Origin of the sequence: Streptomyces sp. NPDC048484, from assembly GCF_040651415.1 — a bacterium.
In the GTDB taxonomy this organism is placed as follows: Bacteria; Actinomycetota; Actinomycetes; order Streptomycetales; family Streptomycetaceae; genus Streptomyces.
Genome location: NZ_JBEZJY010000053.1, coordinates 1 through 51761, shown reverse-complemented (window position 1 = coordinate 51761; position 51761 = coordinate 1). Strand labels below are relative to the sequence as shown.

The window sequence follows — 51761 nt, the reverse complement described above, 5'->3', positions numbered from 1 at the left end:
GGCGTGGAGAACGGCTTCGTCCGCAAGGCCGGCGCCTGGTACACGTACGAGGGCGACCAGCTCGGCCAGGGCAAGGAGAACGCGCGCAACTTCCTCAAGGACAACCCGAATCTCGCCAGCGAGATCGAGAGGAAGATCCTCGAGAAGCTCGGAATCGGGGTCCCGGCGAAAGCCGCAGTCGCCGAGAACACGGCCGCCGCCCCGGTCCCTGATGCCGCACGGACCTCGGCGGGAAACGCCGCCTGACAAGCAAGGGCGCGGCCCTGCCGGGGGCCACTGCGCTCGGCAAGGAATCGACACCCGCGTCGGATCCGGCTGGTCGAGAGCGGCCGGATGCGTCGGGAATGCCGCGCACCCGACACCGGCCCCCCGAATCCGGGGAATTAACGCCCCCAACCCTGCAGCTCACCGACGAGCAGCTGCGCGACCTCCAGGACGCCTTCGCCCGGCTCGACGCTCCCGGCCGCTCCCGGCTCGGCGGCGACGTGGGCCTGGCCGTCGCGCTCCAAGCCCACAGATATGCGTCCGACGGCAGCCGGCGCGAGGTGTGGGAGTCTCCTGCAAAGTTGTACCTGCCGGCGGGCATCGACCGCGTCGACCGCACCGAGAGTCTCGCCCACGTCGCCGGGAACACCCCGGGCCTCACCTGGCTGCGCCAGCGCTACAGCGACGTTCTGCGCGGGACCGGCGCTGGGATGAGCCCTCTCAGCTTCCTCCGGCTGCTGGGAGCCGATACAGCACCCCGGATCCAACTGCACCGCCACCGTGAGGAGCGGCTCAACCGCCGGAGGTGCCCGGTCAGGCGCCGGGCTCGCCGGAGAGGCGGATGGGACGGTGCGACATCAGCGGGCCATCGCCCTCATCCATGTGCTCGGCAGGGCCTGGGCCAAGCGAGATGCGGAACGCGAGTCGGTCACGGCCGCCAATGCCTACCGTTCGTGGAATTTCGTGGACACGGTTCCTGGGTTCTGGCTCTGGCGCCTGAAGGAGATCCCGTGGCTCGACACCGAGAGCGGGAACCCCACGGCGCCTCGGTCCTGCGCCGAGGACCGAGGCGACCGTGGTGGTGGACGGCGCGGAGGCGGACGGGCTCCTGCACCCGGAGATCCAGGCTGCCGTCGGCCGTCGCGCGAGGGTCCCGAACGGAGATCCGTCCGGGACCCTTCTGTTGGTCGACCGCGCGTCTGCTGGTGCGGGCGGTCGTCACGGGCCGGTCAGCAGGTGCAGCCCCATGGTGCTCGCGCCGGATCCGCCGAGACCGGCGAGGATCGCCCCGGCCGCGCTGCCGGCGCGCGTCCTGACATCAGAAGAAATGCTTGCGCCCACCGACCGCGCGACCGGTCGCACCCAGGATCCACAGGATGGCGCCCACCAGAATGAGGATGCTGCCGATCGTTGTCAGCAGCCCCATGCCGACAAGCAAGCCGATGATCAGCAGAATAAGGCCAAAAATGATCATTTCAAGTTCCTGTCGTCAGGTCCGGCTCAGACGCGTGTGCGTATGAGCTTCACAACGGCCTAATTTCCCCTCGACCAGTAGGTCCCGGCTCCGAATTGCACCAGGACCTCGGTGCGATAGCCCTTGTGCCCGGCGACACCGTATCCACGCACATCCTCGAAAATTTGGTAGGCGCTGCTTCTCGGATCTGCTGACGTGCGTGCAGTGTTGGGGTCAGGGTGGCTGCGCAGCACAGGTTGGCGCTCTCCCCTGTGCATGCTGGCGGCGGGTTCCCGACGGGGTGGGCGAGACGGTCGTGCAGGGCGAGGACCTCGGAACCTGGATCACCGGGCAGCGGGGTGGATCGGCGGGGCGGCCGCTGCTCATCCGGGGCAGCCGCAGGGCGGGGGAACAGTACGCCCAGTATCTGGACTTGTTCCCACTCAGGATGCCGGCTCAAGATCTCCGTGAGCACCCAGTAGGGGCCTGCCCCTCCATCATCGGGGCGTCCGCGCCGGCTGCTGGTAGTGGTCGGCGACCACCCGGGCCATGGCCCCGATCCGGTCCACCTTTACTTCCTTGGCGGCGAAGAACACGTGCCCCCGCACCTCTGGGTACTTCTTGGCGAGGGTGAGGTGCTTGGACAGCTCCGCCGGGTCCTGCCAGGCCGCGGGCTGCGCCGGGTCACCGGCCTTGTAGAGCGCCTCGCCCACGTACAGACCCGTGCCGCTGCCCTGCGCGACCGCGGCCCACCAGGGGACAAGCTTGGCGTAGTCGGCGGCGGCGAGGCCGATGTTCCAGTACAGCTGCGGGCACGAGTATCCTATGTGACAACGCTGCTAGCCTGGGATGTATGACGACCACCACGGCTCCGGACCTCAACCACTCTTGGACTAACGAAGAGCTCGCAGACCTCCGTCACCTGCAGGAGATCAACGGCCGACTTCCCGAAGATGCGCCCCGAGCGCTACTCTCCGTGCGTCTTTCCATTCTCACTGACGACACGACGTCTCCCGTGCGCCAAGAGCTCGACCTTTGGCGGAAGGCCAACGAGGACCGCGTACAGGTCGTTGGAGTGGCCCGAGACCTAAACGTCAGTGCCACCAAGGTTCCACCGTGGAAGCGGAAGGAGCTTGGGGAATGGCTGAACAACCGGGCCCCTGAATTCGACGTGCTCATGTTCTGGAAGCTGGACCGCTTCGTGCGTCGAATCCTTGATTTGCAGGTGGTCATCAACTGGTGCCAGGAGTACCACAAGAACCTCAAGAGCCTAAACGACCCCATCGACCTTTCCAGTACGATCGGAAAGACGATCGTTTCCTTGATCGCAGGCATGGCAGAGATTGAGGCTGCGAACACAGGCATTCGCGTGGCCTCCCTCTGGCAGCACACGAAGACACAAGCCGTCTGGCACGTCGGACGTCCACCCTATGGCTACAAGACAGCTAGGAAAGACGGTGAGAAGACTCGCCTCGTCATCGATCCTGTGGCGTACAAAGTTCTCCGTTGGGCATATGGTGCCGCTACCCGCTCGCGTCCCGCCTCCGCCTCAAGGATGGCCAAGATCCTCAATAGGGCGGGACTGTCCGGGGCTAACGGAGGAAAGTGGACCTCCACAACGCTACTACTCATGCTCCGAAACCCAGCAACCATGGGGCTTCGCGTCGAAGTCGAAGGGCGGACCGGGCGTAAGCGGTCGAACATCGTCCTGGACACCGAAGGCAAGCCCATCCAAGTGGGACAGCCCATCCTGACGCGTGAGGAGTTCGACCGACTGCAAGAGACCTTGGACGGCATGAGCCGGTCCAATGAGAACCCATGGACGGCCGGGGCCACCAGGTTCCTCGGGGTCATCTGCTGTCGAACCTGCGGAGGCAACTACACCGTCAGGACGTCAACCAGTCGCGGAGTCAGGTACAAGTATCTTCGCTGTCGGGCATGCGGGGGCAAGGGAATCAAGCCTGACGACCTGTACGAGGGGCTTGTAGATGCCGTGCTCGAAGAGCTGGGTGACCACCCCGTGGAGTACAGGGAGTACGCCCGCGGAGCCGAGATACGTGCGCAATTGCACCAAACCGAGGAATCAATCAAATACTACATGGAGGGTCTGGCCCCTCGGGGACGCTTCGCCCGAGGGGGCTTCGTTCAAGAGACCGCAGAAGAAACGCTCAATTCCCTCCTGCGCCAAATGGAAGAGATCGACCCTGAGAGCACAAAGGACCGGTGGGTTCTCACACATGGCGGGAAGACCTACCGAGAGCAGTGGGAGGCTGGCGGAGTCGAGGCGATGGCTACGGACCTGGTCCGCGCTGGCATCAAGTTCGAATTGGGCTACACAGAAGACGGCCAAGCCGAGGCTGATCTACTCATCCCGAAGGATGTAAGGGAGCGCCTAGTGATCCGGGAGGACGCGTTCAAGGCGACTTTCTCAGACCGCGAGAGGACCGGCCTCTAACTTGACAGTCCAGGCGGTGACACTAAGTTTGCTTCACGCGAATAAGGGTCCGCTCACCAGTTTCACTCACTCGGTACACACGGATTTTCATTCCACCCTCCCCTCGCTTGACGCGTTCTTCGTTGTGGCACGGCAGAGAGCTCATCGAGTAGGCGGCAATGAGGTGCTCCGGGCAATCCCGCCGGGGCCCCATGGGACCCCGTAGATCCGCCACCAGGCCCATTCGTGTGGCCTCAAATCGAGTGCTGGCACGAGACCCCACCTCGCATTCGCAGCCGACGGAGAAAGCAGGTGGGCCTGCAGTCTCGGAACGAAAAAGGGCAGGCGATATCACGGATCGGCACATGAGATTGCGTTCCTTACGGAGGGTGCATGCAGTACGACAGAGCGGAATCGACAGCGTCGGGATCCCACGCAGGTTGGGCGGGACATCGCTGTCTTCAGCGATCAGGCTCTGCGGATTTCGGGCCAGCAGCCGGGAGCCGCTCATTACCTCCTTGTTTCCTGCGGCACTACCGGCTGCGTCCGCAACCGCTCCGCCGCCAAGCGCAGCCGCTGCTAACAACCTCAATGGTCGTCACGATCGCCGGTTTGGCTAACCGGCGATCGTCGGCTATGTTGCGCGCCCGCGCAGGGAAGTTCACGGGCTGCTCCCAGCGGACGAAGCCCAGGAGGCCAGCCGGTACAAACGGAGACTGGAGGTCGCGCCGTCCGTCACGCACCAGGAGCCCATCGTCGGTGAACCGCTCGAGGCTGCGTGCCACAACGTGCTCGGGAGCACCGAGAGTCCGGGCGACGTGTCAGGTTGCGGCTCCGCGGCGTGTCACGATGTGCGCGAGCACCGCTCGGTCTCGGCGGTAGCCGCGTTGCAGCAAGTCCTCGCCGAATAGCCCGACCGCACAGACGCAGAGACACAGCGCCGCGGAGAAGGCGCCATACTCTTCTCGCCTCTGCGCGGTCCACGCGTTCAGGGCGCCAAACGCCAAGAGGATAGGAACGGTAAAACGGGCCGGTCGTACTGCACCGGACTACGTCGCCGTGACGCAGCGGAACCCTGTGTCATTGTCCTTCATAGTGGAGTTGGCCGCGTTCTCGAGCGCCGGCGCGGCACCCTCGAAAGGGCTGCTGAACGCGGATCCCTTCAACTGGTACCGGCCTGGCCCGTCGGTTCCCGGCGTAGAGCACCACTCCCATGCGTTTCCGCACAGGTCGAAGACCCCATAGGGACTTACTCCGGACTGGTAGCGGGTGACGGGTGTCGTGTTCCCGATGCCCGACTCTGCGGTATTGCACTTCGCGGCGGTGGGGTCGCTGCCCCAGGGGTAGGGGCGCCCCTTCGGGCCGCGGGCCGCCTTCTCCCACTGGCTGATGGTGGGCAGGTTCTTGCCCGCCCAGCGGGCGTATGCGTCAGCGTCGTGCCACGTCACCCAGACCACGGGATGGTCGTACAGGGCGCTGGGGCAGCGCCGGCCGGTCCAGTGCTGCGGGGGCCGGTGCCCTGTGGCGCGGACGAACTGCTCGTAGTCGAGGTTGGTCGTCGGGTAGACGTCGATCCGGTACGTATTCACCCAAATCGAGAGGTCGTCAGGGCCGGACAGGTAGATGCCTTCCTCGATCAGCACCATGACCTTGCCGTCGACTGGATGCCTTACGGTGCGCGGATCGCGGCGCAGCAGCTCCTCGGTTCGTTCGTCGTGCCCCACCGCGGCCTGCTCGGTGAGGAGCTGGGCGAACCGCCACTGGGCATCGGTGGACGATGTGGAGAGCAGGGTGTCCAGGGCGGCCTGGTTGTTGGGGTGGGGCTTGATCGACTCACCTCGCCCCTCCCAGTTCACGAGCTGTCTGACACTGATGCCGACCTTGACGGCGAAGTCCTTGCCGTTCATGCGCAGTGCTTCGCGCAGCAGAGCGACTTCCCGGCCGGTCCACCGTGTGACCCCCGTTGTCACGCTCGCCTCCTACGGCTACAGGGTCTCGCCGGGGATGGCCAGGTACGTCTCGCGGAGCGTGGTCAGCACGGGGTGCTCGATGGGCAGTTCCTTGTCGTCGATCGCCGACAGGGCCCGAACCCCGATGCTGGTGTTCGTCGCGAATACCGCCGCCATGTGCTTGGCCTGGTCGAGGGTGACGGGGGCGGTGCGGTGCTCGACGCCGTTGGCATGCTTCTGGAGGAGGGCCATCGTCACACCGGGCAGGACGGGTGCCTGCGGCCACACCACCGTCCCGTTGCCGTCGATGAAGGCGACGTTCCAGGTGCCGCCCTCGCTCACGCGACCGTCGTGGCCGACGAACAAGGCGTCGCCGAACCCTGCGCGCTGCGCTGCCCCACGGGCGTGCAGGGCACCGAAGAGACCGACGTGCTTCACCTCGGGCAGGTCGCGCTCGTACGGCACGCTCATGGTGCGCAGCGGCTCCGGGGGCAGGGCGCCGGCACCGCGCACGGACACCATGATGTGCGGCTTGTCAGCATCGGCCGGGTGTCCCATCTCGACCTTCGGGTCGTAGATCGTGACTCGGACGACGCACGGGCCGCTCTGCTCCTCCAGGCCCCGGCGGACGTGATCGCGAACGAGCGCCGTATCCAGGTCCGCGCCCCACACCGTCTTGCAGTCGCGTACGAGCCGTTCCATGTGCAGCGTCAGGCCCCGGATGCTGCCGTCGTCATCGACGCGCATGGACGTGAAGTGACCGATGTTGGTCAGGGCCAGGGGGAGCAAGTCGTCTGCGGATACGGGGTTTCCATCAAGAGTTGCCATGCCGCCCAGCATGTCAGGGCCGTCCGTTCCTCCGGCACCCCAACCGGTGTTACTGACGGGTCAACTTCATCGAAACTTCCTTCCCCTTTCAATGGCGCACGGTGTTCGCTTGTCACTGTGCGAACACGCCTGGTGATCGACGGAATGAGGCGTGCCACGCGACGCAATGACGCCGCATGCCGTACGCCCCCTCCACCCCCCACCGCCCAGCCGGGAGGCCCTCGATGAGCCCCGCCACAGCCGTCGCGCCGGCTGCTACGAAGGCGCCGCCGCAGACGTCGCGCGCCTTCGACTTCGCCTTCACGTCTGACCCAGCCCTTGTCGGCCAGGCACGCCGGACCACCCGCGCATTCCTGCGCCTGTGGAACGTGACCGGCGAACTGGCCGAGAACATCGTGCTCGCCGTCTCCGAGCTAGTCACCAACGCCGGCAAGCACGGGACCGGAGACGTGGGGCTCCGGGTCCAGTATCCCGACGGTGAATTGCGGATCGAGGTCACTGACGACAATCCGATCCCTGCCGAACTGCGCCCCGCTGACGACGAGGACGTGTCAGGCCGCGGCCTGTTCCTCATCGCCGTCCTCGCACGGAAGTGGGGCGTCAGCAAAGACGGCAGGACGACATGGTGCGTCTTCCTCGTCCCTGCGAGGAAGACGTGATGGCCCCCGTCACGCCTGCAGCCGCAGCAGGGCTGAGCCGGCGACGCTCCACCGACGATGTGAATCCATTACTGGCATCGCCATCCCCTGCCCTGGCCCCAACCGCGCCACCTGAGGGCCGCAACGGAACGCCTCAGCCTCAACGGCGTACCCCCGTTGGGCTACTTGGCCCCGATAGCGATCCGGACAGCGAGAGGTCCCAGGACGTCCCGACCGAGTCCTGTGCGGCGGTACCGGCGTCTCCACAATCCCTGAACGATGCCCATGTAGCTCGCCGCACCGTGTCTCTCCTGAACGAACCGCCCTTGTCGGCGAGCGGCGGCTCGAAATGCCTCGAGGGCTCCTCTTCATGACCACCAGGCATCCCGGGCAGCGGTCTTCCTCTACTCCCCCCGCCCCCGCATCTACGAGTGGGGCCCTCGCGATCTCGGCTCCGATCTCTTCGACGCCCTCGCTCAGTGGCACGCGGCCGGAGAACCAGAGGTTGAGCCAAATGGTCCGGGCAGACGCCCTCGCCTCAGTCCTGCTACGCCGCGCCCGCCTTCACGTGACCGTGCGCGTCGAGTCCGTGTGGCTGGTGATGGAAACTCAACATCCCGACCGCCACGCCTGCACCTTCGAACATATCGAGGAGCTGCCCCTGGGGCGCTGAACAACAGCCGGCTTCCGCCAGCCGGCATCCATCGCCGAACCACCATGCAGTTGGCGCCGACGCCGGAGGCGAAAGCGCACGAGGCCCCGTAAGGAACCCCTCTATGACCGATGTGACCGTGGCCCCCGACGAGGCCACCCGGCTCCGCAACAAGGTCGTCGACCAGCTCAAGGGGGACGGCACGATCGTGTCGCCCGCGGTCGAGGCCGCCATGCGCAAGGTGCCCCGGCACCTAGCCGTGCCCGAGGCGCCGCTCAGCGACGCCTACAGCACGTACAACGCCGTGATCACAAAGGAGGACGAGCACGGCAATCACACCAGCTCGGTGTCCGCTCCGCAGATCCAGGCGATGCAGCTGGATCAGGCTGGCATCCGCCCGGGCGACAACGTGCTGGAGATCGGCACCAACGGGCCGAACGCCGCGTACCTCGCGGAGCTGGTCGGGCCCACGGGTCAGGTCACCACCGTCGACATCGACCCCGCGCCCGCCGACCGAGCCAGGCGGTTCCTCAGCGAGACCGGCTACACCAACGTCAACGTAGTGGTCGCCGACGCGGAGGACGGTGTCGCCAAGTCTGCGCCCTACGACGCGATCGTGGTGACGCTCGGCGCCTGGGACATCCCGCCCGCCTGGATCGACCAGCTCAAGGACGACGGCCGGCTCGTCGTGCCGCTGCGCATCAACGGCCTGACCCGCACGTACGGGTTCATCCGGCAGGCTGACCACCTCGTCGCCGCCAGTGCCCACGTGTGCGGTTTCGTAGCGGCGCAAGGCGCTGGTAGCCACACCCAGCAGGTCATGCAGCTCCCCGGAGAGGAGGGCGTCACTCTGCGCTTCGACGAGGGCCTGCCGGCCGACCCCTCTCTGCTGGACGGCGTCCTGAACAGCGCCCGCGCCGAGACGTGGACCGGGGTGACCGTCGCCAGCCAGGAGCCCATCGGCACCCTCCAGATGTACCTGTCCACGCAGGTCCCGACGTACTGCTTCATGTCCACCAACCCCGAGTTGACCACCGGCAAGATCGGCCCCACCGGCAACAGCTGGTCCATGGTCGCCATCGACGGGCCGCACTTCGCCTACACGGTCGTGCGCCGCGACACCGAGAAGAAGACCGCAGAGTACGGCGTCCACGCCTTCGGGCCCGACGCGACCGAGTTCGCTGAGCGAATCGCCGACATCCTCCGCACCTGGGGCGAAAAGGTCCGCGGCGCTGACGGCCCGCGTATCGCCGTCTACCCGGCGGGCACGCCCGATGACCGGATCACCGGCGACCGGATCATCGACAAGAGGCACAGCCGGATTTCGATCTCCTGGCCGGCCGTGTAGTCCACGGCTCCTGGCCAGGTCGTCCTGCACCATCCCACCGAACTAAGAGAGTGATCGCCATGACCACCGCCGTACTCGAACTCCACAGCGCCCCCGCCCCGGTCGACTCCCTCGCCGAGGACGACTTCGAGCTGGACATCCGAGTCGTCATCTCCGAGAGCCCGTACACCGTCTTCATGTGCCCCACCAGCGACGGCTGCGGCAACACCTGCGAGAACGGGGCCAGCGCCTGCCAGTCCTCCATCGAGGACGCCGCCTGACACGGCTCCACCGCCGGGGCTGCAGCCGATCACCGCTGCCGCCCCGGCTCCACCTGTCCGCGCACACCAGGAAGGGACACCGGTGGCCCACGGATCGCCCATCACTTATCAGTGGCAGCCCGGCATGCTGCTGCGCGCCTCCACCGCCTCCTGCCAGATACCCGTGCCGGACCTTGACCTGTCCGACGGCTGCGACATTCCCGCTCGGGGCCGGCAGTGGCTGGCCGAGGTGTGGCGCGATCCGGTTCCCGATGCGCTGTCCGCCGCCAGCCCCGTGCTGTGCCAGCGCGTCGCCGAGATCCTGAACGGCACCGTGACCGATGCCCGCCGCATCCGGCGGGCCGTCCGGTCCGTGGCGGCCTACCTCCTGCGGTGGAACCACCGGCCCACGCCGTTCGGGGTTTTCGCCGGCGTCGCCCCCGCTCAGTCGGCCCAAGCCGCCGACGTGCGGTGGGGAGACGGGTACCGGACGATGCTGCGGCCCGATGCCGACTGGCTGACGGACGTCATCACCCGGCTGGAAAGCGGCCCCGACCTCCTGGCCAGGCTGACGGTGGTCGCCAACAACACCGGTCGCTCCCGCGGCAACCGGCACGTGGTGGAGGGGATGCCGGCCGACGCGCACACCCCCGGCTACGCACCCATCGAGCTGTCGGTGCGCCTCACCCGGCCGGTGGTCGCCGTGCTGGAGGCGGCCCGCACCCCGATCCCGTACGACCTGCTGGTGCACCGGCTGGCCGACCGGTTCCCCAGCGCGCGCCCCGAACAGCTCAGCGGCCTGGTCGCCGACCTGTTGAGCAAGCACATCCTGATCAGCAGTCTGTGGCCCCCGATGACGTCGATCGACACTCTCGGCCACGTGTGCGACGAGCTGGAGAAAGCAGACGCCGCGGGCATCCCCAACCTCGCCGCGCAAACCTCCCAACTCACCGCGATCCAAGGTGTTTTGAACCACCCGGATACTGCGACCCCCTGGTCGCCCGGTGGCAGACTGGCACAGAGCATGCAGCGCGTGAGTGCCACCGGACGCGTCCCGCTGCTGGTCGACGCCGCGCTGGACTGCACCCCCCACATCCCCGAAGCCCTCCTGGACGAAGCCGCCGAAGCCGCCGGGGTCATGCACCAGCTGTCGCCCCATCCGTACGGGTATCCCCAATGGCGCGACTACCACCAGCGGTTCCTCGACCGGTACGGCACCGAGCCCGTCGTGCCCGTCCTGGACCTGATCGCCGACAGTGGCCTCGGCCTGCCTGCGGGCTTCCTGGGCTCCGAGCGCGCCCGGCCGCCGTATCAGGTCACCGACCGGGACGAAAAGATCCTTCGTCTGCTCCAGGAGGCGATGCTCGACGGAAGGCGTGAGCTTGTCCTCACCCGGGCAATCATCGCCGACCTGACCGCCGGCCACACCGGACCGCTGCTGCCCCTCTCCCGGGCCGAGATCGCCGTGGAGATCCACGCCCCGTCCCTCCCAGCCGTGCAGAGCGGCGGCTACCGGCTGCTGGTCACCGGGGCTCCCCGCCCCGGCAGCAGCATGCTCGGCCGGTTCGCACACCTGCTCCCGCCCTCCGCGCAGACAGCGCTCACCGACTCCTACGCGACCGCCGACCCCGGTGTGATCGCCGCCCAGCTGTCCTTCACTCCCCGGCGGCGGCGCAACGAGAACATCACCCGCACCCTGCAGGTTCTCCCGCACCTCATCCCCCTCGGTCAGCACCATGAGGCGGGCCCGGGCGTCATCCCGCTCGGCGACCTGGCCGTGACGGCCGATGACCGCCGCTTCTACCTGCTCCGCACCTCGACCGGGCAGTACGTCGAACCGCGCGTCACCCATGCGCTGGAGGCATCCGTCCACACACCACCGCTCGCCCGGTTCCTGGCGGAGATCACCACCGCCCGTAGCGCCGCCTACCGGCAGTTCACCTTCGGTGTCGCCGCCACCCTGCCCTACCTGCCCCGCGTGCGATACAAGCGGACAATCCTCGCCCCGGCCCGCTGGCTGTTGTCGGCCGAGGAGCTGCCCGGCCGCTCCGCCCCCATGGCCGACTGGGACACGGCACTTGACCGGTGGCGCGAACGGCTCCGCGTCCCCGCACGCCTCGCCCTGGTCGAAGACGGCCAGCAGTTGCCCCTCGACCTCGACCAGCACATTCATCGCGCTCTCCTGCGCGCCGGCGTGGATCGCAACCGCATCGTCGAACTACGCGAATGCACCACACCGCAGGACTGGGCATGGATCGGCCGCCCTCACCAGCTCCTGATCCCTCTCGCGAACTCCACCCCTGCCGACAGCGTTCCGGGTCGGCCGAAGATCGCGTCCCTCCCTCCCCGGACGGACGGCACGCCCACCGTCCTGCAAGCCCGCCTGTTCGCGCACCCGAAGAGGTACGACGAGATCCTCACGGACCACCTGCCCAACGTGCTCGGCCAGTTCCCGGCCATGCCGCACTGGTGGTTCGAGCGCCATCGGGACACCCTCCGCCCGGACTCCGACCAGTATCTGGCCCTGTACCTGCGCCTCTCCGACCCAGACTTCTTCGGACCTGCCGCTGCACTGCTCACCGCCTGGGCCGACGTCCTCAACAGCCAACGTCTCGCGATTCGCGTGGAGTTGGCCGCCTACAAGCCGCCCACCGGCCAGTTCGGGGACGGCCCCGCACTGGATGCCGCACAGCTGGTCTTCGCCGCGGACTCGGCCGCCGGCGTGGCACAGATCCGCGCCGCTGCAGAAGACGCAGCCATCGGGCAGGCCCTGACTGCGGCGAGCATGTTCGACCTTGCGGTGCAGTTCACCGGCGACGCAGGTCAGGCGGCCGACTGGCTGACCCGCGCCCTGCCCCAGGAACGCGGCCCGATATCCCGGGAGCGCATCACGCTGGCCCTGGCTCTGGCCGATCCCGAGCACACCGCCCTGAACACCTTGCGGGGCGGGCCCGAGGTCGTGACCGCCTGGCGGCAGCGCGCTGCCGCCCTGACCGCTTACCGGCAGCTGGCCCCGCAGCCTGCCCGGGACAGGGTGCTGCGGTCGCTGCTCCACAAGCACTACCTCCGGGCGCTGCCCGTCGACCCCGATCACGAACGCTCCACCGGCCGAATCGCCCGGGCCTGCGCCCTGCGACACCGGGAGTGTCAGTCATGACCACGACAACCAGCCCGGCCCTGCTCGCGGACGCCTTCGCCCGCCAGCTGGCCACCCCTGCCCCACTACCCGAGGACCAGCCGTGGCAGGCCCAGGACCTGGCCGCTGGTGCGGCCGGATCCGCGCTCCTGCACATCGAGCGCGCGCGTACCGGAGACGGCACCTGGCAGCAGGCACACTCCTGGATCAAGACCGCCGTCGCCACCACCATCAGCGCCGCCGACACCAGCGGCCTGTACCTGGGGGCGCCCGCCGCAGCGTTCATGCTCGACTGCGCCGTCACCGCCGAGGCGCCCCGGTACCAGGACGCGCTGGCAGCCCTGGACCGCCATGTAGCCCAGCTCGCCCACCGCAGATGCGACGCGGCCCGGACGCGCATGCGCTATAGGCGTCCGGCCGACTTCCACGAGTACGACATCTTCTACGGGCTCACCGGCATCGGCACGTACCTGCTGCGCCGGTCCCCGTCCGGCACCGCGATGGCACGCGTCCTGGCCTACCTCGTACGGCTGACCCTCCCCATCCGACACGGCGACCAGGGTTTCCTGCCGGGCTGGTGGGTCGGCCACGAGCCCGACCTCACCCCGTCCACCGTCCCCGCCGGCCACGCCAACTTCGGTACGGCCCATGGCATCACCGGCTGTCTGCTGCTCCTTGCCCGCGCCCTACGCCAAGGCGTGAGGGTCGACGGCCACGAAGACGCCGTCGACACCATCCTTCACTGGCTCGATACCTGGAGGCAGGACAACCCCGCCGGATCCTGGTGGCCCGAGCACCTCCACCTCGGTGAACTCCGCGCCGGCCGTCCCGATCAGCGCGGCCCGGCACGGCCCAGCTGGTGCTACGGTACCCCCGGCATTGCCCGCGCCGGACAACTCGCCGCCCTCGCCCGCCGTGACCCGGCACGCCAGCGTCTGTACGAGGACGCCATGGCCCGCTGCCTGACCAACCCCGATCAGCTGTCCAAGATCACCGACGCCGGCCTGTGCCACGGCTGGGCGGGCGTCTACCAGACCGCCTTTCGCGCAGCCCACGATGCCGCCGCCCCGGCCCTGCGCGCCATCCTGCCCGACTTGGCCGCCGCACTGACCCAGCATGCCCGCCCCGGCCGCGGCCCCGGCCTCCTGCTAGGCGACGCGGGCACCGCCCTCGCCCTGACCACCGCAGCCCACGACGCTGCGCCAACCTCGGGATGGGACGCATGCCTACTGATCGACTGAACCGGCCCGCCCGCCTGGAAGCGACCCTGCACGCCGTGCTGGAAGTCCTGGCCGGTGCCAGCACGGACACCGCCGCAGCCGGCGCCGGACTCGAACCCGCCGACCTGGACGCAGCCGTCGGCCTCTACCAGCAGGCCGGGCAACACGCCCTCTCCCAGCAGACGGGACCCCCGGCGTGGCGTCAGCTGTACATCCAGTTCACCGACTGGGACACGGCCGAGCAAACCGCCGCCGACCACATCGCACCGGCCCTGAAGCTGGCCCAGGAGGACAAGCTGATCATGGGCTGGTGGTTCATCCGGAAGCACCCTTGCTGGCGGATGCGGCTGCTGCAGGTCCCCGGAACCCAGTTCCCCCCGGCACTGGCCGACATGCTGGACGAACTTGCAGCCGACGGGAGGGTCCACCGCTGGTGGCCTGGCATCTACGAACCCGAATCCGCAGCCTTCGGCGGCGACACCGGCATGACCATCGCCCACACGCTGTTCCACGCCGACAGCCACGCCGTACTCAGCACAGCTCATGGCGAGCTGGGCCGCCGGGAGTTGTCACTGCTGCTGTGCGCCACCCTGATGCGCGCCGCCGGACTGGAGTGGTACGAGCAAGGGGACGTCTGGCACCGCGTCACCCGGGAACGGCCCCTGCCTTCAGACGTACCGGCCGCCAAAGTCCACGCCATGGCCGACAGCCTGCGACAGCTGCTCATCGCCGACACCAGCCCCTCTGGCCCCATGCTCCAATCGGACCGCACCCTCAAGCCCGCTGTCGGCTGGGTGAGCGCATTTCGGCAGGCAGGAAGAGACCTCGGCACAGCCGGCCAGGACGGCACCCTCGACCGCGGCCTGCGCGAGGTCATCTCCTACCACGTGATCTTCCACTGGAACCGGATCGGCCTGCCCGCCCGCACCCAGAGCGTTCTCGCTCACGCGGCACATACCGCGATCCTGCATCCCGCTGGCCCCGCGGAAAGGCCGATGCCGTGACCGCACCGCCACAGCAGCACCCACAAGCAAGGCTCCGACGGCTCGCCAGGCGGTTCCCTCTGATCAGCCGGTCCCACCTCGTCTACCCCAGCTTCGCCGCCCGGATCGAAGAGGTACGCACCTGCGGGGACAAGTCGGCGCAGGACGGACCGCTCCTCGACCGGATCAACCTCGCGTGCGCCACCTGGAACCTGTCCGCGCTGATCGCCTCCGACTGCGGGCCGGCCGGCCTGGCGACAGACCTGTGCCTGCGCCAGCTCCGTCTCTTCCAGGCCGCGTGGCCCGTCACCGGGGACACCGCCATCGCCTGCCTCCAGCCCATCGTCAACCTCGTACGCCTGACCGCCCGAACTGGTGACCCGCAGGCCGCCTATCAGCAGCTCATGAGCGTGCACCGCGCCGCACATGACGGCGGCACGGTGGCCGTCCACGGACAGAGCATCGACCTCACGGGCTTCACCACCGACGCCACCCTGGACCACATCCAGCCCTGGCTCCACGACCTCCTGCTCGACGACGGCACCCGGCTTCTGGCCGCCACCGGCCAATGGCGTCAATCAGCCGAGCACGCGACCGCCTACGACGAGCAACCCGAACGGCTGCGCGCCAGCAGGCAGGCACACGTCGTGGCGAGCCTGCACACGAACGCTCCGGCCACAGCCGACTCCCTGATCGACAAGGCCACGATCACCGAACCGTGGGAGAAAGCCGTCGCACAGATCCTGCGCCACTACGCCGAGCACGTTGCGGGCCGCGCCACAGCAAAAGGATTCGCCGCTGCGGCACTCGCCGTGCAGGATGCGCTGGAGCCCGGCCCGCCGAACCTGCGCATGTTCCGGGTGCGGCTGGTCCTGGCGGCGATCGACCTGGTACCGGAAGGCTGCGAAACCCTCGCACGCCCCCTGTACGACGCGATCGTCAGCGACACCATGCGAGCAAGGGACGCGTACGCCGCGCGCGAGATCCTGCGCCACCCCGTCCTAGCCGCCAGCGAGCGGTCACAAAATGAGCTGAAAGCGATCGTCAGCGACGGCGGTCTCGGCCAGAGGATCCTGCCGGAGTCGGTACTGTCCACGATGATGCAGGCCGTCAACACAGCCGGCGCGAGCCTCGCCCACTGCCTCGCTCAGACAGGAGCCCAGGCGCCCCATTCGAGACGGCCGGGCATCAGCTGATGTCAACGGGCCTGCGCCAATCAGCTCACGCGAGGACTATGCGCCGGACTCGGCCGCCACGCGATCTTCGCGCCCAACCACGCCGGAGCGCCTTCCGGCGCTTCGGCCATCACCGCACGGCTGGGCCACCACGGCGCCTTCGGCTCAACGCCGCCCGCGAGGTCCTGCACCACCCCGCCGCCCGGGCCGCCCTGAACGGCGATCCGGCAGACGCGCTCAGCTCGGTGATCACGGCGGCGGGTCTCGGGGCCGGCACCCTGCGCGGACTTCCGGCAATCGCTGTCCAAGGCCGTCACTGTCGGCGAAACCGAACTGAGGCGACTGCTGCGGGACGACAAGGCGGTACCAGGCAATCCCCCGGAGGAGTGACCGCAACCCACATGAGTGATCGAACACAGCATCACAGCGCGCCGCACTCGGCCACACAAGGAGAGAGCCCGGTATTCGAAATCGAGTTCTAGATTTCGCCCGCCCCCACCCGTTACGGCGACAGCAGAACCGCCGTTACCCGATTACCTGTCCGCGTCTCGTCCCGAGGAGCCCCCATGCATCCCGTAGGCCGCTCTGCGCTCGTTCATCCTGCGTTCGAAAAAGACGCCGCCTCCTCGGGCGCCAACCCTCACATCGCCTCCGGCCACGCCGCCCTGCGCGCCGAGGGGTCACGACCGGATACGAGGTACCTGGCATGACGGAATCCACTCGTCTTCCCTCCTCCCTCGCCACCTGGGTGGAGAGAGTGCTGGGTCCCCTGGCCTGTGTGCGGGACGCCTCGCACGCCCGCGACAACTCCCAGGTGTGGAGGGTGACGGGACGCACCGGCGACCACTACGTGAAGGTGGCGCCCAAGCCGATCCTGTACACGCGCGAGACCCACGCCTACCGGCTGGCCGTCCCTCATCTCGGCCACGGCAACGCCCCGGTGCTGCGCGACAGCTCTCCGGAGCTGCTCGCCCTGATCCTTACCGCTGTGGACGGCGAGCCGTTGAAGGAAGAGAAGTCACCCGCGGGCCGCCGCGTTGCCCACCGGCAAGCCGGCCGGCTCCTGCGCCGCTTCCACGACGCAGTGACCGGCCCCCTGGTCCAGCCTGAAACCGCCAGAGTCGTCGAGAACACGGTGGCCGGCCTGGACAAGCACCTCGCGGAGGCCGGTGACCACCTGTCCGCTGCGGAAGCCGACATGCTGCGGCACCTGGTGAGCACGCTGCCCGGCTGCGGACGGCTGCCGGCCGGGTGGCGGCACGGGGACTTCTTGCGCAACCTGCTGTGGAACGGCCGACGCTGCGCGTTGATCGACTTTGAGCGCAGTGAAGGGGGCCCTCTCGTCACCGACTTCGTCAAGCTCGCCACCTCGCTGTGGCCGGAGCGCCCTGAACTGCGAATCGCCCTGTTCGAGGGGTACGGCCGGCCTCTGTCCGAAACGGAGGAACGCGCGCTGACAGGGTTCGCAGCGGCTGACGCCGCCAGCGCCCTCGCCTACGGCCCCCGGCACGGCGACCCGTTCGTGACCGCCCGCGGCCGGCGCACCGTCGAACGCCTGCTGCAGGAGGGCCGTCTGTGAGCGACGCGCCTCACCTGCTGATCGCTGACGTGGCCCAGGTCCTGCTCCGTGCGAACGGGGTCGCCCTGTGTGTGCGCCGCAAGCCGGACGCGGACCCCGCACCGGGACAACTCACCGTCGTGGGCGGTCATCTGAAAGCCCGCGAGCCGCTCGATAGCGCCGCGCGGCGCGAAGCGAGAGAAGAGACGGAGGTCCGCATCACCGCCGAGCAGCAGGAGTTCTGCGGTCTCATCCACCACCACGAACCCGGCGACGGCACGGACCGGATCACCGCCGTGTTCGTCGCCCAGTCCTGGACGGGTGAGCCGCACAACGCCGAGCCGGACAAGCACGAAGGACCGTTCTGGGTGCCGATGGAGAAACCCCCGCCGGACTGCCACCCCCACACCGCGGCCATCTTCCACATGCTCACCCACGGCCCGTCCTACCGGGCGCTGAACTGGCCTACCCCGGGAGGTGCCCGGTGAAGAGGTTCTTCGGACCGGTGAAAATGGCCGAGCCCCGGGTCTCCGACGCCGAACAGGAACTGTTCGGCGGCCCGCTGCGCTACGACATGGGCTGGTCCCAACACGAGCACGCGGGCCTGGATCTGACCATGATGTCGGCGCTGCGCTCCATGCCCGCGCTCGTCGGCGCCACCCTGCGTATGGCGTGGCAGGCCGACCGGCGGGCGCTGCTGGCCGTGGCGGTCAGCGAGATCGGCCAGGGCATCGCAGCGGCCATCGCACTGCTCGCCGTCAACGCCGTCATGCACGCGCTGCTCGCCGGAACGGGCAGCGCCAACGACCGGCTGCACGCACTGTTACCCGGTCTGCTGGCCGCCGCCGCCATCGGTGTCGTCAACTCCGCCCTCTCTGCCTGGTCCACCTCCCGTGCGGGACGCCTGGAGCCGAAGGTCGAGCGGATCGCGACCACCCAGTATCTGGCCGCCGCTGCCGGCGTCGAGTTGGAGGCCATCGACGACCCCGACTTCCGCCGGCTCGTCGACATCGCACAGCACGGCCCCGGCTCCGCCCGCCGCATGATCGGAGCCTGCGTCGCCGCGCTGAACGGCGTCATCTCGCTGATCGCCACGGCCGGTGTGCTCGCCGTTCTGGACCCTGTGCTGATGCCCATGCTGGTCCTCATCGCGGCCCCACGGGGCTGGGGCGCCATGCGCGTGGCGCAGGAACGGTACGTGTCGGTGATGACCTGGATCGAGCATGTGCGGGCCAGCCGCCTCATCGGCAACCTGCTCACTGAGCGCGGTGCCGCGCAGGAGGTGCGCATCCACGCCGTGGGCACCTTTCTCCTCAACCGCTACGAGCGCATGGCCGAGAGCGCCGAAGCCGAACAGGAGCGCCTCGCCTCCAGCAAGGCCCTGACCGAGTGGGTCGCCTCGGCGCTGTCCGGCCTCGCCATGGCCACGACGTACGCAGCGATGTTCTGGCTCATCCTGACCGGGCACATGAGCCTCGCCATCGCCGGCACCGCCGTGATCGCGGTGCGGACCGGTTCGGCGAGCCTGGGCGGGCTGGTGATGAACATCAACCAGCTGCACGAGGAGTCCCTGTACGTCCGCGATCACGGCCGGTTTCTGACCGAGGCAGCACAGCGCACCATCCCCGAGGGCGGCGCCCCAGTGCCCGAGCGGATCAGGAAGATCGCCCTCGACGGCGTCACCTACCGATACCCCGACCGTGACACGGCTGCCCTGGAGCAGGTGTCGCTGACCCTGCCGATGGGGTCGGTCACCGCCGTGGTCGGCGAGAACGGCTCCGGCAAGAGCACGCTCATGAAGATCCTTTCGGGCATGCTGCTGCCCCAGGCCGGCACCCTGCGCTGGGGCGAGGCGGACATCACCGGCCTCGACCGCTCCCAGGTCTTCGCGCGCGTCTCCCTGCTCACCCAGGATTTCCAGCGCTGGCCCGTGACCGCCGCGATGAACATCCGCCTCGGCCGCCCCGCCCACGCCGCGACATCGCAGGACCTGCAGCCATCGGTCGACTACGCCGGCGCCGCCCCGGTCATCGCCAAACTCCCCGACGGACTGCTCAGTCTGCTGGCCCGCATGTTCCGCGGCGCCATCGAACTCTCCGGCGGCGAATGGCAGAAAGTGGGCCTGGCCCGCACCCACTGGCGCAGCTCAACCTCGCAGGCGGACAGCGTCCTCATCGTGGACGAGCCCACCTCCGCTCTCGATCCCGAGGCCGAAATCGAAGCCTTCGACCGCATCCGGCGCCTCGCCGCCCCGAACCGGGCCGTCGTGCTGGTCACCCACCGCATGTCCGGCGTCCGCCACGCCGACCACATCTACGTCCTCAACGCGGGACACCTCGCCGAACACGGCACGCACGACGAACTCATCGCCGCACGCGGGCGGTACGCCGCCATGTTCGACGCGCAGGCCGCCCAGTACGCCCCCACCACGGCCAGCATCCCGAACCCCGCCGCCCCCACCGTCTCGGACCCCGCATGACCCGCTCGACCGAGAGGCCCACCGTGACGACACCCCGCGCCACCGACCTCGACGAAGCCAGTGCCCTGCGCCACCAGCTGGCCGACCAGCTCGCCGAGGCGGGCCACATCCGCACCCCCGCGGTCGACGAGGCCCTGCGTACCGTGCCCCGGCACGCCTTCGCCCCCGACGCCCCGGTCCAGGAAGCGTACGCGAACGACATCGTCGCCATCCGTCACAGCGACGACGGCCGCATCACCAGCTCCATCTCCGCGCCCTGGCTGCAGGCCGACATACTCGAAGCCGCCCGCATCCGGCCCGGCCACCGCGTCCTGGAGATCGGCTCCGGCGGCTACAACGCCGCCCTCATCGCCGAACTCGTCGGCCCCACCCGCGCGCAGCACCCGCCTGTCCGAGCAGGTCCGGCAACTTGAACAGCGCCTGTCCGAGGCACTCGGCGAGCAGGTCTGGCGGAACAGCGGCATCGGACCGCCCAGCGACATCGACAGGCTGCAAGCCCGCATCACCGAACTCGAACAGCAGCACCTCGACCTACGCCTTCAACTGGCCGAGAGAGACGAGGAGTTGTCCGCCGCACGGACCACGAACCGCGAACTGACCAAGACCATTAACCAAGAAACGGGAAGAACCACATGACCAACCGCCACCGCAGTGTCGTCGACGTCTACGTGCTCCTTCGCAGGGTCGACGGCGCCATCCTCCTGATGGAGCGGGCCAACACCGGCTACGCGGACGGGCAACTATGTCCGCCCAGCGGGCACCTCGAAGAAGGCGAGTCAGTGATCGCCGGCGCGATCCGCGAGGCCGCTGAGGAGGTCGGAGTCGACCTCACCGAAGCCGAGCTCGGCTTTGCCCACGTCGTCCACCATCGCAACGCCGACGAGGAAGGACGCATCGGCTTCTTCTTCGTCGCGGACACCTGGCGAGGCGAGCCGATCAACCGGGAGCCCCACAAGTGCGCTCGGCTTCTCTGGGCAGATCCCACGAACCCTCCCGAGAACACCGTCCCCTACACGGCCGCCGCGTTGTCGCAGATCTCCAAGCAGCAGCCGTTCTCCCTCGACGGCTGGGATCACCCCTTGACTGCGAACTGACGCTTCCACCACACCTGTTGCAGGAGGAGATCAGTGCATGCAACCTCGTGACCTGGACGAACGCAGCGCTCAACCGACCGAACAGTGCCATGAGCCCCAGAGAAAGTGGTGGCCCATGGATGCCCTGCCCGAACCCATCGTCCAGTACACGCGCGTCGCCTTGGAGGCAATCTCCCGCGGCACTTTCTACGTCCCCATGGGCTGGTCCTGACGGGTCTGCATCCGGACGTCCGGCCTGGGCATCACTCTCAGCGGATCCGCTGCACTGCCGTCGCCAGAACCGCTACCTAGAAGGACGTGCCTTCGCACATGTTCACCACACAGGACGAAGAGGACCACGGCAGCACCGAAGAGCGCGGCCTGCCGTCGAACACGCGCGAGGAGGAGGCCGCGCCGCGGTGCTGGCACCACTTCCACCTCATGGGCCGCTACTACGGACAGGTGGAGTCGGGACGCAAGACGATCGAGGTCCGCGTCGCCACCCCCGAGAAGGCGGCCGTCGAGGTGGGGGACGCTGTCGTCTTCCACGACCGGGACAGCGGCCGGGAACTCGACATCACCGTGAAGCGGGTCACTCCGTACGCCTCGTTCGAGGACCTGCTCAGCGCGGAGGATGCCACCCGGATCGACCCGGACGGACCGCGCGAGGACCTCCTGCTCAACCTTCGCGCCATCTACCCGCCGGCCAGGGAGGCGCTCGGTACCCTCGCCTTCGAGTTCGACCACCGCCCTGCCCTGCCCGGCCACCCCATGCCGATGACGCCCTCGCAGTACGCGCAGACCGTCCCCCACCACACGGTGTATGGCTGCCTGTACATCCGTGACGAGCACGACCGGCCGGTACAGCTGCGCTCTGTCTACGGCTCGCGGCTCTGGCAGTTCCCCGGCGGGAACCTCGACACACAGGGAGAGGACCCGCTTCAGACCGCACGCCGGGAAACGGTCGAAGAGACCGGCCTCGAACTCGGCCTCAAGGCGCCGAGGCTGCTCATGACGCACTTCCTGCACGCCGGGCCCCGCATGCCGCTGAACAAAGTGGGGCTCATCTTCGACGGAGGCCGACTGACCCCGGACCAGCTGTCGCGTATCCGCCTCGACCCCGCCGAGCACGACATGTGGGCCGTCCACGACCTCGCCGGCTGGCAGGAGTTGATGGCGCCCCGCGCCTTCGCCCGCCTCGACGCCGTCGAGCGAGCGCGGCGCGGCGAGGGCCCCGCCTACCTCGTCACGCACACCTGATCCGCAGCACGCCCACCGAGGAGGCACCGTGCCCGTCGAGGACATCAACACCCAAGCCTGGAAGGTCTACGGCCGGCGCCAACTGGCCCGCGCCTACGCGCCGCCCATTCCCGACCGGATGTCCTGGACACCCTGGGAGGGGGTCGGACCCGGAGCTGAAGTCCTTGGTGACATCACCGGGCGCCGCGTCCTGGACATCGGCTCCGGGGCCGGCCACCACGCCGTCCACCTCGTACGGGCTCACGGCGCTCGCGTCACCGGCATCGAACTGTCCCCCACCCAGCATGAACGCGCCACCTCCGCCCACGCGGACGTTCAGGGTGTGCAGTTCACCCAAGGAGATGTGGCCGAGTACCTGGCCGGGGCCGATCCGTTCGACGCGGCGTACGCGATCGGCACGCTGGCGTTCATCGACCCGCGCCGTGCGCTGCCGGCGCTATGCGACGGACTGCGTGCCGGTGCGCCACTGATCCTCTCTCTCCTGCACACCGACCTGCACGGCCACGGACCGGCCACGGAGGTGGCACCGCGCGAGCAGATGATCCTGCTGCGCGACGACCCGCCCCTGCCGACCTTGATGTGGATCCTCGCACCGCAGCTGTGGAAAGACCTGCTCACCGAGTACGGCTTCCGCGTCGAGACCATCGACCTGCTGCATCATCTCGACGAGAACGTGCCAGTCATCCAGCAGCTCATCCGCGCCCGCCGCCTGCCCGACCGGCCGGCGCGAGTGTCCAGCCGGCCCCGCGGCACCAGGGCGCCGGTAGCGCACGCGGCCGTCGGTGTCGGAGCGATCATCCTGAGCGAGCGGGGCATCCTGTTGGGCCGTCATCGTCGCGGCACCCTCGAACTACCCGGCGGAGCAGTCGAGGCCGGGGAGTCGTTCGAAGCCGCGGTGGTCCGCGAACTCGGTGAGGAGACCGGTCTGATCGCGCATCCCGGGGACGTCAGGCTTCTGGGAACGCTTGTCGACCACGTCGAAGGAGTCCTGCGGATCACCGTCGGCGCGCTCGTCCCCACCTGGCGGGGACAGCCCGCCACGCAGCCCGACGAGAGCGTCGGCGACTGGGCGTGGCATCCTCTCGATCAACTTCCCGATGGCCTGTTCGTGTGCAGCGCCCAGATCCTCACCGCCTGGCGTGCTGACCTGGCGATCGACCACACGCCCGCGCACTTCACGCCTTTCGCCCACGGCACACCGGCCGTAACGACGATGGACGGCCTGGCATGATCGCCAACGCGGACTCAAGTCTTTGGCGCCACCGCGACTTCCGCCGCTACCTGACCGGGCAGGCAGCCAGCGTGACAGGCAGTTCGATCAGCAGCATGGTGATCCCCGTACTGGCGGTGCTCGAACTGGACGCGACCACCGCCGAGGTCGCCTGGTTGACGTTCCTGGGTCAACTGCCGCCCGCACTGCTGGCGTTGCACGCCGGGGCCCTCGCCGATCGCCACTCCAAGCGGAAGCAGATGATCACCGGCGATCTGAGCAGTGCCGCCGCCCTGGCCACTGTGCCGGTGGCAGCCGCGCTGGATCGGATGTCCCTGACTCAGCTGATGGTGGTCGCGGCCGTGCAGGGCGCGGCGGGCGTGCTGCATGATGCCGCCGCGATCAGTCTCCTGCCCAGCCTGGTCGACCGGTCCCTGCTCCAGCGGAGCAACAGTCGCATCGGCGGGCTCTTCGCCGTCGCCGCCACCGCGGGCAGCAACCTCGGCGCAGCCCTGACCGCGCTCCTCGGCCCGGCCCGGGCACTTCTCGGGGACGTCCTCTCCTACCTCGTCAGCGCCTGGTGCACCGCCCGCATCCAGGCCCCAGAAAGCCCCCGGCCAGCAGCGGAAGACCGTCGGCTGCACGCCGAGATCGGTGAGGGCCTGCGGTACGTGTCCGGCGACCACCGGCTGCGCACACTGACCCTGGTCAACGCCACGACGTCGGCCGCCCTGGCGCTCCTCAACACTCTTTGGGCGCTGTATCTACTCCGGTCCCTCGCGATGGGCGCGACCACCTTCGGCGTGGTCCTGGGACTCGGAGCCCTGGGCGCGGCGGCCGGCGCTCTCGCCGCCCCCTCACTCGCGACGCGGTACGGGCCCGGGCCGATGATGCTCACCGCGCTCGCGATCACCCCGCTCACACAGATCCCTCTGCTCCTCGCCTCCTCGGGCCTCGCCTGGCAGTTCGCCATCGGTGGTGCGCTGTTCCTTCAGCTGGCCTGTGCCGCGGCCGCGGGAACAACCCAGCGCACCATTCGCCAGGTCGTCACCGCCGACGGCATGCAAGCCCGCATGCAGGCCGTGAGCACCTGGCTCACCTCCGGTGCACGGCCGGTAGCCGCGCTCCTCGCCGGCGGACTCGGCACCTGGATCGGCGTACGCCCCACGCTGATCGTCGGGACCTGCCTCCTCGTCGTCCCTCTCGTGATCCTCTACCGGTCCCCGCTGCGCAGCCTGCTGGAGATGCCCGGCTCGCCCACTGCGGCTCCTCCTTCAGCAGATGCCCTCACGCCACCGACACCATCACCGTTGGAGCCGACCGTTCCCAATCCCGCGGCCGCCGTGCATGTACGGCAGGACCGCTCTGCGGGAGGTGGCCCATGAGCACGGACCTGAACACAGCCGCTGCCCCCGAGCCGTCACCGCCGTGTCCGGCGCCGGACCCGCCTCTCCCGCCCAGCACCTACGCCCTGCCCCACAACCCCCGAGGTGATCACGTGCCGCCCTCCCGCTCCCACATCCGCGCGACTGTCGAGGCCTATCTCGGCCGGCATGCCGAGGAACGGGAAACCCTGCAGAGCCTGTTGGCTGTCCTGGACGGCGCCGACGAGCCGTCCAGCCGCACCACGCTGCCTGGTCACGTCACCTGCAGCGCCGTGATCATCGGCCGCGACCGCCGGGTGCTCCACATCGGCCATCGGGTGACAGGGCTGGTACTCGCTCCCGGCGGCCATGTTGAGACGGGTGACCGTACTCTCCTGGCCGCGGCCGTGCGAGAAGTGTGCGAAGAGGCCGGGATCCGCCCCGGCGACCTCTGCCTGACCCCGCAGCTCCTCGACGTGCCGATCGACGTGGACGTCCACGACATCGACCCCAATCCGGCCAAGGGCGAGCCCGCCCACCAGCATTTCGACGTCCGCTTCGCGTTCTACCTCACCGCCGAGCATCCCCCTGCGCTCGCTCTGCAGGACGAGGAAGTCTCCGGCGCCCAGTGGCTCCCGTACGCCGACGTGCGCTCCCCCACACTGCGGGCGAAGCTCCTGGTCGCCGAGATGCGCGGCCTCGATGGGCGCCCGGAGCCCGTCAGCGCCAGCGCCCTGATCCACGACGGAGCTGGCCGGTACCTCCTTCATCTACGAGATGACCGCGAAGGCATCTGGGAGCCCTGGGTCCTGGCCCTCGTGGGAGGCAAACGGTCGCGGGACGATGCCAGCCTCGAGGCGACACTGCGGCGCGAGCTGGCAGAGGAGACGCCGGGCCTGAAACCCACGGGCCTGATGCCGTTCGCTGTCCAGGAGGCGACGAGCGTCGACGGCCTGGCGGTTCCCATCAGCGTCTACGCCGGCCGCTGGAGCGGCGATGCCGAGGCAGTGGACCTCCGCGACGGTGTCCTGCTCACGTGGTGCACCGTGGACATGCTCGACCGGCTGCGCCTGAGCCCCGGTCTCGGGGAGCTGATCCGGCGCCACGCGGCCGAGCACCCTGCGGACGGACCGCAGGATGGTGCCCGTCCGCTGACCGGCGAGGCCCCGGCTGGGACCGAGCTGCACATCGTCGGTGTTCACCTCCACCTGCAGGACAAGCACGGTCGGATCCTCCTCGGCCTGCGTCACCCCAGCTCCGCCTTCGCGCCGGACACTTGGCATTTCCTGGCCGGCCACTGCGAGCGGGAAGCCGCGATCGACTGCGTGGTTCGGGAAGCGAAGGAGGAGGCAGGCCTCGTCATCGCGCCCCAGGACGTCGAGCTCGTCCACACGGTGCACCACGTCGACTCCCCCAACGTCCGGCCCAGGATCGCGCTCGTCTTCCAGGCCCGGTCCTGGACCGGCGACCCAGAGGTCCTGGAGCCCGACCGGTGCGTGGAGTGGCGGTGGTGGAAGCCGCAGGACCTTCCGGCCGAGGTCGTGCCGTACACCCGCCGGGCGATCGATGGAATTCTTCGGGGGCGCCCGTACTCCGAGCTGGGCTGGGGCGAGCGATGAGCACTCAGGACACCTGCCCCGCCGCCGGCGACCAGGCACCGGAGCGCACCGCTGGCCCGGTCGGCGGAGCCACGCCGACGGGTGCAGAAGCGGATCCGACAGCCGCCCAGCCTCAGCGCAGACCCGGCGACGTGCCTACCGTACGGACACGGGGATGAGGCGCTCTACCCGAGACGACCCCACCGCGTCACACTGATCGACAGCTACCCGATAAGAGGGAGGTTCCCGGTGACGACCCAGTTCCAGGCCCCGAAGCCGTGGGGGGTGACCCGGATGCGGCCCTTCCCGGCAACGGCTGTGCTGGCTGCGGCTTCGGTTGTGCTTGATCCGGACAGCCAGACGGCCCGGCAAATCGACCTGGGCGGCCTGGACCTGCCGACCCTGGACCGGCACAAGCGATCCGAAACGTCCAAGGAGACGAAGCCGAAGACCTCAATGGACGGCAACACGGATGAGGGCAGTGACCAGGAAGGGGACACCGATTGACCGCGACCTCGCCGGTTCTCGTCGTCACTCAGCTAGACGACGCGACCGCCGACGTCGTCATTGAGGAGCTGGGCACACGCGGGGTTCCGGTCGTTCGGCTCGACCCGGCGGACTTCCCGGACGCCGTCACCGTGACGGCGCACGTGGACGACTTCGGGCTCGCCGGCGAGGTGAGGACGGCGACCCGGGCCGTACCTCTGGACGGGGTGCGGTCGGTGTACTGGCGTCGGCCGCGCCCCTATGCAGGGCCCGCGGGGCTGAACGGGCAGGATGCCCGCTGGTGTTTGGACCAGGCCCGCTACGGCCTCGGCGGCATCCTCGCCTCGCTGCCGGACGCCCGCTATGTCAACCAGCCGTGGGCCAACAGGGCCGCGGACTTCAAGCCGGCCCCGCTCTCGCGTGCAGCGCAGTGCGGATTTCACGTTCCGCCGACTCTGCTGACCAACGACGTGGAGGAGGCGCGACGGTTCGTCAGCGAGCACGGGCCCGCGGTCTACAAGCCGCTGTACAACACCGACTACACGGACGAGGACGGTCGCGGACTGACCGTGTGGGTCGAAGAGGTCACCCCTGAGGACCTGGACGTCGGCGTGGGGCAGACGATGCACCTGTTCCAGCAGCGCGTGGACAAGGTCGCGGACATCCGGCTCACCGCGGTCGGCAGCAAGTTGTTCGCCGTACGGATCGACGGGTCCCCGGGACTGGACTGGCGGCGGCACTACGACGACCTCACCTACACGCTGATCGACACGCCGCCCGCCGTGGCGAAGGCCGTGCGCGACTACCTCACGACGTTCGGCCTGGTCTACGGTGCCTTCGACTTCGGGCTCGACGCCGCCGGCCGGTTCCATTGGTATGAGTGCAACCCGAACGGCCAGTTCGCATGGTTCCCTGACCCCATCACACGCCAGATCACCGCAGCCATCGCCGACCAGCTTCAGCACCCCGACCGGGACAGCCAATGACCAGCAGCATCTCACTTCGCCAGAGCCTCGCCGACGAACTCGCCAAGCACGGTCAGCTCACGGACCCTGCGTGGCGCTCGGCCGTTGAAGCCGTGCCCCGCGAACTCTTCCTCGGCGACGTCGTATTCCGACCGGAGGGCCCTCAGTGGGAGCCCGTGCGCCGTGAGGAGCTCGGCGACGACGAGTGGCTGCGGATGGTCTACTCGAACACCACGTGGGTGACGCAGGTCGACGGCATCAGCGCCGCAGCCGCCCCCGGCCCGCTGTCCGGGCGGCCCACCTCCTCCAGCACCCTGCCGTCCCTCGTCCTGCGGATGGTCGAACTCGCCGGCATCCGCGACGACGACAAGGTGCTGGAGATCGGTACGGGCACCGGCTACTCCACCGCCATCTTGTGCCACCGGCTCAGCGACAAGCTCGTGTACTCCGTCGAGTACGACGAGGACCTGGCCGCAGCCGCCGCGCAGCACCTGCGCGCCGCCGGCCACTCCCCCCAGCTCGTCGTCGGCGACGGCCTGCGCGGGCACCAGGACGGCGCCGACTACGACACGGTCATCGCGGCGTGCGCCGTGCGCACCGTCCCCCCATCGTGGCTATGGCAGCTCCGCGACAGCGGCAGCATCATCACGACGATCAGCGGCTGGATGCTCGCCTCCGGCCTGATCCGCCTCGACCTGGATGACAAGGGGATCGCCCGCGGCCGCTTCGCCGGTGACAAGGTCTCGTACATGCTCGCCCGGCCGCACGAACGGCCACCCCGCCCCACCTTCTATGCGCACCCCGGCAGCACGCGGAACACGCGAGTGAGTCCAGACGTGCTGGACGACTGGACTGGCCTCTTTGTCGCCCAACTGGCTGCTCCTTCCGCTGAGTTGGTGCGCACTGGGAACGGAGTCGCCCTGATCGACGTGGCGAGCGGCTCGCAGGCGTGGACCGAATCCGACGGCAGCGGGTGGAAGGTCCACCAGGACGGCCCGCTGTCGCTATGGGACCAGGTCGAGGACGCACTCATCGTGTGGCAGAAGGCAGGCTCACCCGACCAGACCGCGTTCGGCATGACCGTCACGGAGTGGGATCAGACCGTCTGGCTCAGCGACCCGGGCGGCCCGCAGTGGCGCCTGCCGACCTGACACCAGGGCAAGCTCCACCTGAGGCCACCTCCCCGGATCTGCGTCGCTTGGTCGCCAGCGAGTGCGCGAGCCTGTCCGGATCCGCGGTCAGCACCGTCGCCCTCCCCGGCCTGGCCGTGCTGGGGCTCCACGCCTCCACCACCCAGATCGCCGCGCTCGCCTTCCTCGGCCAACTGCCGAACGCCATCGTGGCGCTCGGCATCGGCCACCTGTACGCGGTCGCCACCTCCTTGTCCCCGGCGGGACGTTCTGGGTGGTCACCGAGATCGCCGGGCGCCAAGAGGACATCGACCCCTTCCACGGGCTCGGGATCAACCCCGCCGAGACCGACATCCTCACCTCCGGCTGGTCCGCCGTCGAGACCGCCGACCTCGACGTGCTCCGCTGCTACGCCCTGCGCCCCTGCCCCCTACTCACCCCTTACCGATGGAGGACTCGGTGACCACCGAGAAGGACACCGTCGAAATCTGGAACACCTACGGCGCCCACCAGATCACCAGAGGACTTCAGATGCCCGAGCTGGACCGGTGGGACTGGGGAATCCCGGAGAGAGGCCCCGGCATCAACGCCCTCGGCGAGGTGGCGGGACTACGTGTCCTCGACCTCGGCAGCGGCCTCGGCCGACACGCCGCAAACCTGGCCGACCTGGGTGCCAAGGTCACCGCCGTCGACACCTCACCCGCCCAGCGCCAGCGCGCCCTCACACGCTACCCGGACCATCCCGGCCTGCACCTGGTGTGCGCCGACGCGGTGGCCCATCTACGCGCTGCCGACTCGTACGACCTGATCTACTCCGTCTGCTCCGTGCCGTACCTGGACCCCAATCGGCTGCTGCCCGCCCTGGCCAATGGGCTCAAACCGGGCGTACGCCTGGTCTTCTCCGCGCTGCGCCAGACACCGATCCTCGCTTGCCGATGGAAGGAGAGCCCTCGTATCCCTGAAGAGGTCTACGTGCGGCCCGCTGAGGACATCGAATTCGACCCGTTCGCCAACGCACCGGTGCACCAAGCTTGCGTATCGGGGCCAGCTCCAACTAAATGATCCCCTTCCACCCCCACGGAGGTGACACAGTGCGGCCTCGCAGGCAGTCGACACGATACTGCGCCTCGGCGCGCCATTCCGGCCGTGTGGCAGCGTGCTGGGCCGCGTACGTGACCATCCGCAACGCGCGGGCCCCGGCGAGAAGTTCGTAGCCTTCCCACGTGGTCACGTCCGTGCCGTAGACGGCGCAGAACTGGGCGTACTCGGCCGTGGACACGGCGCCGGTCGTGGTCATTTTCACTGCGGTGGAGACGAGATCCCACTCTGGAGGGCCGACGGAGACGCGTTCGAAGTCGAGCAAGACCGACTCGTCGGCTGTGCGAACGACGTTGCCCACCCACGCGTCACCATGCACGACGCATTCCGGCAAGCCCTCGGGTCGGGTCTGCCACTGCGCAGCAAGGTCCGCGAGGCGCTGGTGAAGCCAGCCGCGATCGTCGCGGGACAAGCACGTTGCTGCGTCGATCGTCCGCGTCCACCGGCTGGTGTATACGCAGTGGTCGGACGGCGGGGACCTGGTTGTCGGCCAACCACTGCGCCGCTCGTATCTCGCGGGCCGCAGCGTCCCATTGGCCGGCACGCGCGATTCGTACGATCACGTGGCCAGGGAGGCGCCAGATCTCATTTTCGGCGACGCGAATGACTTGAGCCTCAGCGGGGTCGAAACCCGCAATGGCACAGGCCGTTTCCAACGCTGCACGGGAAGGGGCAGGGCGCATCGTCATGTCTGCAGGGTGCCAGGATTCGATCTGCGTCCCACAGAATCAAGATCATGTCAGGTCCGCTTCCGCATCACGACTGCACCTCGTTCGAGAACCCGACGGCCGCTGGGTACTGTCGTGATACGCCGATCTGGGAGGAAAGTTGCATGGCTAGCAACATCGTGATCGCACAGACGACCATCGACGACGAGGAGCAGGCGAAGGCTCTCGCACGCGGTGCGGTCGAGAATCGGCTGGCTGCCTGTGCCCACATAGACCAGCCGTTCACCGCGGTGTACTGGTGGGATAGCGCCATCCAGACTGCCCAAGAGTGGCGGGTCTCGTACAAGACGACCACGGAGAGGCTTCCGGAACTGGAGTCTTGGGTTTCCAAGCAGCACACTTACGAAGTCCATGAGTGGATCACTCTCCCCGTGACCGGGGGAACCGAGGCCTACCTCGCATGGGTGGCCGAGGAGTCCACGCCTCGACCCGCCGGCTAACGCCTCACGCTGCGAACTGTTGCAGGTGCCGGGCGAGTTCGCGCTCCTTTGCCGGAAGCCGAGAAGCAACGGCTTGGGCGCGAACTCTGCCCATGGTGTTGGGCCGGGCCTCGGCCGCTGCAGCAAACTGGCGTGAAACGTAGACGCCTTGATCGAGGTCTCCTCCGCGAAGCAGAGCTGCGGCCAAGTCGCCTAGCACAACAACGCCCGATTCGGGTAGTTCCATGCCCAATCGGTCCACCGCATGGTCTGCGGTCTCGGCCAGCTCCTGCCTGCCAAGTTGCCCGTACACCGACAAGGTCAGGGAGTCCATCCGGTAGGGAGTCACGAAACGTACCCATGCCTGCTCGGCGGTGTGGTCAGCGAAGTCGTACGCGAAGCGAGCGCGATCCATGGCGCGGAGGGCGTCCGCTTCGTCACCGGCAGCCGCGGCTTCCTCCGCGAGCCTGCCGTAGATCCAGGCAGACGCTGCCGCGTTGCCAGGACCTCGCACATCCTTCACAGCTTGGGCCAACAGTTCTGCAGCCTTTTCAGGAGTAGCCGCTCCGTAGCTTGCGTATGCCAGGGCCAGAGCGCGCAGTGGTGGGTGTCCAGCGGCTTCAGCGCAGTCCATAGCAACCTTGTAGTAGGCGTGTGCCCGGTGTTGATCCCCCAAATCCCACGCCACCCACCCCGCCAAGGCTGCAGTCTCGCCGCCGGCGATCGTCATCGCCCGTTCGTGGTCACCAGCCCGCGGAAGTGCCGAGGTGATCGCATCGAGATGCCCCTCGACCTCGCCTTGAAGTTCGAGCGCAGTCAGCTGCCTCTCGCTCACATGAAGAGCACCCGCACGATCGACGAGGGTGTTCAAGACGGTCGAGTCAACCTTTCCCCCCTTGCCGATGGCCTGGGCGAAGCGCTCCCATGGCTCAGCCGCGACAGTTGCTCCGACAATGACGCCCTCAAGTAGCGTGCGACGTTTCACGTCGTCCGGGTCCTCTCCTCCACCTCGGGTGCTCATCCTGCGCCTGGCGCGGGCGGCTGCCGCCTCCCGCTGCAAGTGCTCAGGGGAGACGCCGCAGGCCACCGCGATGTGCGCGAGCGTGTGGTTCGTCGGAATGTTCTCTGCATGCTCGTAGCGGTTGATCTCACGCCGGGTCATCGTGTCCCGCCCTGAGGCTGCGTTGACGGCGGCTGCCTGTTGTTCCTGTGTTCGTCCGGCAGCCCGGCGGAGTCGAAAAAGCAGCTCAGCTAACTCGTCGGTTGCCATGAGTGTGACCTCGTCCTCGGGTAGATGCCAATCATGGCTGCAACTTCCCCCGTCTGTTTCCCCCTTGACAGATTTTTCCCCCTCTGAATTCCCCTGGCAGAGCCCGCAGACTCGCGAAACGGTGAGTCCATGACCACGATCCGTCAGGCCTTCGTTTCTGAGCGCCTCGGCCGCCCCGCCCCGCCCGCCGAGGTACTCCCGTGCCTACGGGACCCTTCGTCGGAAGGCAGGCTTCGCGTGGCTCCCTCCTCCACGCTCGTTCCGCCGTTCGACCTGCACGTGTCCGTGCGCAGGCAAACTCGGAAGTCCGCCTGTGAACCCGCCTGAGCAGCACGGCATTGCCTCTGGCCAGGAGGCTCCTGCCAAACCCGAAAAAACTTTCCACGGCAGGCATGACGTGCCCTGTCTGTTTTCCGAGGCGGAAGGCAAGCCGGCGTTCGAGTGGACTACGACGCTCGTAGCCGAGGAGGGGGCTGGCGCCAACGCGCGGCTGCTGGTCCAGCCCTGGCTGACGATCTCGCGCTGGCCCGGCAACGTGGATGCTGCGGCTCGTGTCGCCGACAAGTTGGTGGACAACGCTGTACGGCATGGCAGGCCCTTCGATGACGGACGTGTCTCACTGCACCTGATCGTGGCCGCGGACTCCGGCGAGCTGTTCATCGAGGTGGACGACGCGTATCCGGAGTTCCCGGGCTTCGACGAGGCCGCCGGGCAGTCCGGAAAGGCCCGGGGCACGCCGAAGGGCCTGTGGTGGGTGGCCCACTACAGGGGACGTCTGGCGTGGGGGGTGAAGAGAGGGGTCGGCGACGTGATGGCCGGCAAGACCGTGCAGGCCGTTCTCCCGCTTGCCTGACGTGCCCGCCTGCGGATCCCCCTGCCGGAACTGACTCTTGAGGAACTGGATGTCTAACCACGTGAGCACCGCCCGGCCGGTCACTCACCGACGTGATCGGGGCCGCCGCCCCCGGATCGACCGCTACCTCCTCGACGAGGTCAGCGGGGTGCTGGTGGCACCGCTACTGTGCCTCATCGTGCTGGGGAGCGGGACCATCTGCGCCTCGTGGGCGTATGAGTTCAGCACCGCTCAACTCGCGGTCACGCTCGGCGGCAGCGTGCTCTGCACGGTGCTGACCGGCGGAATCCGGGTGCGGGCCGTAGCAGCATCGCTTCAGCAACATCGCGACACCGAACTCCAGCAGATCGCGGACGCCGTGAACACCGCGGAGGACACCGCCGTGTTCATGGCGGACCAGATCTGCCAGGGCGTGCGGCCCCCGCTGCCACCAGAGCCCCAGCACACCGGAAACGACATGCTCGCGCAGGTTCTTGCAGCGCTCGACAACCTGCAGGTGCAGGGCGCACACGGCATGCTGCGGGTGCATGACGAGTCGCAGGCGGCGGTTCTCGTGGCGATGCACCAGACGCTGACGCGCCGCCAGCACCTGCTGATCGGCGAGATGCTGGAGCACCTGAGCAGTCTGCAGATGGCGACCGAGGACCCGGAGCTGCTGGACCACAGCTTCAAGATCGATCACCTCGCGATGCGGCTGCGCCGCATGGTCGAGAGCGTGTCGGTCGTGCTGGGCGGCAAGTCCCTGCGCGAGACCCGGGCGCCCGTCCCGGTCGCCACGGTCCTGAGAGGGGCGAAGTCGGAGGTCGTCAGGTACACGCGGGTGCAGACGGCGGCCGGGGAGGTGGGCTCCGCGTTCGCGCTGCCCGCGCACGTCCACCCCGATGTGGCGCATCTCCTCGCGGAGCTGATCGACAACGGTGTGGAGAACTCCGATCCGGCGACCAAGGTCATGGTCCGGGCGCAGCGGGTGGCACACGGGCTGCTGATCGAGGTCGAGGACCGGGCGACCCTGTTGATGGACCCGGTCAAGCGCACCATGCTGAACCGTCTTCTGGCCAACCCCGCACAGGCCAGCGTTGCCGATCAGGTCCGGGTCGGGAATCTGGGTCTGATCACCACGGCGACGATTGCCGCGAAGTACGGCCTGAAGGTCTGGCTGACGATGAACCCCACGGGCGGCACCACGGCCAGCGTGGTCGTTCCCCGCGAGCACCTCGTCCCCATCACCCCGTATATCGGCACCGTCTCCGCCCAGCGCCAGGTCCCGGCGCGGGAGCCGGCCTTCGCGGGCAGCGCATCGTCGCCCGTGCACCGTGCGCCCGCAGGGGCCCGCCCGGTTGAGCGGCCGGCCGGGGGTGAGGAGGGCCCGCTGCCGAAGCGCACGCCGCAGGCCAGACCCATGCCCGAACCGGCAGCCTCCGAACCCGCGCAGCCGGCCCAGGCCGCGAACCCGCAGGCCGCAGGGGACTGGCGGTCGGGCCTGCAAGCCGGGATGAACGCGAAGCCGGTCCCGCGCACCACCCCCCGCTCTGAGTCCTGACCCCCCCCCGCTACCTCGCATGGAGCAGACCGCCATGTCCTACGACACGCACGATGCCCTCGCCCCCGTGATTTCTCCGAGAGATGTCCAGGGACAGATGACACGCCTGCTGGATCAGTTCGTGCAGGCCACCCCCGGTGCCACGCACGCCGTGCTGGCCTCCACCGACGGTATGCGGCAGGCGTTCTGCTCGCCCATGCAGGTCGACTGGGTGGATGAGCTGGCGGCGGCTTTCGCCAGCCTGGCCGGGCTGGCCAGGAACGTCACCGGGCCGAAGGGTAAGGGTAAGTCGGAGCCGGTCCGGCAGATCATGCTGGAGCGGGACGACACCATCTTCCTGGTCACCTATGCCGGTACCGGCAGTGCTTTCCATCAGGATCTCAGGACCGTCGCGACGGTCCTGGTCGTCCTGGTGCGCCCGGACGCGAACCTCGGCAACGTTTCGTATGCCGTCGGGCGTCTGGTGCAGAAGTTCGCGGATTTCATGACGACTCCTGTCCGCGAGCGCGATGGCCAGGACAACGGTGTCGAGTGATCTCCCGCCCGGGCCAGGACGCATGGGCACACGAGGCAGCCAGCATTGTCCGGCTGTATGCGCTGACCGATGGGCGCACCCGCGCCCGGCACAGCCTGAGCCTGAACACCGTCCTGGGACCGGGGCCCCGGTCGCCTCGCCAGCTGACTGAGGAGAGTGCGCGGATCGTCGGGCTGTGCCGGCAGCGGCAGCGTCCGCTCGTAGAGGTGGCCGGTCTGCTCGGCCTGCACGTCACGGCGGTGACGGTCCTGGTCTCCGACCTGATCGACGCCGGAGCCCTGACCGTCCCCGTCCCGGACGCCCCCGGTGCGGGGAGCGACGTGCAGAAACTGCAGGCACTCAGCGCCGGCCTGAAACGCAAGTGGCACAACGCGAAAGCCGGGTGACGTCATCAATCAGCCCTCTCCATTCACCGAGCGGACCATCCTCAAGCTGGTCATCGGCGGCGGCTTCGGTGTCGGCAAGACCACCGCGATCGGCAGGGTCAGCGACATCCCACCGCTGCGTACCGAAGAGGCGCTCACCACGCAGAGCGAAGCCACCGACAGCCTGTACGGCGTCGAGCACAAGACGACCACGACGGTGGCCTTCGACTTCGGCCGCGTCGGCTGGGACGTCCCCGACCCCATCGAGCTCTACCTCTTCGGCACCCCGGGGCAGCCACGTTTCTGGTCCTTCTGGCACCTCCTGTGCGAAGGCGCGTTCGGCGCTGTCGTCCTGGCCGACACCCGGCGCCTGGACTCCAGCTTTCCCGCGGCCGACTTCTTCGAACAGCGCGGCCTGCCCTTCGTCATCGCGATCAACCAGTTCCCCGGCGCGGCCCCACGCACCCTTGCCGAAATACGCGAGGCGTTCACGGTCAGTGAAGAGGTGCCGCTGATGTTCTGCGACGCCCGCAACGCCGATTCCGTGGCCTCGGTCCTGCTCACCCTGGTCCAGCACGCCATCGAGTCCCTCTCCGTCAACTCCGCCCGTTTGGATGCCTGATGACTTCCCTTCAGAGCCCGCACGGCCCGCACGCCCTTGTCCCGGCCACACAGCACCGTATTCGGACCTTCACCGACAACCCAGACCAAGAGCTGTCCGACATGTCGGTCCGTCTGACCCGGTTCCACGAGCTGGACATCCCCATGGAAGGGCAGGAAATTCTCGACGACCTCACCACCCAGCTGGCCCAGCGCACCGGCTTCCTCTACGCCATGGTGAACGCCTTCAGCAACGAACAGACCTTCCTGGGCCTGCACAACCCCCCGCCGGAGTCGGGCTTTCCCATCGTCGGCAGAACCATGCCCCGCTCCCACGGCTGGTGCCCCGAGGTCATCGCCCGCAAGCGCGGCCTGCCCCTGCCCGAGGTGGCCGCCAGCCCGCGTTTCCAGAGCAACCCCGTGGTCGACGCGATCGGCATCCAAGCCTACTTCGGCATCCCCATCGTCGACGCGGTCAGCGGCAAGGCCCTGCTCACCGTCTGCATCATCGACCCCGAAACACGCACCCTCGCCGACGCCAACCGGCTGCAGGACCTGGTCCGGGACACCAGCTTCACGGCCGCCGACATCCTCAAGATCCCCCTGCCGCCTGCCCCCTGACACGCGAACCGCCGGGAAACTCCGCGCAGCGGTTTCGGCCGCAGCTGTCCTGTGAGCCCCTTCGGGGAGAGAGGCCGTTCCATGTCCATGCCTGCCACGCCCGTCACACTCGACAGGTTTCTCACACCCGCTCACCAGGCCCTGTGGGCAGACGTCGACGATGTCGCCGCCCAGGAGATCCTGCCCCGGGTGGACCGCATGGAGAGCACGCCCACCCGCGTGGAGAGCAAGCTCGCACGCCTCATGGCCGATCGCGGATGGTTCGGAGTCACGGTGCCCGAGGCTTTCGGCGGCATGCAGGCCGGGCACGTCGCCAAGACGATCCTCATCCACCGTCTGGCCCGCGTCTCCGGCGCGGCTGCCGCCATCCTGCAGGCCAGCCTGATACCGGTGGCCGGCCTGCTCCACTACGGCACCGGCGACCAGCACACCGCGCTGCTGCCGCGCGTGGCAACAGGCGATGTGCTCATGTCGATCGCGGTGACCGAGCCGGAACAGGGCGGCCATATCGGGGGGATGACGACCCGTGCCGAGTGGGACGGCACGGCCTGGGTCCTCACCGGGGTGAAGGCCCACGTCGGCAACAGCCACCTCGCGGGTCTGCATGTCGTCGTGGCGCGCACCGCCCCGGCCGGCACCCGCACGTCGAAGGCGCTGACCGCGTTCCTCGTCCGGGCAAAGCAGCGGGGCGTGAGCCTGCTGCGGCCCGGCGCCAAGCTCGGCCTGCGCGGCTTCAGCTTCGGGCAGCTCAGCTTCAACCGTGTCCGGGTCCTGCCGGACGACGTCCTCGGCGAGGTCGGCGCAGGGTTCGACGTCGCGCAGTTCGCCAGCATCGTCTACGGGCGGCCCAACCTCACCGCGCTCAGCCTAGGCCTCCACGAGGCGGCCGTCGCCCTCGCAGCGAAGTACGTCAGCAACCGGCCCCGCTATCACGGCACGCTCGCCGACGTCAGCGTTGTACGCGACCGGCTCGGCAGCATGTCCGCCCGGCTGATCATGGCCCGGATCCTGACCTACCACGCCGTCGACATGCTCGACCGCGGTCTGTCCTGCGACGACGAGCTCATCGCCGCCAAGGGGCTCGGCCACGACCTCGCTTTCGAAACCGGCACCGACGCCATGGAGCTGCACGCCGCCAACGGCCTCGACGGCGACTACGCCATACAGCGGGTCTGGCGCGACATGCAGAGCACCTACGCGCCCGCGGGCACCGGCGAAGTGCAGCGCCTGCGCCTCGCGGGGAGCCTCCTGCAGGAGGAGACCGGCGAGAGCGAGAGCGCGCGGATCCCCTGGTCCGTCCTGCACGCCGAACGGGCCGGGCGCCCCAGGCACGGCCCCCCGGTCGCCGTCTGAAAACGTCCGCGCACGGCACCCCGTGAATACATCCAGCCGTGCGCGGATCCCACGTCCCACGCTGGGCACCCCCGTTGCCGAGCGCGGGACACCCAGCCCGGCGCGGGAACGCCGGACCGGTGCGCCTTCGTGGTGGACGAGGTCGCCGGCCTGTCTCCCGCGCCGGGCGCCCACCACCGCGTCTCCCAGAAGCCGGAAGGCTTCACCGTGGCCGAGTCATATTCGCGTCAGGCCCATCACCGCCTGAACGACCAAGGACAATTACATGCCCTCAGAAATACCAGCACTGGGCAGACAGAAGAAGCAGATCATTGAAGTCATCGAGAGGGGGACCGTTCCGCGCGTATTCTCACCTTCGATACGCGAGATCGCGCAAGAAGTCGGGCTGAGTTCGTCCTCTGCGGCCTATCACCTCAAGGGCCTTGAGGAACTGGGACTGCTCAAGCGCGACCCGGGCAGATCCCGCTCCTACGAGATCGTGACCGGCTCCGACACCCTCGATCCGGTACCCGCATCTCAGGGCTGTACGTGCACCCTGGGCGGCGCCGACAGCAGCACCGAGAAGACGCCCGGGACAATATCCGTCCTGCAGCTCACACTCGAACCCGCCCACGGCCACGCCCTGCTCAAGGGCGCGCTGCTGGCCGTTCAATGCGCCGAGCCCGAGGCTTCTGACCGGGCCGGCCGCGCGGCCCTCGTCGGCCAGGTGGTGGCCGTCATGTGCCCCTGCACCAGCGGTGTTCCTCTACCCGGCCGGCCCGACACCCTGACCGCACAGGAACACAGCCCTGCCCCCACAGCCGATCGTTGCCCCGCTTCCGGGAGGACACCGTGACCAAACTTCGCGCGGTGACCTGGAACCTGCTCAATGGCGGAGTGGATGACTCATCGGAAGAGCGCTTCCATACGCAGACGGACATCGTCAAAGAAATCCGGCCCGACGTGCTGGCTCTCCAGGAATGCACCCTCTGGGACGAGGACGACAACCGGCGCCTGACGGCCATGGCCGGAGAACTCGGACTGAAAGCCGTCGCCATGCTCCCCTCCCGTATCGGCGACGGCCGCAACTTCACCGCGCTGCTGTACCGGCCGGCCCAACTCCACCTGGTCGACTGGAAACAACGAGGCCAAGGCGCCCTGCACCACGCCATGATCCGCGCCCGGCTGCGCCCGCTCGATACGCCCGACGGCAGTGCCGACTTCAACGCCCTCGCCACCCACCTCGCCTTCACCGACGGCGACACCCGGCTCGCCGAAGTACGCGGATGGGCGACCGACTTCGCCGGTGAATTCCCTGGCGCTCCACCGCGGTCCCTGCTCCTCGGCGACCTCAACTGTGCCCGCCTGTACGACACCTTCGACTGGAACCTGATCCCCCGGAACCTGCACGCCCGGTACCGCCGCATCCTGCCCAACGGGCACTTCGGTGACGCCGACCTCCGGGCCCTCCAGGTGCTCCTGGCTTCCGGCTGGCAGGACCCGGAAAGCCTCACCCAGACCCTCAGGAAAGCCACCGTCGGCTACTACTACGACAACGAGCCGCAGCCCTTGTGCCTGGACCACATCCTCGTTCACGGCTTCACCGTCCACGCCTACTGGACTTACGACACGCCCGCAGCGCGCGCCTCGTCCGATCACCTGCCGACCGTGCTCGACGCGGAAATCAGCGGGACAGCCTGACCGCCCGTATCTCCCCGGTGCCCCGCCGTGCGCGGAGCTCCGCGGTCCCCGGCACGGGGATCATCCACCCCGTTCCTCACTCTTCGGAGGGCCCCTTGGCCGGTATACGCAGCATCGAACCCGTGGTCACGGTGATCACGTTCAACCTTGAACGTGACGGTGGCCCGGACGAAGGCGGACAGCCTCCCCAGCGGTGGCGAGACGCCCACGAACTGCTCAACGAGCATCAGCCTGACGTGCTCCTGCGTCAGGAGATGACCCATAGCCGGGACAAGGGCCACCGCCGGCTCCACGCCGCCGAACAGCTCCTGAAAATGCGGGGCTTCATCGGCGCGCCCGGCACCGGCAACAACCCCACCGGGCTGTTCGTGCGACCCTCACTTTTCGACGTCCACCAAGTGTTCGAGCACGCTCCGCTGTGGCGCACCCCTCCCACCCACATCATCGCCAGCCTGCGGGACGTTCCCGAGGTCCCGATCGTGATGATGAGCTGGCACCTGGCTTTCAACGCACCCCGCGGCCGGGAACGGGAGGCCGACGAGATCCTCGCAGCCGCCGACAAAACCAACGCAGGGATGGCGTTCCTCGGGGGCGGCGACGCCAACGAATACCCGCATCCCACCGGTGAACTCATCCCCCCGATCGACTGGACCAGTCCCAAGATCACCGACCGGATGCACATGATGCACCGCACCAACGCCGGCCCCGACGGAACACGCGTCAGCTGCACCTACGCCGACAAGACCCTGCTGGGGGCCGGCCTCCACAATCCCGCCCGGTATGCCGCGCACACGCTCCACCAGCCCGACGCGCTCGGTGCCACCGCCGGCTGGACCAAGCCCGGCCAGGGTGGAAAACGGCGCATCGACCGCGACTACGCCGACCCCTGGCTCATCAACGCCGTCATCAAGGTCGAGGTCATCGAGACCACCGGCATCAGCGACCACGGAGCCGTCAAGACCGTCTACTCCCTCGCCGGAATGGTCGAAGCACTGCGCCGCAACATCACAGCCCTCGATGCGTACGACCTCGCCTTCTGACCCGCCAACACGACCTCCCAGACGTCGATCAAGGACACCTGTGCGGCCCGATCACCCCGCCCTCCTCATCCCTGACCGTCTCGCCCCGAGCGATCCGACCGACATGCGGCCCGCGGTGCGCTACCTCCAGCCCCGGCCCCGCAGCCCGCACACCGTCTCTCCCACCTCGCCCACAGGCCCGACGACTGATGCGCCATCCCTCGGAGGAATCGTGAACAAGCACAAGATCGACGCTACAAGGCCGCACTCAGCCCGCACGTGGAACTACTGGCTGGGCGGGAAGGACAACTACCCCGTCGACCAGGAGGCAGGCGAGGCATACGCCAAGATCGCCCCCCACATCAAGACGATGGCCCTCGCCTCCCGCCAGTTCCTGATCCGTACCGTGACGGTCGTCGCCGGGGAGCTGGGCATCCGTCAGTTCCTGGACATCGGCACCGGCCTGCCCACGGAAGACAACACGCACCAGGTCGCCCAGCGCGTGGCACCGAAATCCCGGATCGTGTACGTGGACAACGACCCGCTCGTCCTGAGCCACGCCGAAGCTCTGCTCACCAGCACTCCCGAGGGCGTCACCGACTACATCGACGCAGACCTGCACTACCCCGAGAAGATCATCGAGGCGGCGCGCAAGATCCTCGACTTCGACCAGCCTGTCGCCCTGATGCTGATGGGCATCCTGGGCCACATCCAGGACTACGAGGAGGCCCGGTCGATCGTCCGCCGTCTCCAGGCGGCCCTGCCGCCGGGCAGCTACTTCGTGCACTACGACGGCACCGACACCGACGCCGAACTGAAGCGGGCCCAGGAAGGCTACGACGACACCGGCGCCGACCCGTATGTACTGCGTAGCCCTCGGCAGGTCGCCGCCTTCTACGAGGGCCTAGACCTGCTGGATCCCGGCATCGTCTCCTGTCCGCTGTGGCGCCCAGAGCCGGGCACCGACCCGCAGCCGACGGACGTGTACGGCGGCATCGGCCGTAAAAGGTAACTGGCCGCCCCCGCTCCGGGCGGTGCAATCGACCGGCGGGCCAGCCAGCACAACAGCCCTGCCGTAGCCCATCCAAGACTAGGAACCGGCTAGTGGTGGACCTGACCAGGCCCCGCCGCCGCGCCCCCGGTTCCCCCGCCCTGCACCCGGATGACCTTCCGTGGCGATGCGGCATCCACCTTCATCCAGTTCCTCAACCCCAGGTCAGAGAAAATGATCATTGGTCTTCGCCGTGGGATCGACTCACCCATCAATCCCAACTACGCCTACAGCCCTGACTTGACCGTGCCCCGGCCTCTGAGCGGCCATCTGAGCACGGTCCATTCCATCGACCACTGGGTCGCCGGACTCCTGATACGCCCGATGCTCGCAGACCTGGCCGAAGTGGGCAGGTGGCGCCGGGACACTGCCCAGCGGTACGTGGTCCAGGATGGTCTGTGCCACTCCTTCTTCTTGGAGCGCAGCCTGCGGCACGTCTCCGTCTACTTGGCGGACCACAGCGAGCACGACTGTCTTGCCGCGCCCAGCCCGCCGCCACCCGCGGGCCAGCGCACGTGGTTCTGCCTCCCCGAGGATCCTGTCCGACCGCCTGAGGGCAGCCACAATGCCTGGCGTTACCTGTTGCGTACAGCGGTCGATCTGCCCGTACGGGTGACTCCCACGGCATTTCGCGACTTCGCCCGCCTCGACCCCGGCTCGGGCCTCGGCCCTGCGGACACGTTCCTCAGCACATTCGAGACGCTGGCCGAGCAGGCCCGGATCGTCCACACGCTCCTGCCGGAGGGCTCCGGCAGGTTCAACATCATCGTCGGCACCCAGGTATGGGCGGTGCGCCACGAGGGCGCCCCTCACCCACCCCGCAAGCCGGAAATCCACAGCATCCAGCACTTCCGGGACCCTGCCGCCCCGTCACGGACCGGCCACGCCGCCCCGGTGTCCCTGCTCGACGGGCCCGTCCCTGGGATCAGGGATATCGCAGGCAGCGAAGTCGTGGTGGGAGGCGGTCTGTGTCACGTCATACGGTCGCCGACGGCCGCACACCGACCCCCACATGAGCCGTGAGCACACGGCCGGCTCCCGCCTGGGGGCGCCCGGGGCGTCCTGGGTGCCGAGGAGGACACGCAGGGAGCGGCGGACCTGCCATGCCAACTCACCGCTCCAGCCCAGTCGTTGACGGTATTCGACGGCACGCTGGTCGATGGCTGCGGCCAGCACGGGGTCCGTCGGCGCGGGAGAGCCGCAGCGCTGCCCGGACTTCAGATCACGGCGGGCCTCGAACAGCGGAAGTTGCGGGTGGGTGACGGGCTCCACTGGGCGAGGCGCGCAACTGCCCGCGATCCACGAACTGCACCCCGGCAAGGTCGGCGCGCAGTCGTAGCCCTTTACCCGTCGGCCGCACCATGCGTGACGGAGCCTCCAGCCACAACACGAAGACGATGAAAGGGAATCCTGTGCAGATAACGACCGGTGAACTGTCCGGCGGTGGCCGCCCGTCCGAGGACCGCATCCTCATCAACGCGGATTCCACTCTGGTGGTCGTCCTCGACGGCGTCTCCACCCTCACCGATGAAATCCCCCGCGGCGGCTGGTACGCCCAGGCACTCGGAGAGGAGATCCTCGCCGCCCACAAGCGCGCCCAGCACCTCGACCTGCGCACCACTCTCAACGAGGCCATCCACGCGGTGGCCCAAGAACACGGGCTAGTCCCGCGCTCCTCGCCGGCGGCCACCGTGGCGATCGTGCGCCACCGCCCTGACGACCACATGGTCGACGCTCTCGTACTGTGCGACACGCCCGTTGTCGTCGAGCAGCGCGATGGCTTCGAGGTGCTGCGCGACGAGCGCCTTGAGACCCTCGTCTGCCTTTCCCCCGACCGCGAGGTCATGTTCGAACAGTTGCAGGCCGGGCGCGGATTCCAGTCTCCGGAGCACCGCCAGGTGGTTAAGCGACTGCGGGATCACCAGATGCAGCACATCAACCGGACCGGTGACCCGCTGGCGTACTGGGTGGCCGAGGCCGCCACGGAAGCCGCCTGGCAGGCCGTGGTGCGCTCCTGGCCCGTCTCGGACGTCACGCGCATGTGGGTCATGACGGACGGCTCCTTGGCTGGCGTCGAGCCCTACGGGCGCTGGTCCTGGCACGAATTCGCCAACGCCTGCGCCGCCCTCGGGCCGCAGCAGGTGGTCGAGACCATCGACGCCTACGAGCACAACGACGACCCGGACGGCATCAGGCACCCCCGCTACAAAATCTCAGACGACAAGGCGCTGGCCTGCATCGACTTCGGGACCCAGCGATGAGTGAGCGGCACACTGCCAGGCAGAGCGCCGCACGGACGGTCTTCCGCATGACCGGTCCCGGAACGACCGTGCTGGCTGTGCACGCTCACCCCGACGACGAGACCTGGGCCACCGGGGCCGCCCTCTCGACGCTCAGCGCGCTCGGCTGCACCGTGCATCTGCGCGTGGCCTCCGGCGGAGAGGCAAGCGAGCCCGGTCAGACGGAGGTCGCCGCACGCACCCGCCGGGCGGGCCGACTCGCCAGCGCGACCGCAGCCCTCGGCGTACATCACTGGGACTGGCTGGACGAGGGACGTTGGATCGACACCGCCGGCCACCCGTCGCCACGAGCCCTGACTAGCGCGCGGCTCGAGGACCTCTCCGGCGCCATCGTCCAGCACGTAGCCGACATTAACCCCGATATCATGCTCACCGTTGGTGCCGACGGACTGACCGGACACCCCGACCACATCCTCATCCACCACGCGGTGCGGCACGCGACAGCTCACCTCCCTGTTCCCGTGACGGTGTTCGGAGCGCACCTGCTGCACAGCGACATCGCGCGCGGCCATGAACTACTGCGCGCCGAACTGGGCGACACCACCATCGGGTCAGGACGGTGCACCGGGTCCGCAGTCCACACGAGCCTCCGCACGCTGACCGCCACCGCTCAGGCGGCTTCAGCACGCCGCACCGCAGTGGACCACTACAGCGGGGGGCTCGGTACCGCGCGGCTGGCCGACCTCCTGCGCACCTACCCCGGGCGCGGCGATTCCCTAGTGCTGCGCGGTGTGCACGACGCCATCGGGTGGGGCACCGAGCGATATTGCACATACGGCACCACATTGAGGTGAATCGCCGCCGAGGCGATCGAGGTCAACGCCCTCTCAGACCGACGAGCAGGTATTGATCGACCATCGACTGCTCGAAGTCCCTGGTCTTCTGCGGCGCCCGCAGGCGCCGCAGAAGACCAGGTGAGCACAACACCGCAGGAGTCATCGACACCCTACAGATCAGGAGATCTGACTGTGCATCGAGAAAGCAAGCGAAACATCAGGATTCTCGATGAAACGTCATCATTTTCTCTTGAAGGGCTGCACCTGTGCCGACCTGCGTTCTCGCTCTACCTGCGGCTTCGTAACGACGTAGAGCCCGCGAGACTTCAGGCACTCAACAAGGAGGAGGGGCGATGAGGCGGTTCCTGGGACCAGGGCGGCTGTGGGGGCACGCCTGGCCCTGGCCTGGGTGCTCGCCTCGACCGGCGAACCGGACGCCGAGGCGGTGGTACGCGCCCTGGCCGATGCCCTCGCCGCCGTCCACGGACCGGACCATCGGGACACTCTGGCTGCCCGGCACCTGCTGGTCGGCGTTCTTCGCGATCAGCACCGTTTTGAGGAGGCGGTCGGCCTGGCCTGGGACCTGCTCGCGGTACGCGAGGCCGTACGCGGCCCGGAGCACCCGTACACGCTCCTGCTGCGTGCCGAACTCGCCCTGCTGCTGCACCGCACCGGCCGCACCGGTGAGGCGACGGCGCTGGCTGGACAGGCCCTCGCGACAGCCACGAACGTCCAGGGCCCGCACACGCGCTACACGATCAGGATCCGCGACATCCACCACGAGATCACTGTGACCTGAGCGTCCCGCGGAACGCCTCGGCCGGGCCCGGCAACCGCATCACCGTGTGTCCGCCGGCTCCGGTGGCCGGTTGGCGCCGCCCGGCTTGGACGCCTCGGCCCAGCGTTGCGTGCCCTGCGGGCCGGGCCGGCCCCCGCCTCCCGGCGCTGGTCCTTCCCTGACCGCTCTCTCAATGAAAGACGACCGATTCAATGATTCACAACAGTTTCTCCGTAGCTGCCGGTGAACTCTCCGGCGAAGGCCGCTCCAGCGAGGACCGCATCGTCCAGGCGCCGGGAGCCGTCATCGTCCTGGACGGAGTCTCCACGCTCACCGACGACGAGCCCCGCGGAGGCTGGTATGCCGAAGTCCTCGGCAACCGGGTGGCCTCGGTGCTCGCCGCCGGCCCGGACGCCGACCTGCGCCAGGTGCTCGAACAGGCCATCGCCGGCATCGCTGGTGAGCACGGGCTCGTCGCGGGGGCATCCCCCGCCGCCACCGTCGCCGTCGTGCGGCACCGGGGCGACACGGTCGACGCGCTCGTCCTGGCGGACACTCCGGTGATCGCGCGCACCGTCGCCGGCACGATCGATCCGGTGCATGATGACCGGCTCGCCCGCCTGGTCACCGACCGCCCGCAGTACGCGGAGTATCAGGCGCGGCTACGGGAGGGCCGCGGCTTCCAGGCGCCCGAGCACCGCATCCTGCTCCAGGAACTCCGGGCCCACCAGCTCCGTCACCTCAACAACGGCGCACCGGGCGGGTACTGGGTCGCCGAAGCCGTGCCCGAGGCGGCCCGTCATGCAGTCGTGCGCTCCTGGCCGGCCCGCGACCTCGCCGACATCCTCGTGATGACGGACGGGGCCAGCGCCGGCATCGAGGAGTACGGGCTGTACCTCTCGTGGGATGACCTGGCTGACGCCTGCCTCACCGACGGACCCGACACGGTCGTACGGTTCATCCACGACACGGAGGCGGCTGACCCCGACGGCCGACGCTGGCCCCGCTACAAGAAATCCGACAAGGCGCTCGCCTATCTCCGGTTCGCACCCGTTGCCCGCCCGGCCTCGTGAGCGGCGGCGCCCCGCCGAACCGTCAGCGAACGACGGGGAGCCGACCGGGCGTCCAGGGAATCCTTGCTGAACGTAGCGCGTGGCATGCACGCGGACGGTACGTGGGGCGGGCCAGGGGTGCGGCAGACAGCGTCCGCCGCACGCAATGCCTCGATCGGGTGATGTTCCCCCTGTGCGGGTGATCGAACATCGCATCACGGTCTCATCTTCCAGTCCCGCCAAGGGCGGCCCCCGTTTCCTCGAACGTTCGGCCGCCACGTCGCTCCCGGCCGGCCGTAACGGCTTCTGAAGCAGGGGAGTTGTTCAGTCGCCGGATCCACCCACCCCGCGCAGGAGGACCCCCATGAATCCCGTTCCCGCCCTCACCCCGCTTCCTCCTGCTTTCGACCAGCGCGTCCACACGGACACGTCCGCTCCTCTCCGTGCCGTGTATCAGGTTGACGCCGTGCACAGGTCCACCGCAGATAGTTCATGCCCGAAACCGGGGTGGGGGGCATGAGCGTCGCCCAACCGATTCCGCCCGCCCTGCGGGAATGGGCCCAGAGCGTCGTCGGCCCGGTGGACGCCGTACGCGACGTCTCCCACGAGCGTCCCAACTCCCGCGTGTGGGAACTGACCTGCGACGGCGGAGTGTCGTTCGCGAAGCTGGCGCCGGGCCCGACGTTCTTCGGCCGGGAAACCTGTGCCCTGCGCGAGGTGGCGCCCGGCCTGGAGCCGGTCACGGCGCCCCTCCTGCTGGCAGCCGATCCGCACCAGCAGGCCCTGATCCTGCTCGTTCCGGCGGGCGGGGGTGTGACATGACGGGTCCCCGCCTGCCCGCGCAGAGCTCCGGGCCCCAGAGCGCCGCCCAAGGACGGAAGGTGCTGCCCCCGCCGGCCCCGGCTCAGATCAAATACACCGGGCAGTACTCGGTGAACCCGATGGACGGGGTGTCCTTCCGTGCGCTGTGCGCCCGGATCCCGTCGGTCCTGCGGCGGATCGCGGGCATGTCCTGGGCCGTCGACCGGACAGCGGTCGTACTGCTGCTGGTCTGCCAGGTGACGGTCGGCGTGGCGGCGGCCGGCCAGCTCACCGCCACCGCCCAGGCGATGCGCCCGCTGCTGAACGACGGCACCGTGCAGGAGCGGCTGCACACCGCGCTGCCCGCACTGGTCGTCGTGGCCGTGATGGCGGCCCTGTCCCGCACCGCCGGCGCGGTCTCGGCCTACGGTGAGCGGCGCATCACACCGCAGCTCACGACCGAGGCCGACACGACGCTGGTCGCCTCGGTCTGCCGGGTGGAGGCGGCCACCCACAGCGAGGACGGATTCCACGACCGTCAGGAAGCCGCCGAGATGGGGGTGCTCCGCAGCCACGTGATGGTCGCCGACGCCCAGCAGCTGATGTCCTCGCTGATCAAACTGGTGACGGCGTGCGGTGTCCTGTCGGTACTCGACTGGCGGCTGCTGCCGTTCCTGCTGCTCGCCGTGCTCCCGGCCGGGATCGGCTCGGTGCTCACCGCGCGCGTGGACTACGAGATCCACTACGCGAACATCGCCAACCGCAACGCGCGCGGGATGATGCGCTGGTGGGCGACCAGCCCGAAGTACGGCGACGAGGTCCGCGCCAACTCGATGGCCGGCTATCTGCTCCACTGGTACCGCACCCTGTCGAAGCAGGCGGACGCCCGTTCACTGGCTGCCACCCCCCGCATCCTGCGGATCGCTCTGGGCTCCGCGGCGTGCGGCGGCGTGTTCCTGGTGGGCACGTGGACGGCGCTGTACTGGCTGGCGGCCACCGGAAGGATCGCCCTGGCGATCGCCGCGACCGCGGTCTTCGCCGTCCAGACCACCCTGGGCGCGCTGACCCAGCTGGTCCGCAGCGCCGCCGCCGTCTTCCACACCAGCCTCTACCTCGGCGACATGACGGACTTCCTGGACGAAGCCGAACAAAAAGCACCCCACCGTGGCGAGTTGACGGCGCAGGCCCCCATCCAGGAGATCCGGGCGCAGGACGTGGTGTACCGCTATCCGGGTAAAGAAAAACCGGCTGTCGACGGGGTGTCGCTGACCCTGCGGCGCGGGCAGATCCTGGCGCTTGTCGGGGTCAACGGCTCCGGCAAGACCACGCTGACCCGTCTGCTCGCCGGGATCCTCCTGGCCGACCGGGGCACCGTGACATGGAACGGCGACGACCTCGCCACGGTGGACCCCGACACCGTGTGGGAGCTGACCGGGCTGGTCCCGCAGGTTTTCGCGCAGTGGCCACTGCGGCTGCGCGAAAACGTCACCCTGGGCCAGCCCCGCTCCGAGTCCGACACCCCGGTGTGGGAGGCCATCGACTCCGTGGGCCTGCGCGAGGCGGCCGAGGACCTGCCCCACGGGCTCGACACCCTGGTGGCACGAGAGATCTTCAGCGGGGTCGAACTGTCCGGCGGGCAGTGGCAGCGCGTGGCCTGCTCCCGCGGCCTGTACCGGCTCCCCGAGCTGTTGATCATGGATGAGCCGACCTCCCAGGTCGATCCGGAGGGCGAGCACCGGGCGTTCGAGACGCTCAAGGAGATGTCCGCGGACCGCATCACGATCGTCGTGACGCACCGGCTGGAAAACACCCGGATCGCCGACACGATCGTCGTGATGGAGGCGGGCCGGATCACCGAGCAGGGCAGCCATGAGGAACTCGCCTCCGCGAACGGGGAGTTCGCCCGGCTTCTTGCCTTGTCCCGGGACCGCTGACCGTCCAGGTGCCGCCCAGGCGGGCGGCACCCGCCACCGCCCGAGCAGTCCATTGATCCGGAAGAAACACCTATGGCCGGCCTTCAGCTGGCCGACGCAGACGGGAGACACTGCAGGATGAGCGCGGAAGAATACTGGTGAGTCCGGCTATTGGACCTTGCGGAATGGTCGGCTGGACAAGAGCTGCCCCCTCCTCACGGCTGGACCGATTGAGCCTCGCCGTCATCTTCATCTGCTGCTTCGGTCCAGTACTTGCGGCTGTCTCCCAACCCGCTGGATGCATAGGCCATGAGGTCGAAGGGGGGTATCCAGGCTGTAGCGAAGGCGGCGTTCATATAGATCGCGAGGGGATAGATGATGTCGCCGTCCGGCATGGGGTCCACGAGGTGGAGGTTCGTCCCGGGCAGAGCAGGCCGCAGTGCTTCTTCGTCAGGCGTGAGCCAGCCAAAGTAGCCCTTGCCGAGGACCCAGATGGCGTCAGGACATAGAGAACGGTCGTGCTCGTTGCACCACTCTGCGAGATGATTGCCGAGCGTGATGGGGTCGATGCTGCCGAAGGCAAAGATCATTCCCACGGTTGGGAACGGCTTGTAGCCATCTGGAGCTTGCCGACGTTGATCCCCCAGATTCCTCTGGTAGGCGGACTTCGGAAGGCTCTTGGCCTTCCGGATCTTCTCGCAGTCCTCGCGCAGGCCGTCTCTGTCGAGGAAGGACTTGACTTCGATGAGGCCGTAGACGCACTCGTTCGGCACGATTGCGTAGCCACCCGAGTCAAGTAGAGGGGGCGTGCTGCGGTCACAGATGACGGTGTCGCACTGAGCTGATTTTTGCCCATCGACCGAGATGATCTCGGCGTTGTGGCGGGCCTCGACGTGGCCTGGCAGGTGGCTCTTTGCGAAGGTGTGAAAGATCCCTTCGCGGCTGGTCCCCTTCCCGCCCGTGTGCTGGAAGGCTCGTGTCGCTTCGAACTCCTCCTTCATGCGGCGGGCAATCGAATGAAGGGTCTGTTCCAGCAATTTGCCACTCATGTACGTATTATACGTTTCTTGCCAATAGTCTGCTCTGGTCCAGCTGGTCAAGTCTGTCGGGCATTCCGCCGGGCGACCTCCGCTGCGTTTCCCGGACGAGTGTTTCCAGCTTCTTGGGTCCACTGGTCCAAGCTGAGGCGGTGTTGAGATGGAGGCCGAGGAGTCGGCCCAGGACCACTGCTCGGAGTTGGCCTGCTAGTTCCATGAGAGCGGTGCTTCGTCCGGCTCGGGTATGGAATCCGAGCCGGACGAGACGGTGCGAGAGCTGGGTGGCTGCCATCGGCGTCGCCCGGCTCACCGGCTGCCACCTGGAGCAGGGGCCCGATGCTGGTAGTTCTGGCTATCAGAAGTTGCACAATAGGTGCGTCAAGGGCGGCTCGGTATGCCCGAGCCACCCTTGACGACGGTTGTCAGCAGCAGTCGCAACCCTGGGCGCAACCGCATGTTGCTGCGGCGCTCGCGGCAGGGACGTGATTGGTGGGCGCGCAGCAGCCCTTCCCTTGCCAGGCGTCGCGGCCTTCCTTGACTGCGCTGGCGGCGATGACGAGGGCGGCGATCGGGTCGGCCCAGGACCAGCCGAGCAGCAGGTTGGCCAGCAGGCCGACCAGGAGCACTGCGGAGAGGTAGGTGCACAGCAGGCACCCGCCCTGACGCTCGGACTGGAAACCCTCCTCGGCGAGCACTCGTTCTACCGCGTCACCCTCTGAGAGACATCTCTGGGTCCTAAGAAGTCAAGCCGCGGCCGTCAGTGGTGACGTGCGAGGGGAGGTGAAGGCACGGTGTTCGTCGAAGTGGAG

Annotated in this window: 49 protein-coding genes and 3 pseudogenes; 43 read left to right on the top strand and 9 right to left on the bottom strand. The window is 68.5% G+C overall.

Annotated features, from left to right (window positions below; genetic code table 11):
- A pseudogene (locus AB0D14_RS37655) lies at nt 1-246 on the top strand (DNA recombination/repair protein RecA); the annotation flags it as partial.
- 137 nt (nt 247-383) lie between these two features.
- On the opposite strand, the gene AB0D14_RS37650 reads toward AB0D14_RS37655, so the two are convergent.
- The 3 genes and pseudogenes from AB0D14_RS37650 to AB0D14_RS37640 all read right to left on the bottom strand — a co-directional run.
- Nucleotides 384-509 carry a hypothetical protein gene (locus tag AB0D14_RS37650; protein WP_362787696.1) on the bottom strand — a complete coding sequence of 42 codons (126 nt, stop codon included), beginning with the start codon at nt 507-509 and terminating at the stop codon, nt 384-386.
- Nucleotides 510-1303: 794 nt separating this feature from the next.
- Nucleotides 1304-1459 (bottom strand): hypothetical protein, encoded by a 156-nt coding sequence (locus AB0D14_RS37645; protein WP_362787693.1) that lies wholly within the window; start codon nt 1457-1459, stop codon nt 1304-1306.
- Nucleotides 1460-1935: 476 nt separating this feature from the next.
- Nucleotides 1936-2250 (bottom strand): annotated as a pseudogene (locus AB0D14_RS37640) (hypothetical protein); the annotation flags it as partial.
- Nucleotides 2251-2291: 41 nt separating this feature from the next.
- Here AB0D14_RS37640 and AB0D14_RS37635 point away from each other — a divergent pair.
- The gene (locus AB0D14_RS37635) at nt 2292-3893 is read left to right on the top strand and encodes a recombinase family protein (protein WP_362787690.1); all 1602 of its coding nucleotides are present in this window, start codon (nt 2292-2294) and stop codon (nt 3891-3893) included.
- A 1028-nt stretch (nt 3894-4921) separates the two neighbouring features.
- Here the strand turns inward: AB0D14_RS37635 and AB0D14_RS37630 are convergent.
- Together AB0D14_RS37630 and AB0D14_RS37625 are read right to left on the bottom strand one after the other, a co-directional pair.
- Entirely contained in the window at nt 4922-5842 is a 921-nt protein-coding gene (locus tag AB0D14_RS37630; protein WP_362787687.1) for an SUMF1/EgtB/PvdO family nonheme iron enzyme, read from the bottom strand.
- Nucleotides 5843-5857: 15 nt separating this feature from the next.
- Complete coding sequence (locus tag AB0D14_RS37625; protein ID WP_362787684.1) at nt 5858-6649, bottom strand: aminotransferase class IV family protein; 792 nt, start codon at nt 6647-6649, stop codon at nt 5858-5860.
- A 224-nt stretch (nt 6650-6873) separates the two neighbouring features.
- Here AB0D14_RS37625 and AB0D14_RS37620 point away from each other — a divergent pair, with 224 nt between their 5' ends.
- The 22 genes from AB0D14_RS37620 to AB0D14_RS37515 all read left to right on the top strand — a co-directional run bounded on the left by AB0D14_RS37620 (nt 6874) and on the right by AB0D14_RS37515 (nt 30225).
- Complete coding sequence (locus tag AB0D14_RS37620) at nt 6874-7308, top strand: ATP-binding protein (RefSeq protein ID WP_362787681.1); 435 nt, start codon at nt 6874-6876, stop codon at nt 7306-7308.
- A 755-nt stretch (nt 7309-8063) separates the two neighbouring features.
- Nucleotides 8064-9287 (top strand): methyltransferase, FxLD system, encoded by a 1224-nt coding sequence (fxlM, locus tag AB0D14_RS37615; RefSeq protein ID WP_362787678.1) that lies wholly within the window; start codon nt 8064-8066, stop codon nt 9285-9287.
- Between the two features lie 59 nt (nt 9288-9346).
- Nucleotides 9347-9547: an FxLD family lanthipeptide gene (locus AB0D14_RS37610; RefSeq protein ID WP_362787676.1), complete on the top strand. Its 201-nt coding sequence runs from the start codon at nt 9347-9349 to the stop codon at nt 9545-9547.
- An 82-nt stretch (nt 9548-9629) separates the two neighbouring features.
- Complete coding sequence (locus tag AB0D14_RS37605; protein WP_362787674.1) at nt 9630-12683, top strand: lantibiotic dehydratase; 3054 nt, start codon at nt 9630-9632, stop codon at nt 12681-12683.
- Nucleotides 12680-13903, top strand: a complete 1224-nt coding sequence (locus tag AB0D14_RS37600) for a lanthionine synthetase C family protein (RefSeq protein WP_362787672.1) — start codon at nt 12680-12682, stop codon at nt 13901-13903. Before AB0D14_RS37605 ends, AB0D14_RS37600 begins: the two co-directional genes overlap by 4 nt.
- Entirely contained in the window at nt 13885-14886 is a 1002-nt protein-coding gene (locus tag AB0D14_RS37595) for a thiopeptide-type bacteriocin biosynthesis protein (RefSeq protein WP_362787671.1), read from the top strand. Before AB0D14_RS37600 ends, AB0D14_RS37595 begins: the two co-directional genes overlap by 19 nt.
- The gene (locus AB0D14_RS37590) at nt 14883-16061 is read left to right on the top strand and encodes a hypothetical protein (RefSeq protein ID WP_362787669.1); all 1179 of its coding nucleotides are present in this window, start codon (nt 14883-14885) and stop codon (nt 16059-16061) included. The genes AB0D14_RS37595 and AB0D14_RS37590 overlap by 4 nt, the downstream gene beginning before the upstream one ends.
- A 685-nt stretch (nt 16062-16746) precedes the next feature.
- Nucleotides 16747-17619, top strand: a complete 873-nt coding sequence (locus tag AB0D14_RS37585) for a phosphotransferase (RefSeq protein WP_362787667.1) — start codon at nt 16747-16749, stop codon at nt 17617-17619.
- Entirely contained in the window at nt 17616-18086 is a 471-nt protein-coding gene (locus AB0D14_RS37580) for an NUDIX domain-containing protein (RefSeq protein WP_362787665.1), read from the top strand. Before AB0D14_RS37585 ends, AB0D14_RS37580 begins: the two co-directional genes overlap by 4 nt.
- A gap of 23 nt (nt 18087-18109) precedes the next feature.
- Entirely contained in the window at nt 18110-20077 is a 1968-nt protein-coding gene (locus tag AB0D14_RS37575; RefSeq protein WP_362787707.1) for an ABC transporter ATP-binding protein, read from the top strand.
- Nucleotides 20074-20490 (top strand): hypothetical protein, encoded by a 417-nt coding sequence (locus AB0D14_RS37570; protein WP_362787663.1) that lies wholly within the window; start codon nt 20074-20076, stop codon nt 20488-20490. The genes AB0D14_RS37575 and AB0D14_RS37570 overlap by 4 nt, the downstream gene beginning before the upstream one ends.
- Nucleotides 20491-20709: 219 nt before the next feature.
- A complete protein-coding gene (locus AB0D14_RS37565) occupies nt 20710-21171 on the top strand; it encodes an NUDIX domain-containing protein (protein ID WP_362787661.1) in 462 nt (153 codons plus the stop codon).
- Between the two features lie 37 nt (nt 21172-21208).
- Nucleotides 21209-21382: a hypothetical protein gene (locus tag AB0D14_RS37560; protein WP_362787659.1), complete on the top strand. Its 174-nt coding sequence runs from the start codon at nt 21209-21211 to the stop codon at nt 21380-21382.
- A gap of 98 nt (nt 21383-21480) precedes the next feature.
- Nucleotides 21481-22410 carry an NUDIX domain-containing protein gene (locus AB0D14_RS37555; RefSeq protein ID WP_362787657.1) on the top strand — a complete coding sequence of 310 codons (930 nt, stop codon included), beginning with the start codon at nt 21481-21483 and terminating at the stop codon, nt 22408-22410.
- Nucleotides 22411-22438: 28 nt separating this feature from the next.
- Nucleotides 22439-23641 carry a bifunctional class I SAM-dependent methyltransferase/NUDIX hydrolase gene (locus AB0D14_RS37550; protein WP_362787655.1) on the top strand — a complete coding sequence of 401 codons (1203 nt, stop codon included), beginning with the start codon at nt 22439-22441 and terminating at the stop codon, nt 23639-23641.
- The gene (locus AB0D14_RS37545; RefSeq protein WP_362787653.1) at nt 23638-25005 is read left to right on the top strand and encodes an MFS transporter; all 1368 of its coding nucleotides are present in this window, start codon (nt 23638-23640) and stop codon (nt 25003-25005) included. Before AB0D14_RS37550 ends, AB0D14_RS37545 begins: the two co-directional genes overlap by 4 nt.
- Nucleotides 25002-26603 (top strand): NUDIX domain-containing protein, encoded by a 1602-nt coding sequence (locus AB0D14_RS37540; RefSeq protein WP_362787651.1) that lies wholly within the window; start codon nt 25002-25004, stop codon nt 26601-26603. The genes AB0D14_RS37545 and AB0D14_RS37540 overlap by 4 nt, the downstream gene beginning before the upstream one ends.
- A gap of 273 nt (nt 26604-26876) precedes the next feature.
- On the top strand, nt 26877-27089 hold the full coding sequence (locus AB0D14_RS37535) for a putative ATP-grasp-modified RiPP (RefSeq protein ID WP_362787704.1): 213 nt from the start codon (nt 26877-26879) through the stop codon (nt 27087-27089).
- Nucleotides 27086-28054, top strand: coding sequence for an ATP-grasp ribosomal peptide maturase (gene tgmB / locus AB0D14_RS37530; protein ID WP_362787650.1), 969 nt, complete (start codon nt 27086-27088; stop codon nt 28052-28054). Before AB0D14_RS37535 ends, tgmB begins: the two co-directional genes overlap by 4 nt.
- Nucleotides 28051-29184: an ATP-grasp peptide maturase system methyltransferase gene (tgmC, locus tag AB0D14_RS37525; RefSeq protein ID WP_362787648.1), complete on the top strand. Its 1134-nt coding sequence runs from the start codon at nt 28051-28053 to the stop codon at nt 29182-29184. The genes tgmB and tgmC overlap by 4 nt, the downstream gene beginning before the upstream one ends.
- Nucleotides 29185-29437: 253 nt before the next feature.
- Complete coding sequence (locus AB0D14_RS37520; protein ID WP_362787646.1) at nt 29438-29626, top strand: hypothetical protein; 189 nt, start codon at nt 29438-29440, stop codon at nt 29624-29626.
- On the top strand, nt 29623-30225 hold the full coding sequence (locus AB0D14_RS37515; RefSeq protein ID WP_362787644.1) for a class I SAM-dependent methyltransferase: 603 nt from the start codon (nt 29623-29625) through the stop codon (nt 30223-30225). The genes AB0D14_RS37520 and AB0D14_RS37515 overlap by 4 nt, the downstream gene beginning before the upstream one ends.
- Here AB0D14_RS37515 and AB0D14_RS37510 read toward each other — a convergent pair.
- Nucleotides 30218-30805: an aminoglycoside phosphotransferase family protein gene (locus AB0D14_RS37510; protein WP_362787643.1), complete on the bottom strand. Its 588-nt coding sequence runs from the start codon at nt 30803-30805 to the stop codon at nt 30218-30220. The genes AB0D14_RS37515 and AB0D14_RS37510 overlap by 8 nt on opposite strands.
- Nucleotides 30806-31093: 288 nt before the next feature.
- Here AB0D14_RS37510 and cutA point away from each other — a divergent pair, with 288 nt between their 5' ends.
- Nucleotides 31094-31429 carry a divalent-cation tolerance protein CutA gene (cutA, locus tag AB0D14_RS37505; protein WP_362787641.1) on the top strand — a complete coding sequence of 112 codons (336 nt, stop codon included), beginning with the start codon at nt 31094-31096 and terminating at the stop codon, nt 31427-31429.
- 4 nt (nt 31430-31433) lie between these two features.
- Here the strand turns inward: cutA and AB0D14_RS37500 are convergent, their stop codons facing one another.
- Nucleotides 31434-32678 carry a helix-turn-helix transcriptional regulator gene (locus AB0D14_RS37500; RefSeq protein ID WP_362787639.1) on the bottom strand — a complete coding sequence of 415 codons (1245 nt, stop codon included), beginning with the start codon at nt 32676-32678 and terminating at the stop codon, nt 31434-31436.
- Between the two features lie 313 nt (nt 32679-32991).
- Between AB0D14_RS37500 and AB0D14_RS37495 the strand changes: the two genes are divergently transcribed.
- The 18 genes from AB0D14_RS37495 (at nt 32992) to AB0D14_RS37410 (ending at nt 49936) form a co-directional block, all read left to right on the top strand.
- Nucleotides 32992-33531, top strand: a complete 540-nt coding sequence (locus AB0D14_RS37495; protein ID WP_362787637.1) for a hypothetical protein — start codon at nt 32992-32994, stop codon at nt 33529-33531.
- Nucleotides 33532-33580: 49 nt separating this feature from the next.
- Complete coding sequence (locus AB0D14_RS37490; protein WP_362787636.1) at nt 33581-35071, top strand: ATP-binding protein; 1491 nt, start codon at nt 33581-33583, stop codon at nt 35069-35071.
- A gap of 19 nt (nt 35072-35090) precedes the next feature.
- Complete coding sequence (locus tag AB0D14_RS37485; protein WP_362787634.1) at nt 35091-35606, top strand: roadblock/LC7 domain-containing protein; 516 nt, start codon at nt 35091-35093, stop codon at nt 35604-35606.
- On the top strand, nt 35603-35992 hold the full coding sequence (locus AB0D14_RS37480) for a DUF742 domain-containing protein (protein WP_362787632.1): 390 nt from the start codon (nt 35603-35605) through the stop codon (nt 35990-35992). Before AB0D14_RS37485 ends, AB0D14_RS37480 begins: the two co-directional genes overlap by 4 nt.
- Nucleotides 35993-35996: 4 nt before the next feature.
- Nucleotides 35997-36593, top strand: a complete 597-nt coding sequence (locus AB0D14_RS37475; protein WP_362787701.1) for an ATP/GTP-binding protein — start codon at nt 35997-35999, stop codon at nt 36591-36593.
- Between the two features lie 101 nt (nt 36594-36694).
- The gene (locus AB0D14_RS37470; protein ID WP_362787630.1) at nt 36695-37192 is read left to right on the top strand and encodes a GAF domain-containing protein; all 498 of its coding nucleotides are present in this window, start codon (nt 36695-36697) and stop codon (nt 37190-37192) included.
- 81 nt (nt 37193-37273) lie between these two features.
- Nucleotides 37274-38545 (top strand): acyl-CoA dehydrogenase family protein, encoded by a 1272-nt coding sequence (locus tag AB0D14_RS37465; protein ID WP_362787628.1) that lies wholly within the window; start codon nt 37274-37276, stop codon nt 38543-38545.
- Between the two features lie 265 nt (nt 38546-38810).
- Entirely contained in the window at nt 38811-39380 is a 570-nt protein-coding gene (locus AB0D14_RS37460; protein ID WP_362787626.1) for a helix-turn-helix domain-containing protein, read from the top strand.
- Complete coding sequence (locus AB0D14_RS37455; protein WP_362787624.1) at nt 39377-40225, top strand: endonuclease/exonuclease/phosphatase family protein; 849 nt, start codon at nt 39377-39379, stop codon at nt 40223-40225. Before AB0D14_RS37460 ends, AB0D14_RS37455 begins: the two co-directional genes overlap by 4 nt.
- Before the next feature lie 95 nt (nt 40226-40320).
- Nucleotides 40321-41265 carry an endonuclease/exonuclease/phosphatase family protein gene (locus tag AB0D14_RS37450; RefSeq protein ID WP_362787622.1) on the top strand — a complete coding sequence of 315 codons (945 nt, stop codon included), beginning with the start codon at nt 40321-40323 and terminating at the stop codon, nt 41263-41265.
- Between the two features lie 211 nt (nt 41266-41476).
- Nucleotides 41477-42256, top strand: coding sequence for an SAM-dependent methyltransferase (locus AB0D14_RS37445; RefSeq protein WP_362787620.1), 780 nt, complete (start codon nt 41477-41479; stop codon nt 42254-42256).
- Nucleotides 42257-42469: 213 nt separating this feature from the next.
- Nucleotides 42470-43318: a hypothetical protein gene (locus AB0D14_RS37440; RefSeq protein ID WP_362787618.1), complete on the top strand. Its 849-nt coding sequence runs from the start codon at nt 42470-42472 to the stop codon at nt 43316-43318.
- Nucleotides 43319-43707: 389 nt separating this feature from the next.
- Nucleotides 43708-44556: a hypothetical protein gene (locus AB0D14_RS37435; protein ID WP_362787616.1), complete on the top strand. Its 849-nt coding sequence runs from the start codon at nt 43708-43710 to the stop codon at nt 44554-44556.
- 47 nt (nt 44557-44603) lie between these two features.
- On the top strand, nt 44604-45389 hold the full coding sequence (locus AB0D14_RS37430) for a PIG-L family deacetylase (RefSeq protein ID WP_362787614.1): 786 nt from the start codon (nt 44604-44606) through the stop codon (nt 45387-45389).
- Nucleotides 45390-45753: 364 nt separating this feature from the next.
- Nucleotides 45754-46170, top strand: a complete 417-nt coding sequence (locus AB0D14_RS37425) for a tetratricopeptide repeat protein (RefSeq protein WP_362787612.1) — start codon at nt 45754-45756, stop codon at nt 46168-46170.
- 191 nt (nt 46171-46361) lie between these two features.
- Nucleotides 46362-47222 carry a hypothetical protein gene (locus tag AB0D14_RS37420; protein WP_362787610.1) on the top strand — a complete coding sequence of 287 codons (861 nt, stop codon included), beginning with the start codon at nt 46362-46364 and terminating at the stop codon, nt 47220-47222.
- A gap of 495 nt (nt 47223-47717) precedes the next feature.
- Complete coding sequence (locus AB0D14_RS37415) at nt 47718-48023, top strand: hypothetical protein (RefSeq protein ID WP_362787608.1); 306 nt, start codon at nt 47718-47720, stop codon at nt 48021-48023.
- Between the two features lie 119 nt (nt 48024-48142).
- Nucleotides 48143-49936 (top strand): ABC transporter ATP-binding protein, encoded by a 1794-nt coding sequence (locus AB0D14_RS37410; protein ID WP_362787699.1) that lies wholly within the window; start codon nt 48143-48145, stop codon nt 49934-49936.
- Nucleotides 49937-50130: 194 nt separating this feature from the next.
- On the opposite strand, the gene AB0D14_RS37405 is transcribed toward AB0D14_RS37410, so the two are convergent.
- Nucleotides 50131-50964, bottom strand: a complete 834-nt coding sequence (locus AB0D14_RS37405; protein WP_362787606.1) for a DUF6602 domain-containing protein — start codon at nt 50962-50964, stop codon at nt 50131-50133.
- 410 nt (nt 50965-51374) lie between these two features.
- Nucleotides 51375-51602 (bottom strand): annotated as a pseudogene (locus AB0D14_RS37400) (cation transporter); the annotation flags it as partial.
- Between the last annotated feature and the right edge of the window lie 159 nt (nt 51603-51761).

Coding starts and splice junctions, on each gene's coding strand:
- AB0D14_RS37645 (WP_362787693.1), bottom strand. CDS start 1,459: ATGATCATTTTTGGCCTTATTCTGCTGATCATCGGCTTGCTTGTCGGC.
- AB0D14_RS37635 (WP_362787690.1), top strand. CDS start 2,292: ATGACGACCACCACGGCTCCGGACCTCAACCACTCTTGGACTAACGAA.
- AB0D14_RS37625 (WP_362787684.1), bottom strand. CDS start 6,649: ATGGCAACTCTTGATGGAAACCCCGTATCCGCAGACGACTTGCTCCCC.
- AB0D14_RS37620 (WP_362787681.1), top strand. CDS start 6,874: ATGAGCCCCGCCACAGCCGTCGCGCCGGCTGCTACGAAGGCGCCGCCG.
- fxlM (WP_362787678.1), top strand. CDS start 8,064: ATGACCGATGTGACCGTGGCCCCCGACGAGGCCACCCGGCTCCGCAAC.
- AB0D14_RS37610 (WP_362787676.1), top strand. CDS start 9,347: ATGACCACCGCCGTACTCGAACTCCACAGCGCCCCCGCCCCGGTCGAC.
- AB0D14_RS37600 (WP_362787672.1), top strand. CDS start 12,680: ATGACCACGACAACCAGCCCGGCCCTGCTCGCGGACGCCTTCGCCCGC.
- AB0D14_RS37595 (WP_362787671.1), top strand. CDS start 13,885: ATGCCTACTGATCGACTGAACCGGCCCGCCCGCCTGGAAGCGACCCTG.
- AB0D14_RS37585 (WP_362787667.1), top strand. CDS start 16,747: ATGACGGAATCCACTCGTCTTCCCTCCTCCCTCGCCACCTGGGTGGAG.
- AB0D14_RS37575 (WP_362787707.1), top strand. CDS start 18,110: ATGGCCGAGCCCCGGGTCTCCGACGCCGAACAGGAACTGTTCGGCGGC.
- AB0D14_RS37570 (WP_362787663.1), top strand. CDS start 20,074: ATGACCCGCTCGACCGAGAGGCCCACCGTGACGACACCCCGCGCCACC.
- AB0D14_RS37565 (WP_362787661.1), top strand. CDS start 20,710: ATGACCAACCGCCACCGCAGTGTCGTCGACGTCTACGTGCTCCTTCGC.
- AB0D14_RS37560 (WP_362787659.1), top strand. CDS start 21,209: ATGCAACCTCGTGACCTGGACGAACGCAGCGCTCAACCGACCGAACAG.
- AB0D14_RS37555 (WP_362787657.1), top strand. CDS start 21,481: ATGTTCACCACACAGGACGAAGAGGACCACGGCAGCACCGAAGAGCGC.
- AB0D14_RS37545 (WP_362787653.1), top strand. CDS start 23,638: ATGATCGCCAACGCGGACTCAAGTCTTTGGCGCCACCGCGACTTCCGC.
- AB0D14_RS37540 (WP_362787651.1), top strand. CDS start 25,002: ATGAGCACGGACCTGAACACAGCCGCTGCCCCCGAGCCGTCACCGCCG.
- AB0D14_RS37535 (WP_362787704.1), top strand. CDS start 26,877: ATGCGGCCCTTCCCGGCAACGGCTGTGCTGGCTGCGGCTTCGGTTGTG.
- tgmC (WP_362787648.1), top strand. CDS start 28,051: ATGACCAGCAGCATCTCACTTCGCCAGAGCCTCGCCGACGAACTCGCC.
- cutA (WP_362787641.1), top strand. CDS start 31,094: ATGGCTAGCAACATCGTGATCGCACAGACGACCATCGACGACGAGGAG.
- AB0D14_RS37500 (WP_362787639.1), bottom strand. CDS start 32,678: ATGGCAACCGACGAGTTAGCTGAGCTGCTTTTTCGACTCCGCCGGGCT.
- AB0D14_RS37490 (WP_362787636.1), top strand. CDS start 33,581: ATGTCTAACCACGTGAGCACCGCCCGGCCGGTCACTCACCGACGTGAT.
- AB0D14_RS37485 (WP_362787634.1), top strand. CDS start 35,091: ATGGAGCAGACCGCCATGTCCTACGACACGCACGATGCCCTCGCCCCC.
- AB0D14_RS37470 (WP_362787630.1), top strand. CDS start 36,695: ATGTCGGTCCGTCTGACCCGGTTCCACGAGCTGGACATCCCCATGGAA.
- AB0D14_RS37465 (WP_362787628.1), top strand. CDS start 37,274: ATGTCCATGCCTGCCACGCCCGTCACACTCGACAGGTTTCTCACACCC.
- AB0D14_RS37460 (WP_362787626.1), top strand. CDS start 38,811: ATGCCCTCAGAAATACCAGCACTGGGCAGACAGAAGAAGCAGATCATT.
- AB0D14_RS37440 (WP_362787618.1), top strand. CDS start 42,470: ATGATCATTGGTCTTCGCCGTGGGATCGACTCACCCATCAATCCCAAC.
- AB0D14_RS37430 (WP_362787614.1), top strand. CDS start 44,604: ATGACCGGTCCCGGAACGACCGTGCTGGCTGTGCACGCTCACCCCGAC.
- AB0D14_RS37420 (WP_362787610.1), top strand. CDS start 46,362: ATGATTCACAACAGTTTCTCCGTAGCTGCCGGTGAACTCTCCGGCGAA.
- AB0D14_RS37415 (WP_362787608.1), top strand. CDS start 47,718: ATGAGCGTCGCCCAACCGATTCCGCCCGCCCTGCGGGAATGGGCCCAG.
- AB0D14_RS37410 (WP_362787699.1), top strand. CDS start 48,143: ATGGACGGGGTGTCCTTCCGTGCGCTGTGCGCCCGGATCCCGTCGGTC.
- AB0D14_RS37405 (WP_362787606.1), bottom strand. CDS start 50,964: ATGAGTGGCAAATTGCTGGAACAGACCCTTCATTCGATTGCCCGCCGC.